This is a genomic window from Corallococcus caeni (assembly GCF_036245865.1).
GTDB lineage: Bacteria > Myxococcota > Myxococcia > Myxococcales > Myxococcaceae > Corallococcus > Corallococcus caeni.
In genome coordinates, this window is the sequence record NZ_BTTW01000002.1 from 1256620 (window position 1) to 1313733 (window position 57114).

Consider the following 57114-nt stretch of genomic DNA (forward strand, 5'->3'; position numbering starts at 1 on the left):
GCGCCCGGCACCGTCTACAACCACGCGGGCCCGGCGGTGTTCGCGACGCCCTCCTACGAGGAGGGCATCAACGAGGCGCCGGAGCTGTTCAAGCGCGACGGGCGCTACTACCTGCTCTTCAGCGGCGGTTGGTACAACAGCCAGTACGCCATGTACTACGTGATGGCGGACACCGTTCCGGAGCTCACGCGGGCGCGGGCGGTGCGGCGGCTGTCATTGCCCTTGAAGAACTCCGCGGGCCGGCTGGTGCAGTCCCACGGCCACAACGTCATCGTCGAGCGGCGCGGCGAGTACTTCAACATCTTCCACGTGGGCGCCTTCGACAGCGCGGGCAACCTCACCTCGCGCAGCACGTACAAGCAGCGCGTGGCGTTCAAGGTGGACGGGGCGATGACGTCGCTCAACCAGGTGAGCGTGCGCTGGAACCGGCTCGCGGGGTACAGCTACTCGCTGGACGTCGTGCTGCGCGACGGGTCGGTGGTGGGCCCGTGCGCGTCCGTGACGCTGCTGGGGCAGGCCAACAAGACGGTGTTCGACGGCGTGTGCCGCAGCGCGGGGGACCGCGTGGTGACGAAGGGGGAGATCGCCGCGTTCCGCATCTTCTATTCCAACAACAACGTCTGGGGGCCGTTCGTGGAGAAGGCCTATGACGGCATCTCCGACGACGTGTCGCTGGAGCTGCCCGGCGGCGTCACGCCCTTCGTGGACCTGGAGTGGAGCGAGGAGGAGACGGCGGCGCAGTACTCCATCGACGTGCAGCGGCGGGACACGGGCGCGTGGATTGGCCCGTGCATCGGCGTGGCTTCCGTGAACAAGAGCCTGGCCTGGACCTACCAGGGGCGCTGCGACACGCCGGGCATCAACGTGCCGGCCTCCAACATCCAGGCCTTCCGCATCTGCTCCGCGGTGAACGGGGACTGGGCCCACGCCCGCTGCGGCGCCGCCGCGTATGACGGGCGGGCCATGCACTCGCGCATCAACATCCCCTGAGCCGGCAGGCTAGTGACAGGAGAAGACGAGGGGCGCGAGCGTGTCCTTCACCTTGTAGGAGAAGGAGTGGCCGCTCTCCGCGGCGGACGCGTATTCCAGGTCCGGCTGGGCCTGGAGCCACTTCATCGTGGCGGGCAGGTCCGCGCAGGGGTCGTCGAACTTCTCGGCGAAGCGCGTCTCGAAGGCATCCATCTTCGCGCGGGATTCGGTGACCTTGCGCTTCAGGGCATCCAGCTGCTCCTGGGAGCGGACCTCCCGGGTGTCTGGCTCGGTGAGCCAGGTGCTCCCGTCCGCGTAGCGCACCTCCACCGCCAGCTTCACGGTGCGCGCCACCGTCGTGTCCAGCGGAACCTGGACCGTTGAATCGTGGGTGTCCTTCGCGATGGGGACCGGAGCCAGGCGCCGGGCCACCCTGCCGTCGGCATCCAGCTCCACGACGGCCACCTCGCTGGGGCGGGGAATGATCATCCCCGTGCCGACGTCCACCTGGAGCGGGGTCTTGTCTCCCACCATGAAGTCCCACGGCTCTCGCAGGAACATCAGCCGCCGCGTCACCGGGGCGGGCTCGCCGCAGCGCACGGCCAGCTTCACGGCTGCGTCCTGCTCCACCGGGGGCTTGCCCTTGCAGGTCAGCTTGAGGTGCAGGGATTGCTCGAGCGGCTTGGGGACGCCGGCGCATTGCTGGACGACCTGAGGGGCCTTCCAGAGCGCTGGGGCCAGCTCGAAGGACGATCCCCTCGGGTAGCGGGCGTCCTCGGGCTTCAGCGTGAGGTTCACGTCCTTCGCGGCGCCGCTCACCTCCAGCTTCTCCAGGCCGTCGCGGCAGCGGGCCTCCAGCGAGATGCTGGGATGGAGCCAGAGCGGCGTGGCGCCGCCACCCGCCACCCCCACGAGCTTCCCCTGCATCACGTAGGCGGTGGTCTCCTGCCGGACCTTGAGCGGGGGCCCCTGCTGCTGCTCCATCAGGGCCTGCATGACCCTCATCTGATAGAGATTGGCCTGCACCATGGTCAGGCGTTCCTGCTGGGCTTGCGTGAGCGGGATGACCGGGAACGGATTTGCGGGGAGGGGATCGCGGCTCTGGAGGATCACTTGTTCCGGGCCCCGCTTCGTCTCCACCTGGAGCCCAAGGGTCTCGGCGGGCTGGGGCGTCAACGCGTCCTGCAGGTCGGTCGCGTTCAACTGGGGCAGGGGTACCTTGATGAAGGCCCTGATGGGCATGAAGATGCCCGTCACCTTCATGCCCTTCTGGAGTCCTGCCTCGGCGGCGACGCTCCTGGGCTCGACCCGGGTGACGGTGACCGTCTTGCCATCCGAGCGCGCGGAGTAGCCCGCGGACTTCATCGTGACGGTGAACGGCGCCGCCGCGAACAGCCAGGCGCCAGCGAACACGGACAGCAGCGAGGCGAGGAACATCGGGGCACTCCGGGGACGGTGGGCCCGTCCAGTCTGGGGCACGCGCTGGCCGTCAGCGCGGGGCGAAGCGCCTCGCGGACCGCAGCTTCGCCTTCATGGCTTCCATATCGCGGTTGCGCGGCGGGGCGGTGGTCACCAGCGAGTCCATCAGCCGGCGCGCGACCTCGGTGACGTCCTCGACGGCACGGTTGAAGGCCTCCTCGTTCGCCTTGGACGGGGCGCTGGTGCCGCTGAGCTTCCGCACGAACTGCAGGGCCGCCGCCCGCACCTCCGCGTCGGACGCGGGCGGCTCGAAGTTGAAGAGCGTCTTGATGCTGCGGCACATGGGCGGCTTCCTTTGCGTGAAGAGGCGCCATCGTAGCGCACCGCGAGAACGTCACCTCGCTCGGCGGGCGTCTGCGACCTCATCCCCGCCGGCCTGGGCACGGTCCACTGGGTGGAGTCGCCGCCATGACCACGCCGTCCGGAGTGATTGTCTTTTCCGGACGGCGCGGGAGTCCGCATTCGATGTAAAATCGCCCCTGGCTGATTTCAGGGGGGCATCATGCGACTCGATATCTTTTCGGAGATGCAGCATCCGAAGGAGCGCTGGAGCGGTCCGGACCACGAGCACCAGATCATCCAGGAGACGCTGGAGCAGGCGCGACTCGCGGATGAGATGGGGTACGGCGTCTGGTGGCAGGTGGAGCACCACACCGCGGTGGAGTTCAGCTACAGCTCCGCGCCGGAGGTCATGCTCACCGCCATCGCGCGGAGCACGAAGAACCTGCACGTCGGACACTCGTCGGTGCTGGCGCCCATGCGCTTCAACCATCCCATCCGGATCGCGGAGCGCGCGGCCTTCATCGACCACCTGAGCGGGGGCCGCTTCCAGCTGGGGCTGGCGCGCAGCACCATCCCGGAGTGGCGCACCTTCAACATCGAGCCGGACTCCACGCGCGGGCAGATGCAGCAGGCCTTCGAGCTGGTGCCGAAGCTGTGGACCCAGGACAAGGTGTCCTGGGACGGACCGGACCTGAAGCTCAAGGACGTCAGCGTCATCCCCAAGCCGTACCGCAAGCCGCACCCGCCGCTGTGGCAGGCATGCTCCAGCCCCGCGTCGTTCGAACAGGCGGGACGCAACGGCGTGGGCGCGCTGGGCGTGACGCTCTGGGCGTCTCCGGAGGAGGTGGCGGAGATGATCCACATCTATCGCGAGGCCCTGCGCACGCGCTGCGAGCCGGTGGGCGCGTTCGTCAACGACCAGGTCGCCTTCTTCACCTTCGTGCACTGCGCGGACAGCGAGCGCGAGGCCATGGAGAACGGCGCCGCGAAGGCCGCCGCTTGGTACACGAGCGGGTCGTTCACCTTCTTCGAGGCGAAGGACGCCTTCGTGAAGACCGCCGCGGAGCTGGAGGTGCTGGCGAAGGACCCGGCGGGCGGAGGGCTCACGGGCCAGTACCTGCGCAAGAAGGACCCGAACGCGCCGCAGTCCCAGGCGCAGCGCATCCTGGGCCGCATCATGTCCGGTGAGACCGTGCCGGATGAGCAGGTCTGGGAGGTCCTGAGCGCGCAGGACTCGCTCATCGTCGGGACGCAGGACCAGGTGCGTGCGGGGCTCAAGCGCTACCAGGCGCTGGGCATCGACGCGCTCATGTCGTTCCACCAGGTGGGCGCGCTGGCGCACGACAAGGTCCTGAAGAGCATCCGCCTCACGGGCGAGCTCATCCCGGAATTCAGGACACCGGCGGCGCCGTAGCGGGCGACGGGAGGGCAGGGGAGCGTGGAGGCGCGACACCCACGCTCCGCGCCCCTTCTCCCGTGAGGCGGGACGGAGCAAGCTGACCTTCGTGTCCCGCCGCTCACAGCTGCTGCTCCTGCTCGGGGTGTCCGTGCTCCTGCACGTGGCGCTCTTCGTGCTGCTGGCGCGGAGCCCGTCCGGCCGCGTCCGGCACCCCGAGCCGTCGCAGCCCATCGAGCTGGAGGTCGTCACCCGGGACGCCCGCCCCGCGCCGCCCGAGCCCGAGGAGGCGCAGCGGCCTCCTCGCTCGCCCGCGCGGAAGAAGGACGACGCGCCGGCGCACGCACCCTCCCCGCGGGCGAAGGACGATGCGTCAGGGCAACTGGCGGAGCGAGAGCCCTCCACGAACTCGCGGCCGAAGGACGAAGCGCCAGCCGAGGCTCCCTCGCCCCCCGGGAGCGCTGCTCCGGCGCCGCTCGCGGAAGCGCCCGAGCGCGCGTCACCTCCGGTCCGGGACGTGCCGCTCCAACTGGAGCCGCCCGGGCTGCTGGGCGGTGGGCTGCTGAAGGGTCCCCCGTCGACGGGGCGGACGCTCCGCAACGTCCCAGGGTCGGAGCCGGACCCCAAGGCGCTGGCGGCCCGTGAGGCGGAGGAGGCGCGTCAGCGGGTGGATGGCTGGGCCAAGGATGCGACCGCGTCCGCGCGGGCTTCCGGCGCGACGCCTCCGTACTTCGCGAAGCTGCGCCAGGGCTTCGCCGAGCGGCTCGTGAACCCGCCTCCTCCCAACGCGCAGGTGGTCCTGGGCCGGCTGAAGCGCGAGCAACTGGAGGCCATCGAGCGGTTCGGCCGGACGGGCTCGCCCTTCACGCCCCAGGAGCGGGACGTCCGCCGCGAGACGTCCGACCGCCTGCGCGCGGCCGTGGAGGCCGGGCGCGCGGCGGACATGTACATGACCGACGTGACGGCCCCCATCCTCGCGCTCGTCGCCATCGTGGAGGTGCGGCAGGCGCGCGACGGGAGCCTGATCGACCTCCAGGTGCTGGAGGGCTCCGGGGATCCGAAGTTCGACAGCTGGGCGGTGTCCCATCTGCGCGATGCGCTCGCCAGCGCGGACGCGCCCAAGGCGGACGGCGTGGGCATCCGCGAGGACGGGATGCGGACCCGCTGGCGGTTGGAGGAGTACCTCGGCAACCCCCGCGTGCGGGTCCACCTCATCTCCGTCTACTGACTCATTCCTGCCCGATGCCGATGCCGCTGATGCGGTTGCCCGTCGCGGCGTCCAGCACGAGCAGGTGTCCCCACCGCGTGACGTACACCCGGCCGTTCCGGACCCAGAGCACCGTCGTCCGGATGGCCATGGGGTCGGGCAGGGGCAGGGGCACGTCCCACGCGATGTCGCCGGTGTTCAGGTCGCGCCGCACGAGGCGCAGGTCCCCTTTCTGCATCGCGTAGAGGACGTACACGGCGTCCTTCGAGAGCTCCCCCACCTCCGGCGCCTGGTCGTGCAGCAGCAGGGGATCCTGCTCCGACACGAGGCCGTGCCACCGCGGCTTGCGGTCGCCGGGCGCGAACAGCGCCACCATGGGCACCTGCGTCCCCGGCCACCGCGTCCCCAACGCCAGCGTGTAGCCGCCCGAGCGGTAGAGGTACTTCGTGGAGAAGCCTCGGATGTCGGAGGGCGGGTAGCTGGAGCGCTCGCAGGTGGTGGGGTGCGACGGCGGCCGGCTCATGTCGCAGGTCTGCGGGCTCAAGGGCGGCGTGGCGCAGCCCTCCGGGGCCCGGGGCGCGGGCTTCGCGGTGGCCGTGCGCGTGTCGAGGAGCAGGTGCTGGTGGTCCACCACCTCCACCCAGACGGAGGTCGTGTCCCCCGGAGGAATGCAGAGCCGGCGCGGCGAGTCGGTCAGCGGCACGCGCCCCAGCCGCTTGCCCGTCTCAAGCTCCAGCAGGTTCACCGCGCGCTGCTCGCTCATCACCAGCCGGCCGTTCTGGGCGATGACCTTCGTCCGGCTGCTGGCGTCCGGGCCTTCCGAGGGCAGCGACTCCCAGAGCTTCTGGAGCGTCCGCCCGTCGAACGCGGCGATGAAGTGGCGGAACCCGGAGCCTCCTTCGTGGCGGGTCACGTGGCCGATGATGTCCTCCGTCCCATCTGCGTTGACGTCCACGAACGACGGTGCGTCCTCCGTCCACTGGATGGGCTCCGGCCTGGGCTCGGGGATGACCGGTGGGGCAACGGGACGGGCGACGGGGGTGGGGCGCCGCGTGGGCGGGGGCGTGTCCGGGCCTCCCGTGGCCAGGACGAACACCGCCCCCGTGGCGCCCAGCACGAGCATCACCACGACACCCATGACCACCATCAGGGCCTGTCTGTTCGCCGGGGCTGGCGGGGGCGCGCGCGGCGCCAGGGGCGGGCCCTCCAGGTCGAACATCTGGCCGCAGTAGCCGCAGACGTAGTGCGTCTTCGCGGCCTGGAGCGTGAAGGGCGCGTTGCAGTAGGGACAGCGGGTCGCTCTGGGGACGGGCCGGGCCATGACGACGGGTGTAGCACTCCTCTCAAGCGGGGTCGTTGAAACACGAAAGCCCCCTCCCTCCGCTCAGGAGGAAGAGGGCCTTGCGCGCTCACGCCAGCGTCAGGCGACGACTACGGCACCGTGGCCTTCACGGAGACGCCCGAGTACGCGGAGTAGCCGCGCACGGAGACGTACCAGGTGCCGGCCGCGGGGGCGGTGATGGTGCAGGTCTCCGCGTTGCCGCTGAGGTACGGGCGGCAGTTGTACGCCGTCGTCGTGGGCTGCGAGCCCTGGCGCACGTAGAGGTCCGCGTCACCCGTGCCGCCGGACTGCTCCACCGTCAGGGTCGTGGAGCCCGCGGGGACGGTGATGGCGAAGTGTGTGAAGGAGCTGGTGGCGCCAGAGAGGTTGGTCTGGCTGAGCAGCGTCTGCGTCGGCTGCTGCGGGGCGTTGACGGTGGTGTCGATCCAACTGGCGAAGGACGACACGCGGCCGTACATGCCCGCGTACTGCGCGTCGGCGCAGCCGTAGCCCCAGCTCACGATGCCCGCGAGCACGCGGGTGCTGCCCTTGAGGACGGTGAGGGGACCGCCGCTGTCACCCTGGCAGGAGTCCTTGCCCGGGGCCTTCGCGCCCAGCTGGTCCGCGGTGATGGTCTCTTGACCCTGGTAGTCCGCCTGCGCGTCCGCGTTGCTGATGATGTTCACGTCCACCGTCTGGAGCGTGGTCGGCAGCGAGGAGGAGCCGCTGGACAGCGTGCCCCAGCCCGTGACGCGCGCCACGGCGCCAACGCCGCCCACGCCCGCGGCCTCGTCCGCCGCCGTGACGATGGGGATGGCCTTCGCGTTCGCGCCGCTCAGGTCCAGCGGCGAGGACAGCTTGAGGAGCGCCGCGTCCTTGCCGTAGTTCGCGTCCACGTAGCCCGGGTACACGACCACCTGGGACACGGTGCGGACCTGCCCGCCGGTGGTGGTGGTGCGGTTGGTGACGCCCGCCACGATGCGGCCCGGCTTGGAGATGCTGCCGCCCGAGTTCACGCAGTGCTGCGCGGTGAGGATCCAGTTCTCGTTGATGATGGAGCCGCCGCAGAAGTGGCTGCCGCCGCTGCTCTGCAGCGACACCTGCCACGGGTTCGCCGCGATGGTGGTGGCCGAGCCACCGACGATCTCCTGCGTGGTGGCGGCGGGGGCCGGAGTCTCCGGCTGCGCCTGCTTCTCCTCGGCGGCCTGGGGACCGCAGCCAACGACCAGCAGCGACACCACGCTGGCGGCTGCCCAGCGACGCACGATCCGACCCGAAATCATGTGAACCTCGCCTTTATGGGAAAGTATGAAGAGCGAGGATTGTGGAGGAATCCAGAGTTAGATGTAAACACCCCAACCGAAAGTATATCGTAACTGGATAACTACTGTGATGGGGTTTCTGGAGTCTGCTCCGTGACGAAGCTGAAGCCCGGGGGGACTTCCAGCCGGTAGCCGGGGTCCTCGAAGACGACGCGGGCGCCGGTGCCCTCCAGCATGTCGCGCACGTGGCTCACGTGGACGCGCAGCGCGTTGTCATGCAGGCGCGGGTCGTAGTCCGCGTTCCACATGGCGCGCACGCAGTCCTCCTTCGCCAGGGTGCGCCCCGGCTGGCGGGCCAGGGCATAGAGCAGCCTCCGCGGCAGGGCGCGGCGCTCCAGGGAGACGGTCTTCCCCGGGGCTCGCAGTTCGTGACGGCGGGCGTCCAGCACCACCTGCTCCGGCGCGGGCGCTGGCTGGGGGCGTAGGGCCTCCGGCGCGGAGGCGAGGGGCCGGGTCAGCTCCGCCGTCAGCTCCGGGTCCAGCTCCCCCTCCGTGGCCGTGCGCGTGGCCTCCGCCAGGGCCTCCTCCGCCTCGCGCGTCCGGCCGGCGTGCCGGTGGAGCGTGGCGCGGGCCAGGTGCGCCAGCGTGCGCTCCAGCGCGAAGTCCTCGCCGCGGCCCAGGGGCTCCAGCGCGGTGAGCAGCGCCGTGACGCGCGGGGCATCCGCGCTCCGGGCGGCGGCCAGGGCGGCCAGGGCGCGCTGACGGGCGGCGATGCCGGGGCGCACCTCGCGGGGCTCCACGGGGATGGGAGGCGCTTCAGGGCCCGGCACGTCCAGCGTGCGCGCCACCCGCGCGGCCCGCATCAGCCCCACCACGCCGCGTGAGCGGACCTCCTCCTCCACCGCGTCCAGCTGGGCCCGGCCCTCCGCGCGACGGCCCAGCTCCAGCAGCATGCGGCCCGCGCCCACGCGGCAGAGCAGCCGGACGAAGAGGTAGCCCGCCTTCTCCGCCCGGGCCTCCGTGTCCCTCAGCGCCGCGAGCGCCGCCCTGCGCTGGCCCCGCTCTCCGCGCACCCACGCCGCGATGCAGTCCAGCTCCAGCGCCAGGCGGGGCGCGCCCAGCTGGCCCAGCCGCTCCCGGGCGCTCGCGAGCGCGGCGTCGGCCTCCGTGAAGCGCCCCAGCCGGCTGAGGATGCCCGCGGACATGGCCGCCACCAGCGGGCCTCGCGAGTCGAGCGGCGCGTCCTCCAGCAATGACACGCACTGGGCCAGGGGCTCCGCCAGCTCGCTGTCGCGGCCTTCAATCCAGAGCATCAGCGCGCGGGCATACGCGCACCACCCCAGCACGCGCCGGTCCCCGGTCGCGGCGGCGGCGTTGTCCAGCATGGCCAGGGACTCGTCCAGCCGCCCCTGGAAGAAGCGCAGCGCGGTCCAGGCCAGCAGCTGCTGGAGGAAGACCTCCGCGCTGCTGGGCACCGGCATGGCCTCCAGCGTGCGCTCGCAGGCCTCCGGCTCCAGCGCGAAGAGGGCCACCCGCACCAGCACGGCGCCCACGCCCTCGCGCAGGGCTTCGTTGGACTCCGGCGCCGGTGCTCCGGCGGCGGCCTCCAGCGAGGCGCGCAGGGCCAGCAGCTCCGGGTAGGCGCGGCGCAGGTCGAGCAGCCGCACCCGCGCGCGCGCGTGGGCCAGCCGCACCTGGGGCGTGCGCAGCGCGGCGGGCAGCGAGTCCAGCAGGCCCAGGAGCTCGTCCGCGGCCCCGTGGCGCACCAGCGGCTCCGCCCGCGCGACGATGAAGGCCGCGCGCGCCTCGTGCTGGCCGAGCGCCTGGAGGTGGCGGCACACGCCGCGCACCCGGACCACGGCGGGCAGGGGTTCCTTCTCCAGGGCCTCCAGCAGCGCTTCGTGCGCGGCGCGCGCTTCGTCCGGGGACAGCAGGGACACCATCGCCTCGCGCACGAGGTCGTGGACGCCGTAGCGGCCCCGCGAGTCCGTCTCCACCAGCAGCTTCGCGCCGAGCTTGAGCAGCGCGTCGCCAACCAGGGTGCCAGCCAGCACCTGCTCCAGCGTGCTCGCGGTGAGCGGCAGCTGGCTCAGGGCGAGCATCGCGGCCAGCCGCCGTTCGTCCCCGGGCAGCGCCGCCAGCGCCGCGCGCACCGGTTCGTCTCCGCCGGTGTCTCCCGCGTGGGCCCGGCGCAGGAGGAAGGGCAGGCCCCGGGAGCGGCCCCACGCCGCGTCGAAGCCGTCGCGCTCGCCGTAGAGCGCGTCCAGCTCCCGCCACAGCTGGCGCGCGGCCTCCTCCGAAAGCCCCTCCAGCCGCAGCTCCACCCGGTCCGGGCTCGCCGCGTGCCGGGGCACGGACTCACGCGAGGTCGCCAGCAGCGTGCCCTGCCGCAGCCGCCCTCCCAGGTCCTCCACCAGCGCCGCGCGCTCCGACGGCCCGAGCACGTGCAGGTCGTCCAGCACGCACAGGGCGCGGCGCGCCTCCAGCTCACCGGCCAGCGCCTCCAGCCGCGACGCGTCCGACAGGGCCTGGGCCACGGGCGCGTCACTCAGCAGCCGGCGCACGTCGTCCACCACCGTGTCCAGCGTGTCCCCGGGCCGCACACGCCGGTGCACGACGGGGCCCCGGTGCTTCGCGGCCACCGCCGCAACCAGCGCGGACTTGCCCGCCCCGGGCAGCCCGTAGACGACGCCCGTGTGCACGCGCCTCAGCATGTCCCCCAGCCGCCGCACCTCCTGGGCGCGGCCCACGAAGACAGCGGGCGGTCCCAGCCCCGGAGCGGATGGCGTGCGCATGGCGCGCACCATTGTAGGGCCACCCGGGCCCCATCCGGCAGGGCCGTCCCGGTGGAACTCCCCGCCGGGCGCGGCGCTCGGGGACTCCTGGGGTTGTCCCGGGCCGCGCGCGCGAGCCGGCTCAGGTGTCGTCCAGGCTGAGCGCGCGCAGGTGGCTGACGTCCCCCCAGGTCACCAACCGCAAGCCCCCCGCGTGGAGGTCGAACTGGTTCCAGCCCGCGTTGAGGACGGCGAAGGCGCGCGGCGCCGCGGGCGGGATGCCCAGGCAGTGGCGCAGCAGGGCGCTGAGCACGCCCCCGTGGGTGACCACCACGACGCGGGCCTCCGCGTGGCGCGCGCCCAGGTCCTCCAGGCAGTGCAGCGCCAGCCGCAGGCGCTGCGACGCGCTCTCACCTTCGGGCACGACGTAGTCCGCGTGGCCCTCCGCGTACGCGGAGAAGACGTCCGGGTGGCGCTGGCCGGCCTCCGCGCGCGTCAGCCCTTCGAGGATGCCCAGCCCGCGCTCCCGCAGCCGCGCGTCCTGCTGGACGTCGTGGCCCGTCCTGGCCGCGATGCGGGCCGCCGTCTGCGCCGCGCGGTCCAGGTCGCTGCTGTAGAGGGCCTGGAAGGGGAGGGTGGCCAGGCGTGCCGCGAGCGCGTCCGCCTGCCGCAGCCCTTCGCGGCTCAGCGAGCTGTTCAGGTGCCCCTGCAGGCGCCCCTGGGCGTTCCACTCCGTCTCCCCGTGCCGGAGCAGGATGAATTCGGTCGTCATGGCGCCAGCGTGGCGGGAGCACTCCAGGGGGGCAAGGCTCGTGGAGTGTCAGTCAGCCGCCGCGACCATCGCGCCCGGGGCGGCCCGTCCCTTCCAGCAGGGAGCGTGTCGCATGGGTGAAACACAGCCCTGGTGGGCCTGGAGATGTGGACCTCCAGCGCCGGGACGGCCGGGGACATGTCTGTGTTTCCACCCCGTGGGGCAGGAGGTCTGCTCAATGCTACGCATCTCCCTGGCCACGGGGTCGGACAGCACTCCTGGACGGCTTTAGCCTCACTGGACGCGCGTCCACCTTGTCCGAGTTTCCGAGCTAGAGCGTGTCTTCCTGGTTACGCGGGTGGGAGGACGGCGGATTTTCCGTGGACGCCAGGCCGGAGGGGGAGCGTTCGATGAAACACGGTCAGAAGGTGGATGCGCTGGTCATGGACGTGGAGTCCCAGGAGGCCTCGGGGGAGGCTCCGCGAAGGGCTCACCGCTTCGGCTGGCTGCGGATGCTGGGCGTGGACGCGGTCCTCATCGCCTGCTCGCTGCGCTTCGCCACGGTGCTGCACTTCGCTGACGGGATGCCTGCCGCGTGCAGACAGGCGCTGCCCCTCGCGATGGCGCTCCTGGTGGCGGTGCGCCTGGTGACGCTGGTGTGGCTGGGGCTGCACCGCTGGTCGTTCCACCGCTCCGGCATCCACGAGGCCGTCCGGCTGGAGCTGGCCAGCCTCGCGGCCACCATCGTCTTCGAGCTCTTGCGCACCATCTTCTTCGCGGAGGTGCTGCCGGGGCAGGTGGTGGCGCTGGAGTTCTTCGTCACCACCACGCTCCTGGGCTTCCACCGCTTCGCCCCGCGCATGGCGCGGCAGTGGTACATGGACCAGCAGCGCGCGCGGGCGCAGGGCTCCCAGCGCACCCTCATCGTGGGCGCGGGCAGCGCCGGGGACCTGCTCCTGCGCGACCTGCTGCGCGACCGGACCAGCCCGTGGCACGTCATTGGCCTCGTGGATGACGACCCGGGCAAGCAGGGCACCTTCCTCAACGGCAAGCCGGTGCTCGGCGTCCTGGACGCGCTGCCGGAGCTGATGAGGAAGCACCGGGTGACGCAGGTGCTCATCGCCATCCCCCGGCTGTCCCCGGAGCGCACGCGGCACCTCTTGAGCCTGTGCCGGCACCAGAGCGTCAGCTTCAAGATCATCCCGGCCTCGTTCGCCTACCTGGACCAGAAGATCACCGCCGCCATGCTGCACGACCTGTCCCCGGAGCACCTGCTGCCCCGCGACGCCATCGCCTTCGACCACGAGGAGGTGCACCGGCTGGTGACGGGCCGCCGCATCCTCGTCACCGGCGGCGCGGGCTCCATCGGCAGTGAAATCGTCCGGCAGGTCGCGGGGCACTCGCCCGCGTCGCTGGTGGTGGTGGACATCAACGAGAACGAGCTCTACCTGCTGGTGCGCCAGCTGCAGTCGCGCTACCCGAACGTGCCGGTGCACTCCGTGGTGGCGGACATCCGCGACCTGGACCGGATGATGCGCATTGGCGTGGAGTTCGCGCCGCAGTACGTCTTCCACGCGGCCGCGCACAAGCACGTGCCCCTGATGGAGGACTCGCCCGAGGAGGCCATCAAGAACAACGTCTTCGGCACGCAGAACGTGGCGCGCATGGCGGACGCCTGCGGGGCGGAGCGCTTCATCCTCATCTCCACGGACAAGGCCGTGAAGCCCTCGTCGGTGATGGGCGCCTCCAAGCGGCTGGCGGAGATGGTCATCCGCGACATCGCCACGACGTCGCGCACCACGTTCTGCGCCGTGCGCTTCGGCAACGTGCTGGGGTCCGCGGGCAGCGTGGTGCCCCTCTTCAAGCAGCAGATTCAAGCGGGCGGCCCCGTCACCGTCACGCACCCGGACTGCACCCGCTACTTCATGATCATCCCGGAGGCGGTGGGCCTGGTGGTGCTGGCCGGCCTGGGCGGCTACGGCGAGCTGTGCATCCTGGACATGGGCGAGCCGGTCCGCATCGCGGAGCTGGCCGCGAACATGATCACCATGACGGGCCTGGTGCCGGACAAGGACATCCCCATCGTCTACACGGGGCTGCGCCCGGGGGAGAAGCTGGAGGAGGTGCTCATGTCGGAGGAGGAGGAGCTCACCCAGCAGGTGCGCAACCGCATCAAGGTGGCCCGGAGCCCCGCGCCGCCCGCGGACTTCCAGCTCCAGCTCAAGCGCCTGGACCGCGCGGCCAGGGCCGGCGACGTCCATGACGTGAAGCGCGCCCTCCAGGACCTCCTCCCCGCGTACACCCCGTCGAAGATGCCGGGGCCCGTGGCCAAGGTGCTGCCCGCCTTCCCGGCGGTGAAGGCGTCCACCGCGGAGCAGAACGTCAGCGCCTGACCCCACGCGGGCCTGTCCGTCGTCCACGAGGCCCCGGCCTCCCGTGCCTCGAGCGCGGGAGGCCGGGGCTTCGTCATGGCGTGTGCGGCGCGCGGTAGGCCGGAAAGAAGCTGCTCGCGGGACGGCCCTCCGCCAGCGCGGCGTACGCGGCCGCGTCGCAGATGATTTCATGCGTGTGGAGGCGCCCGCTGGCGTTGGCGAAGCCGCGCTTGAAGTCCTCCAGCCCGTCCCCCGGCGTGAGGCCGCCCCCCAGGTGGAGGGGAAGCCCCAGCCGCGTGCCCAGGGCGATCATCTCGCCGAAGACGTTCTTCGCGGGCGAGCGCGCCAGGTGGGCATCCGCCGTTCCACCCAGGTAGTAGTGCAGCAGGCCGTCGCTCTGGACGACCAGGGCCGCGGAGGCGACGGTGCCGTCCGGCGCACGCGTCGTCGCGAGCCAGGCCACCGGGGACGCGAACAGCTCTTCGAAGTACGCGTCCGAGAAGAAGTACCGGTGGCTTGCCTGGTCCCGGACCATGGTCTGCCGGTACACGTCCCGGAAGCCCTCGCGCTCCTCGGGCGGCGCGTCCCGGCACGCACGCACGGTGCTCACGAAGCCCAGCCGGGCGTTCCGCCGCAGGTGCCGGCGGTGCATCTCCCGCAGTGTGAGCGGGCGGCACGGGTCCACGAAGAAGACCTCGTTGCGCGCCGTACCACCCGAGAAGCAGTGCGGTCCCTGGACCCGCTCCCTCACGAAGATGCTGACCAGCTCCGTGGCCCGCCAATCCACCGCGGGTGCCGGCACCTCGCTCAACCCGTCCAGCTCACCGCCCGGAAAGCCATACGGGGAAATGGCGTCGCGATAGCTCGTGCCCTCAATCGCTCGCACGATGAGTGGCACGTGAAACATCCTGCCTGTGTCGCTTTTGACGACCAGCGTATGGGTGACCTGCTCGGCGCGTAGGTGGTGCCCGGAGCGGAAGTACTCCTCTGACAGCGCCGAGGCTCCCGCATCGGGAACCAGCATGGCGCTCGCCTGCCCTGTCCTCGTCATACATCTCCCAACCGGCTCAGGCGGACAGGCCCATGTGGCCCTGGACTGAACACTCACAGACAGTCGTGATTTTATTTTTGTCTAATCACAAAGGAATTCAAGAGGCCCCAAAGTGCTTCTGGCGACCTGTGAACGCACTCCGGCGTTCCCACAACAGGGTAGCCTACCGGGCCGTCGACGGGAGCTACCCCACAGGACCCCCCTGATGTTGGAACCTCGTCGTCGCAACACGTCTGGTCGTGCCCTGTCGTCCCTGCTGTCGCTTGCCCTGCTGGTGGGTGGTGCCTGCGGCCCCAACCCCGAGCAGGACAATCCCAACACGGCCGGTAACAACGGAGACAACACCCCGGGCAGCACCGAAGTCGCCAGCCCGGATACGGACTCGCTCGCTCCCTCTTCCCCCGAAGAGAGCACGGCGGTCCCCGGTGAGCCGGAGGCCGAGGCGGCCCCGGTCACCCCGGAAGAGGACGCCTCCGCCGTCGCGGAAGCGCCTGCCTCCGCCGAGGAGGGCCTGGGGACGACTGCCCAGGCCGCCGTCAGCCTGCGCACGGTCGCCGGCTGGGAGACGCTCTTCCTGAACCGCTGGAACTCGGAGCACACCTCCAGCTTCCTGCCCAAGAGCAACTCCCTGGACAGCTGGCAGTTCTACGACCTGTCCTACGGCATCGACGGCAACACCGCGATGTACCGCGCCACCGGCAAGACGCAGTACATGGACCGGGCGCTGCTGTATGTGAACAACATGGTCAACCACGCGAAGGTCTCCTCTTCGCTGCCCAAGAGCCAGTTCAAGGACAGCTACCTGGGCTGGGCGTCCGCCCGCTCGGACACGCTGGGCCAGGAAGTCCCCCTGTTCGAGAGCTACTGCTGGCGTTACGTGACGCGCATGCTGCGCACCATCCGTGAGACGCCCGCGCTCTACGGCAACGCCACGTACAAGACGCAGTACGACAAGCTGCTGGCGTTCACCGAACGGAACATGTTCGAGAAGTGGCTCAAGCGCGGCGCGAACAGCTACATCTATCGCGTCAATACGCACATGGCGTCGCACTGGGCATACATCGCCATGGACCTGTCGAAGATGACGACGGACGCCACGAAGAAGGCGCAGTACCTGACCGTCTTCAACAACATCAACCGTGACATGCCCAACAACACCTCGTCGCTGCGCGGTCAGCTGCAGACCAGCCCGGTGAACGCCAACGCGTACTTCTGGGCCGCCGAGTGGGGCTCCAAGAAGCGTCCGGGCCAGGACGTGGCGCACGGCAACGGCGTGATGGCCTACCTCGTGGAAGCCCACGACGCGGGCATGGAGTGGACGGACGCGGACATGCGCAAGTTCGTCGTCACCCTGAACAACGTCATCTGGCCGTCCGCCAAGAAGTACAGCATGTACGTGGACGGCACGGGCAGCGGCACGGGCTGGTTCAATGACGGCCTGATGAAGCTGGGCCGCTACAACGCCGACCTCCAGAAGCGCCTGGAGACCCACTCCGTGGGCCAGAACACCCAGTTCTACGGCAACGCCGCGCTGAACGCGAAGCTGCTGGGCGCGGGTTCGGCGCTGTAACAAGTTCCACAATGCGGACAGACACCCCCTCCTCCCGCCCGAGCGCGCGGGAGGAGGGAGTGTGCGAACGCTCCAGGCAATGCCGGGGTCCGAATGCCCGGTCTTGCCTGGAGCTTTTCGCATGCCCTCCCGCATCTACCTGTCCTCGCCCCACATGGGCACGCTCGAGCGCGGCTACGTCGACGACGCGTTCGCGAGCAACTGGATTGCCCCCCTGGGGCCCCACGTCGATGCCTTCCAGGAGGAGTTCGCCCGCTGCGTGGGGACCCCGCACGCGCTGGCCTTGAGCTCCGGCACGGCCGCGCTCCACCTGGCGCTCCAGCTGGTGGGCGTGGGTCCTGGCGACGACGTGCTGGTGAGCACGCTCACCTTCTCCGCGTCGGTGAACCCCATCCGCTACCTGGGCGCGTCCCCCGTCTTCATCGACAGCGAGCGCACGTCCTGGAACATGGACCCCGCGCTGCTGGAGGAGGAGCTGTCCATGCGCGCGCGCGTGGGCCGGCTGCCCCGCGCCGTGGTGGTGGTGCACCTGTATGGCCAGAGCGCGGACCTGGATCCCATCATGGCCGCCTGCGACCGCTACGGCGTGCCCGTGGTGGAGGACGCGGCGGAGGCGCTGGGCAGCACGTACAAGGGGCGGGCCCCCGGCACGGTGGGCCGCGTGGGCATCTATTCGTTCAACGGCAATAAAATCCTCACCACGTCCGGCGGCGGGATGCTGGTGTCCGCGGACGGCGAGCTGGTCCAGCACGCGCTCAAGCTGGCCACGCAGGCGCGCGACGCGGCGCCGCACTACCAGCACTCGGAGATTGGCTACAACTACCGGCTCAGCAACGTGCTGGCCGGCATTGGCCGGGGGCAGCTGCACGTGCTGGAGGACCGGGTGGCCGCGCGCCGCGCGAACCACGCGTTCTACGCGGAGGCCTTCCGGGACCTGCCGGGCATCGCGTTCATGCCCGAGGCGCCGTGGGGCCGGCACACGCGCTGGCTCACCACCCTCACCATCGACCCGGAGGCGTTCGGCGCGGACCGGGAGGCGGTGAGAGTCGCGCTGGAGCGGGAGAACATCGAGGCGCGGCCGGTGTGGAAGCCCATGCACCTGCAGCCCGTCTTCGCGACCTTCGAGCGGCGGCGCGGCGGCGTGGCGGAAGACCTGTTCCGCCACGGCCTGTGCCTGCCGTCCGGCTCCAACCTCACACGCCAGGAACTCGAGCGGGTGGTGGAGGTGGTCCGCGACGTCCCCCGGAGGCAGGGGCTGCGGACGGCGGGCTGACGGCGCCGGCCTCCTGCTGCCGGAGCGGCACGACGTTGGACTCCGGCGGCGGGTTGCCCATGAACTTGTTCAGGGTGGCCTCGCTCGTGAAGGAGATGCCCTGGCGCTGGAGCACGCGCACCACCGTCAGCGCCAGCACCTTCGCGTCCAGCGCCAGACTCCAGTGGTCCACGTACCAGACGTCCAGCCGGAAGCGCTCGTCCCAGCCGAGCGCGTTGCGGCCATTGATTTGCGCCCAGCCGGTGACGCCGGGCAGCACGTCGTGGCGGCGCGCCTGCTCCTCGCTGTAGCGCGGCAGGTACTCCACCAGCAGCGGGCGCGGCCCCACGAGGCTCATGTCGCCCTTGAGCACGTTCCACAGCTGCGGCAGCTCATCCAGGCTGGTGGAGCGCAGGAGGCGGCCGGCCCAGGTGAGGCGCTCCTCGTCCGGCAGCGCCTGCCCGGCCGCGTCCGTGGCCTCCAGCATCGTGCGGAACTTGAGGACGGTGAACAGCTTGCCCTTCCTGCCCGGCCGCGCCTGCCGGAAGAGGACGGGGCTGCCCATCGTCACCCGGACGAACAGTCCCGTGGCGGCCATCACCGGGGCAAGGCATAGCAAGCCCACCCCCGCAGCCACCACGTCGATGCACCGCTTGAGGAACAACCCGGTTCCTGTCTGTCTTTGCATGGGGACGTCGCTCCTTGAGCGTGCAAGGCTAGAGCCGCCCCGCCCCCCCCACTACGGCCCCCGGGACTCATCCCACTGTCGGCTCATGCGCATCCACCGGCGCGATGGGCGTGAGCGCCTGCTCCTGCGCGGGCGCCGTCAGCCGCCGCCAGACGCGCCAGGTCAGCCAGGCGCTGCACGCAAGCTCCGCCACCCAGCCCAGCCCCAGCGCCCACGCGGCCCCCACCGGCCCCACGCGCGGCACCCAGAAGGCGCTGCCCAGCGCCACCACGGCCACGGACACGACGAGCAGCACCACCTGGCCCTTGAGCTCGCGCGCCGCGGTGAGCCCCACCGCGAGGCTCAGGCAGACGTACTCCAGCGCCGCCGCCGCCATCAGCCAGACGAACAGCGTGAGGTTCCTGGCGTAGGCGGCCCCGTAGAAGAGCGTCAGCGCCCACCGGCCGAACAGCGCCGAACCCGCGATGGCGCACAGGCCCACCCCCACCGAGGCCGCCGTGAAGCCCGCCAGCGCCCTGCCGTAGCGGCGCGCCTCCCCCGCCGCGTGGTAGCGCCCCAGCCGGGGGCTCACCGCCTGCCCCAGCGAGTGCACCACCCGGCCGCCCAGCGCGGCGAAGTACGCGAGCGCGGCGTACATGCCCAGCTCCGCCTGGCCCGCGTGCGCCTCCAGCAGGTAGCGGGGGATGTTGGGCCGGAGCGCCCCCAGCAGCGCGGTGAGGCCCAGCACCCAGCACAGCAGGAAGAGGGCCTTGAGCTGGCCGCCCTCCTGGCGCCACGGCGTGCGCCAGAGGGTGCTCCAGGGGCGCACGCCGGGGAACTCGCGCCGCAGCGCCCGCGCGTCGAAGACGAAGAGGACGATGGCCCACGCGAACGCCATGGCCGCCGCGCCCGCGATGGGGCTGTGCGTGAGCCACAGCGCCAGCGGCACCAGCACCGCCGACAGCGCGCTCTTGGCGATGGTGGACCGGGCGATGAGCCCCAGCCGCTCCGCCTTCTGGAGCGCGCCGTAGAAGACCTCGCTCACGGCCTCGAAGCCCTTGGCCAGCGCCACCAGCGCGATGACCCAGCCCGCGTGCAGCGAGTCCGCCAGCACCGTGGCGATGGCGCAGCACACCGCCACGCCCGCGACGACGTTGAGCACCATCAGGCCCAGGTAGTGCTGGAAGCCGAAGGCGCCCCGCGCGTCGGTGGCCTGGAGCGTGCGCAGTTGCATGCGCGCCATCAGCAGCACCGGGGCGGTGATGGCCAGGGCGAGCGCGAACTCGCCCACCTCCTCCATGGTGGCCAGTCGCGCGAAGGCCACCAGGACGCCCCACTGCGCGAGGGCGTAGACGAGCCCGGCGGAGAGTGACCAGACGAAGTTGCTCCCCACCGAGCGCGCCTTCATGACCGGGCCGCCGCCGCGCGCCGCAGCACCTCCGACAGGCGCTGCGCCGCGATGTCCGCGGAGTAGCGCTCCCGGCCCAGCTTCCCCGCCAGCGCCCCGGCCTCCGCGAGCCAGCGCGGGTCGCGCAGCCGCTTCGCCAGCATGGCCGCCGCGGCGGGGATGTCCTTGGGCGGCAGCCGCAGGCCGAAGTCCTCCCGGTCCATCAGCTCCGCCTGCCAGCCGCCGTAGTTGAGCGCCAGCGGCCGGCCCGCCGCGAGCGCGTCGAAGAACTTGTTGGCGGAGTTGTCCTGCATGCCCGGCACGTCCGTGAAGAGCGACGTGGCGATGGTGGCCGCGCTCAGCACCGCGGGCACCTGGGCCTTGGGCACGCTGGGCAGGAAGAAGAGGTTCACGCCCTTCACGCCCAGCCGCTCCGCCAGCGCGTGCAGCATGGCCTCCTCGCGGCCCTGGCCCATGACGACGAAGCGGACCTCGGGGTCCACCTTCCGCATCTCCGCGGCCACCCGCACCAGGTACTCCACGCCGTTCACCAGCCCCAGCGTGCCCGCGTACAGCACCATGGGCCTGTCCCCCAGCCACGCGTACTTCTGGCGGAACTCCTGGCCCGCGGACGGCGGCACCTGGAAGCGCTCCGGGTCGCAGAGGTTGGGGATGATGGTGATCTTCTCCGGCGGCACGCCCGCCGCCTCCACGCCCGCCTTCATGCCCGGCGACAGCGCGACGATGTGCGCCGCGCCCGCGTAGGCGGCCTTCTCCAGGAGCTGCGCGGCCATGATGGCGGAGCGGCTCTTGAGGGCGCCCACCGCGATGGGGATGGCGGGCCACAGGTCGCGCACCTCGAAGACCATGGGCCGCTTGTTCCACTTCGACGCGGCGATGCCGGGCACCGCGATGGTGAGCGGCGTGCTGGTGGCGAAGAAGACGTCCGCGGGCAGCTGCGCGGCGCGGCGCGTGGAGTTGACCGCGAAGTGGCTGAAGGCCCGGATGCGGTCCGGGTAGCTCATGGCGTTGTTGTAGGGCACCGGCAGCCAGTGCACCTGGATGCCGCTCTCGTTGGACTCGCGCCAGCCCTTGCCCGTGCCGGCGTCCGTGCGGGTGTCGGAGGTCACCATGTGGACCTCGTGGCCCATGGAGACCAGGCGCCGCGCGAGCTCATAGGAGCGCGTGCCCCCGTGCATGGTGGGGGTGTTGAAGTACTGGTGCAGGTAGACGATGCGCATGTCAGACGGCTCCTGTGAATGAAGGTTGGGGAAGGGCGTGGGGCAGGGGCGGCCCCTCGTGCGCGGGCCTCCGTCCGGGGACCGCGGCCACGGAGGCCATCACCATCAAGAGGAAGAGGGAGCGGCTGTCGTAGAGGTCGCCGCTGGACTGGGCGCCCAGCAGCACCAGCACCGCCGCGCCCACGGTGGCGCCGTCCAGGCCCCGGCGTCTGAGGAACGCCGAGCGCATGAAGGTGGCGAGGACGGTCGCGAGCAGGAGCAGCCCCACGACGCCGCCCTCGCAGAACACCTCCAGGAAGAGGTTGTGCGGGTAGACGCCCAGGCGCAGCGCGGGGAACGCCGCGAGCCCCGCGCCCGCGACCGGGTTGTCCTTCCCCAACTGGAGGGCCCTCGCGTAGAGGATCTCCCGCCCGGACAGGTACACCTTGCCTTCGGTGCTGCCGGCGCCGCCCGCGCCCGTCTCGTAGTTGAGGGTGAGGCGCAGGAAGCGCTCCTGCACGGAGTTGCTGAGCGCCTCCCCCAGCGGGGAGAACATCGTCACCGCGGTGATGGCCACCGTCGCCAGCAGCAGCAGCAGCAGCAGCCGGCGCAGCGGCACGCGCCCCACCACGAGGCAGGTGGTGATGCCCGCGACGATGGCGGCGGAGCCGCCGCGCGAGCCCGTGAGCAGCGCCAGCACGACGCCGGTGGCGGCCACCGGAATCCACAGCCACGCCTGGCCCCTCCAGTACCAGAAGTAGAGCGCCCCGATGGAGAGCAGCCCCATGAGCCGCGCGAGGATGTTGGGCCCGCCGCCCATCACCGCCAGCCGCGCGCTCCCGCCGCCCCCCAGCAGTTGCTTGACGGCGGTGAGCGCGAGCAGCCCCGTGGCCGCGACGACGGCGGCCCAGAACGCGTCCAGCACCCGGGGCGCGGGCTGGCGGAGCGCGGCCAGCGCGAAGCCCACGCACATCAGCCCCACCAGCAGGAGGTCGGCGACCTTGGTCAGGGAGAACAGCGGGTCGGGTGTCCAGGCGATGCTGGCGCCCATGTAGCCCAGGAAGCCCAGCAGGGCCGCGATGAGTGGCGGGTCGAAGCGCGCCTCGCCGGGGCGCGCTTCGCGCCGGGCGCGGTGCAGCAGCCCCACGCTGGCGAGCAGCACCCCGCACAGGACGATCCACAGCCGCAGCTCCTGGACCAGGTTCGTGTCCACCTCTTCATTGACCGCGAGGCCCAGCCGGTGGAAGCCCCAGCGGCCCGCGAGCACGTAGAGCGCCGCGATGAGGCCCAGTCCTGTGCAGCACAGCCAGCTCACGGTGCGGCCTCCCGGTGGGTCTTCAGTTCGCGGACGGGTATTCGTATTGGTAGACGCCGCTCACCGCGCGGCCCGAACGGGAGCGCGGCACGCCGTTGAGGACCAGGCCGTGGGCGGGGACGCCGCTCTGCTCCAGCTGGTGCAGCGCCGTGGCCACCTCGCGCAGGGACTGGGTCGCCGCGCGCACCACGGCGAGCCGCACGCCCGCGTGCCGGCCCACGAGCGCCGCGTCCGTCACCGCGAGGATGCAGGGCGTGTCGAAGAGGACGACGTCGTACTCGGCCGCCACGCGCGCGACGAACGTGTCGAACGTCGCGCCGGCCAGCAGCTCCGCCGGGTCCGGCGGGAGCGCGCCCGCGCCCAGGAACGACAGGCCGGGCGCGGCGTCCTGGAGCACGGCCTGCTCCAGGGTGGCGGTGCCCCGCAGCACTTCATGAAGGCCGGAGAGGCGCGCCTCGCGGAAGCACCGGTGCAGCCAGCCGCCGCGCAGGTTCGCGTCCACCAGCAGCACGCGCTGGCCCGTCTCCGCCATCACCCACGCCAGGTTGAGGGCGGCGAAGGACGCCCCGGCGCCGGGGGCCGTGCCGGTGAGGGCCACGACGTGGCTGCCCGCCTCCCTCATGGCCCGCTGGAGCCGGGTGCGCAGGCCGCGCAGGCTTTCGACGGTGATGTCCCGGGGGGCGCCGCGCGCCAGGATGAGGGAGGGGAGGCGGGGCCCCTCCGCGCGGTGGGGGCCCGTGGGGACGCTGGCCAGCACGGGCACCGCGAGCGCGGACTCCAGGGCCGCGGGGTCGGTGACGCCCGGGTGCAGCGACCGGCGCGCGAAGGCCAGCGCGACGCCGGCCACCAGCCCCAGCACCAGGCTGACCGCGAACACGTCCGGCTTCGTGGGGCGCACGGGCAGGCGCGTCACCACCGGCGCGTCGATGAGGCGCGCGTTGGTGATGTTGCTCGACTTGAGCACCCGGTACTCCTGGGCCTTGTTGTGCAGCTGGAGGTACAGCTCGTTGGCCACCTTCACGTCGCGCGTGAGCTGGGCGGACACCCGCTCCGCGTCCGGGATGCCCTTGAGCCGGGCGCTGAGCGCGGCCTGCTCCGTGCGCAGGCGCGAAAGCTTGCGCTCCGTGGCCACGAGCAGCGGGTGGTGCTCGGTGAAGCGCTGCCGCAACTCCGAGCGCTCCAGCGTGAGCGAGGAGATGTCCTTGTCCAGGTCCGCGCTCCGGTTGAGGACGGCCTGCACCTCCAGCGCCAGGTCCACGCCGCCCTTGTTGGCGCGGTAGTCGCGCAGCGCGGCCTCCGCCTGCTCCAGGCCCTGGCGCAGGCCGGGGAGCTGGCTGTCCAGGAACGACAGCGTGCGGCCCGCGTCGTCGCTGCGGCGCTCCACGTTGGCGTGCACGTACGCGTCCGCGATGGTCCGCAGCGTGGTGGTGGCCTGCACCGGATCCGGCCCCTCCAGGGTCAGGTTGAGGACGCCCGTGCCGGTGCCCTTCTCCGCCATGCGCAGCGTGCGCTGCAGCTCCTCCACCACCGCGAGCCTCGAGCGCCGCGTCAGCCGGAAGCGCGTCCCCGGCCGGGCGCGCAGCTCGGTGACGTCCAGCTCCACCTCGTGCGTCGCGCCCGCTTCCGACCGGGCGCTGGTGCCCGCGACGCCGTGGAGGACGGCGCGCCCGTCGGGGCCCCACAGCGTGAACGCGCCGTCGGCCTGCGCCACGAGCGTGAGGGGCTCGTCCTCCCACTCCGTGGGCACGTTCAGCCGCTCCACCTGGAGCTTCTCCCCGCCCCAGGCGTACGAGGCCCGGCCCCACCACGGCACCGCCGCCAGCTCCGGCCCCTCGTGCGCGCGGGCCCAGGCCGCGCCCACCAGCGGGAAGTGGTGGGGCTCCACGCTCACGCCCAGGTTCAGCGTGTCCGCCACGCGCCCCAGCAGGGCCCGGGAGCCCAGGACCTCCATCTCCGTGGCCGCCATGCTGGGCGCGTCTGGAATCAGCGCGTCCAGCTGGCCCAGGCTGCTGGCCTTCTGCTCGATTTGAAGGATGGCATTGGCCCGGTACACCGGCGCCGTGGTGAGCAGGTACAGCCCACCCACGCCCAGGGCCAGGGCGACGGACGCCGCGATGGTGCCGCGGCGCTCTCCCAGGATGGCCAGGTATCTGCCCAATCCCAGCTCATCATCCTGCGTGCCGGGGCCGGGGCGGGGCGGCGTCACGCGTTGGGGGGTGCTCGTCATGGGTTTTCGATGATGATGGTTCTGTCTCCGATATCCACTGCCTGCCAGAGCAGCTGAACTGTTGGCTGGATTTGCTCGATGATCCGGTTCCACCGCGTCAAGTCGTGCGCGGAGACGAAGACAACGTCGCGTGGCTTTAATTGGAACTGCTCCGCCAGGAGCAGCGCGTCCGGCGACTTCGCGTCCAGCTTGAAGATGGAGGGGCGGTCGAAGCTGCCCCGGATGACATACACGCGGCTCGGGTTGGACGTGAGCGGGTCGAAGCCCTCGGTGTCGCCAATGGCTTCCGCCAGCGTCATCCGCCCCTTCACCATCACGCGGGAGGACGGCTTGCGGACCTCCCCCAGCACGAAGACCTTGTTGCGGCTGCGGTCCGCCACGTTGACGATGTCGCCGTCCTGGAGGAGCCAGTTCTGGCTGGTGTCCCCCTGTTCGTAGAGGGCCTGCAGGTCGAGCGTGAAGGTGGCGCCGCCCCGGCTGAGCGTGACGGTGCGCAGGTCCGCCTCCGTGGAGAAGCCCTTCGCCTGGGCGATGGCGTCCTGCACGCGCAGGGGCACGTCGGTGATGGGCAGGGTGCTGGGGGCCACGACCTCGCCCGTCACCTGGACCTTCTGTCCCCGGAAGCCCACCACGCGCACGTCCAGCTGGGGCTTCTCGATGACGCTCGCCAGCCGCTGCGTGAGCAGCTCGCGGATCTCCCGCAGCGTCTTGCCCGCGACGGGGATGACGCCCACGTGGGGGTAGAACATCGTCCCGTCCGCGGCCACCGGGTGGCCGGTGGTCTCCGCGGGGCGGAACTCGCCGGCCGGGATGGTGAGCTCCGGATGGTCCCAGACGATGACGCTCAGCACGTCGTGCGCCGTCACCCGGTAGTCATAGTCCGTGGCCACCCCGGCCAGCGGATCCACCCGGGGCGTGGGCCGCACCTGCTTGCGCGCCTCCAGCTGGTGGCTGATGAGGGACGCGTCGATGGGCACGATTTCATAGGCGCCGTCCGTGCCTGCGTCTGCCTTTCCGGCATAGCGCTCCCGGAAGGCGTCCTCGTCCATCTGCATTCCCGGGCCCCAGGCACATGCGCTCATGCAGAACACCGCGGCCAATAGCAGGGCATGTTTCATAAGGCGGGGAATCTTCCGGACAAACCGTGCAAGCGTAAGCCCCGGGTAATGCCAAATGTCTGGAAGCCGTTAGGGCCCGCTGGCGAGGTGACACATGCCCTGCCCTGGGGGGCCGGAAGGGAGCGAAGCGCTGGAATCAGGACATCGCCCTGCACCCCGGGGGGCGATGACGGACCCGGGGCGCGTCCCCATACCCTCTGGCTGTTTCAAGCGGCCGTCCGGCCACGCGCTTCGCCTCCAGGGGAACCCCGCATGAACCGAGTGACACCGTGGAGAGCCGTCCTCGTCCCCGACGGAGGCCAGCGCGCCGTGTCGTCTGACTATTTCCGCTCCGAGCAGCACCTGCGCGCCGAAGGGGTGACGCACAGCCTCATCGTGGAGGACGGAGCGGGGCGGGCGCTGCGGGTGCCGCTCATCGTGCGGCCCATCGAGGGGACGGGCTTCAGGGACGCGGTGTCGCCGTATGGGTTTCCCGGCGCGGAGCTGAACGGGCTCTCCGAGGTGCCGGTGGACGCCATCGACTGGCGGGGCACGGAGCTGGTCAGCATCTTCCTGCGCGACCGCATTGGCGGGCCGTACTGCTTCGCGGGAGGCCGGCTGCGCGCGGAGGTGTGCCTCATCGACCCGAAGCTGCCGGTGCGGTTCCGGAGCGACCACGGCGCGGACATCCGCCGCAACGCCCGGCGAGGCTACGTCAGCGCGGCGGTGCCGGCGAAGGACGCGCCACCGGAGCAGCGCGAGGCGCTCAAGGCCATCTACCGGCAGACCCTGGTCCGCAACCAGGCCGGGGAGCGGTACTTCTTCACCGACGCGTGGTTCGAGGAGGTCTTCACCTGTCCCTTCGCGTGGCTGGTGACGACGCGCGCCCCGGACGGGGTGGTGGCCTCCGCCGCGCTGGTGGTGCTGAGCGACGGGCTCCTGCACAACTTCATTGGCGGGACGGCGGACGCGTACCTGGCGCACTCGCCGGCGAAGAACGAGTTCCCGGTGATGGTGGAGCTGGCGGAGAAGCTGGATGCCTCCGTCCACCTGGGCGGCGGCGTCCGGCCGGGGGATGGCGTCGAGCGGTACAAGCGCGGCTTCGCCAACGCGATGTCCCGGTTCCACACGCACGACCTCATCTGTGATCCGGAGGCGTACGCGAGGCTGTCCCAGGGGCACGCGGGCGGGGACTTCTTCCCCGCCTACCGCGCGCCCCTTTCCTGACGTTCCTGTGCCGTTGGTGGAGGGGTTTCCATGGTCCTGTCACTTCCCCAGCTCCGCGAGGTCGCGGACGCCCGCTTCACGTGTCTGACGGAGCGGGAGCTCGCCGAGCGCCGGCGCGAAGAGGGCGTTCGCGTCATCTCCCACCGGGGACACTACTGGGAGCAGTCGGGGGCGCCCGGCTTCTTCCAGCCCGTGCACCTGCTGGCGCGCCTGACGCCGGAGGAGGCCACGCCGCCCACGCCGCTGGCCTGGGGCTACCGGGCGGCGCTGACGCCGGAGACGGCGAACGTCGCCACGGGCAAGGTCCCCGTGGTGCGGCTGAAGGACCTGGACACCTATGACACCAGCCGCCTGAACTCGAACCGGCGCAGCAAGCTGCGCAAGGCCCAGCGCACGGTGCGCGTCGTCCAGCTCACCGGGCCGTCGCTGCTCTTGGAGCAGGGCTATGGCGTCGTGCGGGATGCCCTGACGCGCACGCAGCACAAGAAGATCCCCACGCTGGACGAGTACCTCAAGGGCCTGCGGCAGTACTTCACGTCGGACCACTGGTGCGTGCTGGCGGGGCTGGTGGACGACAAGCTGGGCGGCTACCTGGACGGCTACATCGTGGACGGCGTCGCGTATGGCTTCAGCGCCTACTACGCGACGTGGGCGCTGCCGACGAACATCTCCACCGGCCTCATCTACGAGTTCGCGCAGGTCTGCCGCCGGCTGGGCGCCCGGACGCTGGTGGGCGGCCTGCACGCCCGCGAGGCGGCGCAGTTGGAGCAGTTCAAGGACGAGCTGGGCTTCGTGGTGGATCCGGTGCCCATCCACTGGGGCATGAACCCGCTGGCGCGCGCCTTCATCCGCTGGCGCCGCCCGCACGCCTACTACCGGCTGACGGGGCAGGCCTGAGCAACACGACGGGCCCGGAAGGGGAGGCCTCCGGGCCCGGGGCGGGACTACGGCGTCATCACGACCTTGATGCAGCCGTCCTCCTTGTCGCGGAACTTCTTGTAGAGGGCGGGGGCATCCGCCAGCCGGGCGCGGTGGGTGATGAGGCGCGTCGGGTCGATGGCGCCCGCCTGGATCTTCTCCAGCAGGGGCCGGGTGTAGCGGTGCGTGTGCGTCTGGCCCGTCTTCATGGTCAGGCCCTTGTTGACGAAGGCGCCCATGGGGAGCTTGTCCAGGAAGCCGATGTAGACGCCGGGCACGGAGACGGTGCCGCCCTTGCGGCAGCAGTAGATGGCCTGGCGCAGCGCGTGCGGCCGGTCCGTGGCCAGCTTCACCGCGGCCTTCGCCTTGTCGATGACGGCGTCCAGGCTGCCGGTGCCGTGGGCCTCCGCGCCCACGGAGTCGATGCAGCGGTCCGGGCCGCGGCCCTGGGTCATCTCCTTGAGGGTCTCGTAGACGTCCTGCTTCGTGAAGTCGATGGTCTCCGCCTTGCCCCAGGACTTCGCGAGCGCCAGGCGCTCCGGCACGTGGTCGATGGCGATGACGCGGCCCGCGCCGAACATCCACGCGCTCTGGATGGCGAACTGGCCCACGGGGCCGCAGCCCCACACCGCCACGGTGTCGCCCTTCTCCATCTGGCAGTTCTCCGCCGCCATGTAGCCGGTGGGGAAGATGTCGGTGAGGAAGAGGACCTGGTCCTCGGTGAGGCCCTCCGGAATCTTCAGCGGGCCCACGTCCGCGTACGGCACGCGCACGTACTCCGCCTGTCCGCCGGAGAAGCCGCCCAGCATGTGCGAGTAACCGAAGAGGCCGGAGGGCGAATAGCCCATCATCTTCGCGGCGGCCTCCGCGTTGCGGTTGGAGCGGTCACACAGGGAGAAGAGGGTCTTCTGGCAGAAGAAGCACTCGCCGCACGCGATGTTGAAGGGGACGATGACCCGGTCGCCCTTCTTGAGCTTCGTCACGCCGGAGCCCGTCTCCATCACCTCGCCCATGAACTCGTGGCCCAGCACGTCGCCGCTCTTCATGGTCGGCATGTAGCCGTCCAGCAGGTGCAGGTCGGAGCCGCAGATGGCAGTGCGGGTGACGCGGATGATGGCGTCACGGGGGTCTTCAATCTTCGGGTCGGGGGCGGACTCGTAACGGACGTCACCGTGGCCATGCCAGCAGATGGCTTTCATCGGGTGGGGCTCCTTCGTTGAAAGGCGTTTGGGCAAACCTGGGGACGTGCAACGTGCATGGCCAACGTTCCCGGCCTGCCGCCGTCTGGCTGTCTGGCGCTCGGAAGAGGGAGGGGCACGCCCGGCCCCGGCGTCGCGCCGCCCCTGGACAAAGCAGCGCGGAATCCACGTCGGGGATGCAATGGGACCCGGGGCCGATGCAAAAAGGGGTGTGGCCTCCGCACCCGTCCTCGACTTCGGCCGTTATCTGGGCACGCCGCTCCACCGCGTGGAGGTGGCGGGGCTCGTCCTCACGGAGAGCACGTACGCCCCTGGCGTCCGGCTGCCGTCCCACCGGCACCTGCACGCGGGCTTCCGGCTCACGTTGGAAGGCGGGTTCACGGACGTGGTGGAGGGGCGCGCGCGGGAGTGCACGCCCAGGTCGGTCGCCTTCCAGGCGCCCGGGCTGGAGCACGCGCAGCACATCCGGGGCGTGCGCACGCGCACCTTCAACATCGACTTCTCGGAGGCGTCGTGGCGGTCGCGGGGGGCGCTCGTCGCGGGGTTGGATCCGCGGGTGGACCTGGCGTCGGTGCGGGTGGCCACGCTGGGGGCGCGCGTGTACCAGGAGTTCCGGCGCGTGGACGACGTGGCGGCGCTGGCCATCGAAGGGCTGTCGCTGGAGCTGCTGGCGGAGGCGGTGCGCGCGTCGGCACCCGTGAAGGACGCCGCGCCTCCGGCGTGGCTCGAGCGCGTGCGGGAGCTGCTGGACGCGGTGCGGGGCCCGCCGCCCACGCTCGCGGCGCTGGCGCGGGAGGCGGGGGTGAGCCCGCTGCGGTTGGGGCGGGCCTTCCGCCAGGCCTGGCGGTGCAGCCCGGCGGAGTACCTGCGGCGCTCCCGCCTGGAGCGGGCGGTCCGGGCGCTGCGTGAGACGGCGCGGCCGTTGGGCGACATCGCGCTCGACGCGGGCTACTGCGACCAGAGCCACCTGACGCGCGAGTTCCGCCGCCGCCTGCACCTCACCCCGGCGGAGTACCGGCGGCTGGCGGGACGTGCATCCGGTTCCACGCGGTAGGTTCCGTCCAAGACGGGGGAGGGCGGGCGGCCCTATGTCCGGGGGCATGACCCTGGAATCGCCTTCCTTCCGCCGCGCCGTGGCCGTGTTCGCGGCGCTGCTGTGGACCGCCTGCGCGGGCTCCCGGCCCGTCCCCGCGGCTCCGGAGCCCAAGGAGCCCGCGGTGCGCCGCGTGGACTCCGGGCGCACGCACTGGGTGCTGCGTCCGTCCGAGGCCTACGACGCGCTGTGCCTGTTGAACCTGCTGCGCGGGGACGCGTTCTACACGCGCTTCTACCCGGCGGAGTTCCAGCGCTTCTCCGCGCTGCTGGAGGCCCCGGAACAGGCCGCGCTCACGCACCTCACCGAGCGGATGGCGAAGCAGGGCGGGAAGATGGTGGGGCCGTTCCTGACGCTGGTCTTCTCCGTCACGGAGGCCACCACGGTGGAGGACCTGGCGGCGACGGTGGCGGACGACGCGGCGTGGGGGCGGATGCGCGCGGACTTCCTGGCCACGTCGTACGGGAAGGAGGACGGCTTCGCGGAGGTGGAGGCCGTGCGCGAGGACCTGGGCGTCCTGCTGGCGTTCCTCGAGCGCGTGGAGTTCCCGCGCATCTGGCGCGCGGAGTACCTGCCCACGGTGGAGCACGCCATCGCGGGGCTGGCGGCGAAGGTGGCGCCGTACGACGTGGTGGGCTGGGATGAGCAGCTCCTGGGCAGGGACCTCCAGGTGGCGGCGTTGAACGCGCACGTGCTGATGTTCGCGAAGCCGCACGGCGTCCGCGTGACGGGGTGGAACTTCCTCACGGACGCGACGTACCCGGCGGCCGTCACGGTGAAGACGGCGGTGCATGAGCTGCTGCACCCGCCGTTCACGCGGGAGGGCGTGCTGGACGCGAAGCTGAAGGCGCTGGAAGCGGACCCCTACTTCCAGCGGCTCGTGCGCGAGCACGACCCGGCGTTCGGCTACACGACGGCGCGCGGCCTGACGGAGGAGGACTGCGCGGAGGCCATCGACGTCCATGTCAGCGAACGGGAGGGGTTGCTGCACGACCGGGAGGGCCGCCCGCTCACGGGCGCGGAGTTCTTCCGCGACCACGACGACGGCATGCACGTCCTGGCCTTCGTGCTCTACGAGGAGCTGAAGCGCGCGGGCCCTTCACGCGGAGGGACGTACGAGTCCTTCCTGCTGGGCCTGTTCGAGCAGGGCGTGCTCAAGCCCGGCGAGCTGGAGCGCCGCTTCCGCGCCTCGCCGGGGCACTACCCGGTGAAGGCGCTGGGTGAAGCGGCGGCGCGGTGAACCGGAGCGGCCTCCTTCACGGAGGGCTGTCCTGGGCCGTGCTCTTGTCCAGCCGGTCCTGGAGGGCCTTCCAGCCGCGGTTGCCCACCTCGCGGGCGCGGTCGAGCGTCTCGCCCGCGCCCTGGGCCACCTGCTCCGGAGAGAGCATCGCCGTGCGCTGGCGCACCCGGTCCATCCAGACCAACGGGGCGTAGAGCCGCTGCGCGCGGTCGGGGCCCAGGAGCACGGTGAGCACGTGCTCCAGGCCTCCGGCTCGCGCGAGCAGCGTGCGGCCCAGGAGCACCGTCGCGCGCGTCTGCTGGAACAGCGGCAGGCTGTCCCCGTGCTTGCGCAGGGACTCCGCGCTGGCGTGCACCTCGCGGCGCTCCGTCTCCTCCAGGTAGGGGCTGGCCGCGAGCTTGTCGAGCGACGCCGCGGCCTCCTCGTAGCGTCCGCGCCGGGTGTGGATGAAGGCCCAGCCCCACCACGTCAGCTCGTTCTCCACGCCCAGCGTCTGGAGCGAGCGCAGCCCCTGCTCGATGTCGTCCTCCGCGGCGCGCTCGCGCTTCAGGCCCATGCGGTTCCACGCGCGCAGGAAGTGCGCGGCCGCGAGCACCGCTTCGCGCGACTGCGCGGGCGTGCCCTGCTGGATGGCGGGGAAGGCCTCCGGCGGCAGGCGCTCCGTCTCGGTGAGGAAGCCGGTCAGCTCCTCCTCGGCGGCGTAGTGGTAGCCCGCCTGGCAGAAGGCGGTGCCCCGGCTGGCCTGCACCGCGGCGCGCAGGGGCGCGGGCCAGTTGGGGGCGGGCGTGGCGCGCGACAGTTCGTAGAAGACCAGCTCCGTGGCGGGGATGCGGTCGGACTTCTCCGCGGCGTCCAGCGCCAGCAGGGCGGCGGCGAGGAGGGCGTGCTCCTGGCCCGCGTCGTAGGAGGGCAGGGGCATGGACGCGCCCGAGGCCCACCGGGTCCACAGCAGGGGGAACTCGTCCTCGTCGCGCGTCTGGAGCGTCTTGCGCGCCTTGTAGAAGGCGATGCCCAGGTCCAGGTACGTACGGGCCGCCGCGCGTGTCACCTCGTCGTTGACGAACGTGTCAGGCAGCGCGCGCGTCTCCGCCAGGGCCTTCCAGAGCAGGGCCACCTCCTCCGGAGCCCGAGGGTCGTCCTCCGCGCGCACGGTGAGCTTGAGCGCGCGGTAGGGCACGAGCGCCACCGAGTCGCGGAGGCGTTGATCGATCTCCGCGCGCTCCTTCGCGGCGCGCTCGGCGTCGGTCTTCTGGCAGCCTCCGCACGCGGTGAGTCCCACGAGGAGGAGGGTGGCGAGGCGGTGGCGCAACCCTGTGCGCGCACGGGCGGAGTCCGTCATCCCGTGCACGCTAGCACCGGCCGGAGCCTGTCTCCCCACCGTGCGGGCTAGCGCGGGTCGAGCAGCGCGGCGAAGAGGTCGCGCGGATCCAACCCGGGCGGCAGGCCGGACACGCCGCCGTCGTTCACCTCCACCACCGCCCAGCCGCCGTCCTCCAGCATCGCCACGTCCAGCGTGAAGAACGGGGAGGGGATGCGGCGGCCCAGCGGCTCGAAGGCGGAGAAGTCCGGCACCTCCACGTCGAACTCGTGGTACGGCTCCGCCGCGAGCAGCCGGCCCCGGCCGAAGAACAGCCGGAACTCCAGGTGCGCGGGCCCCGCGGGCGTCCGGCCGTAGACCTTGAGCGGCAGGTAGCGGCGCACCACGAAGCCCCGCTCGAAGCGGTCGCCGCGCTCGTCGAGCAGGTTCTGGCAGCTGCGCTCGAAGTCCTCGCGCGTGGCGCCCGCCGGCACGAAGCACGCCTCCGTCCAGCGCTCCTTCGCGGACTTCACGTGGTCCTTGAGGATCCACGGCGGCGGTCCCAGCTTCCGTGCCGCCCGCCACGCCTCCGCCGCGTCCGGCCCCTCCGTCCAGACCGAGCGCGCGGTGTAGCCGGCCAGCCGGGGGTACCAGTGGGGCAGGTAGTGCGCGGCGGCGTACTGTTCGGGCGTCGTCGTCAGCTGGTGCCCCAGGGCCCGCACCGCTTCATCCAGCTCGCCGTACTCCTCCTCCGTGAGCATCCAGCCCCGGTACAGCAGCCGGAGGTGGCCCCGCTCCGGCACCCCCGTGAGCGCCCTGGCCGCGTCGCCCGACAGGAGGGCGGAGAGGTCCGCCTGGTACGTATCCACGCCCAGCGCTTCGGCCGCGTCGGCCTCCACGTCGAACGGATCCGGCTGGTGGGGGTTGCGCCCGAAGAGGATCGCCTTCGCGGCAGGGGGAGTGGGCATGCAGGTGGCCTTTCGTCGGGGAAGCGCTGGGGAACGGCGGGCCCACGCTGACGCGGGCACACGCGGGACCTGACACGGCCACGGCGGGCGCCGGAGGGCGCGACCGCGGGCGGCATGTCTGGACGAAGGGGCCTTCCAGGGGGCCGACGCCCCCGCACGGTGATGTCTGACAGAAGCGGCTCCGGAAGGCTTGCTTCACCGGGCTGCGGGCCCCTAAAGCGCCACCCCATGTCGAACCCTTCCGACCTCCTCCACGCGGAGCTGCGCCCCTACCTGCGTGGCTACCCGACGGCCTCCGTGTGCGCGGCGATGACGTGGCGGGGCGCGCTGCACGTCGAAGGCCTGCGCGGCAAGGGGACGCCTCCGGCCACGGACGCCCTCTTCTCCCTGGGGGCGCTCACGGAGGTCTTCACGGCGGCGCTGCTGTCGGTGATGGCGGAGCGCGGCGACGTGCGGCTCGACGAGCCCCTCGGGAACCTGATTCCCCTGTCGCTGATGAGCGACGAGGTCGCGCGGAGCATCACGCTGGAGCAGCTCGCGACGCACACCTCCGGGCTGCCGCACCTGCCGCCGAACCTGGACGCGGCCCCCCGCAACCCCGACGACCCGTTCGGCCAGTACTCCGCGGCCCTGTTCGGCGAGTTCCTGCGCAACTACCACCCCCGGCGGCCGCCGCCGCACCCGTCCTCCGAGTCCTTCCTGGGCATGGGGGTGCTCGGCCACGCGCTGTCCCGGCGCATGGCGCTGAACTACGGGCACCTGATGCGGGACGTGCTCTGCAAGCCCATGGGGCTGCTGGACACCACGGCGCGCGTCACGGAGGAACTGGCCCCGCGCCTGTTGCAGGGGCACACCGCGCGAGGCAAGCCCGTGCCGCCCTGGACCTTCCCGGCGCTGCCGGGTGGGGGTGCGCTGCACTCCACGGTGGGGGACGTGATGCGCTTCCTGGAGACCGGCCTGGGGCGGGGGGAGCGGTCCTTCACGAAGGCCCTGTTCCGGATGCAGGCGCCCCGGGTGAAGGCCGGGGCCTTCCAGCGCGGCCTGGGATGGAACGTGTCCCAGGTGCGCGGCAAGGACGTGGCGTGGCGCTCGTCGGTGATGGGCGGCTACGTGGGCTTCATGGGCCTGAGCGTCGCGGCGGACGCGGCCGTGGTGCTCCTGGCGGACCACGGCTGGTCGCTGTTCGCCGCGCTGCGGGGGCGCGTGCCCCTGGAGGCGCAGGGGCTCGCGCTGATGTCGCGGTTCCTGCCGTGAGCCGCGCGCTCAGGGGATGCTGAAGCGGTAGCTCTGGAAGCCGCCCGAGGACGCCATCTCGAAGTCGCGCACGTTGCGCGGGGCGCCGTTCTCGCTGCGCTGGGCGAGCTTGAAGTCGCCGGTGCCGTTGCTGGCCTGGAAGCGGAACTCGTACTGGCCCGGTTCGGTGGGCAGCGGGGCCGCGGACATCTTGGTCACGGCGAGGTTGCCGAAGCCCGGCAGGGGTTCGCCCTCCGGGCGGCGCACGGAGCCGATGGCGCGCAGGAAGGGCGAGCCGCCGGTGAGGATGAGGTACTGGGGTTCGACGGTGCGGGCGGGCTTCGCCGGCGCGGAGGGCGCGGGGGCGGGCTCCTCCGTGGTGCGCGCCGCGCGCTTCGACTTCGACGAAGGCTCCTCGCTGGAGGCGGGAGGGGCGGGCGGCTCTGCCGGTGCGGCCGTGGGTTCAGCGGGAGCGGCTTCGGCTTCGGAGGTCTTCCGCTTCGCGCCGCGACCCGGGGCCTTGCGCGAGGGAGCTTCGGCGGGGGGCGTCTCCGTGGCGGGAGGCGTTGCTTCCACGGTGCTGGCAGGAGCGGCGTCGGTGGCGCCCATCTCCGCCTGCGCCGTGGGCGTGGCGGGTTCCGAGGCGCTTTCCGAAGGTGACGGCGACGGAGCCTCCTGAGAGGCGGAGGCCTTCTTCGCGGAGGAGCCCTTGGGCATCTTCCCCGCGCGCTTCGAAGGAGTTTCGCTGGCGTCCGTCTTCGGTTCAGCCGTCTCCGAGGCCGATGCGGTCGGCTCGGGAGCTTGAGCGGACTCCTCGGAGGGGGCCGAAGCGGAGGCCTTCAGGGGCTCGCCGGCCGACGTGGGCTCCGCTGGGGGAGCCTCCGGGAGCTGTTCAGCGGGCTTCGATTCAGAAGCCTTCGCGCCTCCCTCCATCGACGCGGGCTCTTCCGCGGGAACCTTGGAGGACCGTCCGGCGGTCTTCGACGTGGAAGCCTTCGAAGGCGGTTCGGTCGGCGTTCCGGTTCCATCGAGTGCGGTAGAGGACTGCACGGTGGATGCCTTTGATGCGGAGTCCTTCGGAGCCTGCTCGGCGGCCTTCGCAGAGGAAGCCTTCGGAGCCTTCGAGGCAGGAGCCTTCGGCGTCTGCGCAGCGGGCTTCGTGACAGGCGTCTTCGGAGCCTGCGCGGCGGACTTCGCGGCGGGCGTCTTCGCAGCCTGTGCATCTGGCTTTGCGGCAAGGGCCTTCGGAGCCTGCGCGGCGGACTTCGCGGCGGGCGTCTTCGGCGCCTGGGCACCCGACTTCGTGGCAGGGGTCTTCGGAAGCTGCGCGGCGGACTTCGCGGCGGGCGCCTTCGACGCTTTGGCACCCAACTTCGCGGCAGGGGCCTTCGGAGGCTGCGCGGCGGACTTCGCGGCGGAGGTCTTCGGAGCCGGTGCACTGGACTTCGCCGCAGGCGTCTTCTGCGCCGGTGCGGACTTCGTGGCGGAGGCCTTCGGGGCCTGGGCAGCCTTCGCGGCGGGCTTCGCGTCAGGCTTTGCCTTGGAGGCCGGAGCCTTCGCCACGGGCTTCTTCGTCGCCGCGCTCTTCACCGCCTTCGCGGCCTGCTTCAGCTTCGAGGCCGCGGTCTTCAGCGCCTGCGCCACCGGCTTCGCGACCCCGGCCTTCTTCGCCGGGGCAGGAGCCTTGCCCCCGGTGGGACGGCCTCCGGGCTTCGTGGCGGCCTTGCCAGGGGCACTGCGGGACTTGGACGAATCAGGGGAGGCGGAAGGGCGGGTCGGGCGGCGCTGGGCCATAAAGTCATCCTCGGAGGACCCGAGCGGTCGGCGCCGTCGGCCCTCGTCCCCCGATGGCTAGTGCACCCACAGCCGCCCTGCAAGGCACACGTGCGGTGCGCGCACGCTTCCTGTCGTCCGGCGACCGCTGGAGCGCAGGCCACGCAAGCAACCGCGACACCTCCCTGCGGTCCTCTCCACAGGCCACGGCCTCAGCGGGCCAGCCCTTCCAGGTGGGCGAGGACGCCGCGTCACCCTGCAACGCCAGGCAATCAACTCCGGGAGGGCGCGGTCCTTCATGGCTCATGTCCTCCCAGGCACTCGATGCTCCGTCCCCGTCAGGCCGACAGCAGCTGCGATGCTGGATCGAGCGGAAGGGTGACGGTGAAGCATGTCCCGTCCTCGGCGCAGCTCGTCACGGAGGCCTTTCCCCCGTGCGCCTCGGCGAGCCCCCTCACCAGCGGCAGGCCCAGCCCCCAGCCTTTCTGTGCGCTCTCCGTGGCGGAGCGCGTGCGGTGGAACGGCTCGAAGATGGTGTGCAGCTCTTCCACGGCGATGGGGTTGCCCTCGTTGCGCACCTGGAGCATCGCCTGGTTCCCGCTCCGGTCGAGCCGGACCTCAATCGGGGTGCCCGGCGCGCCGTACTTCGCCGCGTTGGAGGCCAGGTTCTCCACGATGCGGCGCAGCCCGAGTGGATCCGCCCGCATCTTGAACGCGCCCTGCGCCTTCAGGACGAAGCGCTCCGGATAGACCGCCGCGAGCTCGTCCAGCGTCTGGGACACGACCGTGTGGAGGTCGCACTCGCCCAGCTCCACGCCCACCCGCTTGCCGGCCTTGATGCGGCTGGCGTCCAGCAGGTTCTGGATCATCCGCTCCGCGCGGTCCAGGCTCGACGTCACCCGGGACACGGAGGTCTGCACGTTGGGCAGGTCCGCATGGCGCCTGCCCAGGAGCTGCGCGCTCATCTTCGCCGCCGTCAGCGGCGTGCGCAGGTCGTGGGTGAGCGCCGCGACGAACGTTTCCCGGAGGTTCTGCTCCGCCTTGAGCTTCTGGATCTGATCGCGGAGGTTGATCTCCGTCATGATGGAGGCCGTCAGCTCCTTCATCACCGCCAGGTCCTGCGAACTCCACTCGCGCACCGTGGGCTGGATGCAGCAGAAGGTCCCCAGCACGTGTCCGTCCGGGTTGATCAACGGGAGCACGATGAGCGCGACGATGCCCCAGGGCCCGGTCGACGGATGGAACTTCAGGAACGAGTCGGCCGGCGCGTTCGAGGAGATGATGGGGTCCCCCTCGAGCGTGTAGCGGCACAGCGACGCGTCGATGGGCAGCGTCCGGGTCTCCCGGAACGGCGAGGGCAACCCGAAGTCCGCCTTGAAGAACTGCCGGTCCGCGTCCACCAGGGACATGATGGTCAGCGGCACGTTGAGCAGCTGCGCCGCCAGACGGGCGAGGCGATCAAAGGCCTCCTCCCGCGGCGTGTCCATCAGCCGGGTTTCCCGGATGGCCTGCAAGCGGTTCGGATCCGTGAGGCGGCGGTTGCACCGCTGCGTCCGCCCAAGAGAGGCCTCGTCCAATTCACCCAGGAACTTCATGGCGGCGATTTTAGTTCAGGGGGCCGGGAACCGGGCACCGCGATCCCCAGCGCCAGGTCGTCCGTTCGCTGACCAACCTTCTGGGAAGGCCCGAGAATTCCTCCGAGCGGTTTGACCCGCTTTCCCCGGGCCCACCCTCCTTGCCTCCCGGACCCTTTCCGGGAGGCTTTCCCCCCTTGCATCCCCCTCGTTCCTCATCCCGCGCGGCCCTCGCCGCGCTCCTGCTGCTCCTTCCCACCCTGGCGCTGGCCGCGGACCGGGGGGCCTGGGCCCCGGGCGTCGCGTACGCCGTGGGCGACATCGCGTCGTATGCCGGCAAGGGCTACGACTGCCGGCAGGCCCACACGTCCCTGCCAGGCTGGGAGCCGCCCAACGTGCTCGCCCTGTGGCTGGAGCGCACCGGCACTCCGCCCGCGGACACCCAGGCCCCCACCGCCCCCTCCGGACTCACCTCTCCAGCCAAGACGTATGACAGCGTGTCGCTGAGCTGGAGCGCGTCCTCCGACAACGTCGGCGTCACCGGCTACGAGGTCTTCGTCAACAACGGCGCCTCCGCCTTCGCGACCTCCACCACGACCAGCGCCACCGTGACGGGGCTCGCCGCGAACACGGCCTACACGTTCACCGTGAAGGCTCGCGATGCCGCGGGCAACCGTTCGGCGGCGAGCGCCGCGTTCAGCACCACCACGCCCACGCGTCCCCCGTCCGATACCCAGGCCCCCACGGCGCCCGGCTCCCTGCGCTCCACCGGCGTGACGGCCTCCAGCGTGTCCCTGGCGTTCAACGCGTCCAGCGACAACGTGGGCGTCACCGGCTACGAAATCTTCGTCAACGGCGGCACCAGCGCCGCGGCCACCAGCACCACGACCAGCGCCACCGTGACGGGGCTCGCCGCCAACACCACGTATACGTTCACCGCGAAGGCGCGCGACGCGGCCGGCAACCGCTCCTCCGCGAGCAACAGCGTCGCCGTGACGACGGGCAACACCGCGCCGGCGGGCAGCAAGGTGCTGGTCGGCTACTGGCACAACTTCGACAACGGCTCCACGAACATCCGGCTGCGCGACGTGTCCTCGAAGTTCAACGTCATCCAGGTCGCCTTCGCGGAGCCGGTGACGGGCGCGCCGTCGGGCACCATGGGCTTCACGCCGTACAACGCCACCGTGGCGGAGTTCAAGGCGGACATCGCCACGCTCAAGGCGCAGGGCCGCAAGGTGCTCATCTCCCTGGGCGGCGCCAACGGCACCATCCATCTGGACGACGCGGCGGCGAAGCAGGCCTTCGTCACCAGCATGCAGGGGCTCATCAACACGTATGGCTTTGACGGGCTGGACCTGGATTTGGAGGGCGCGTCGCTTTCGCTCAACGGCGGGGACACCGACTTCCGCAATCCCACCACGCCGCGCATCCAGAACCTCATCGCCGGCACCCGGCAGCTGCTCAACGACAACCCGGGCCTCCTGCTCACCATGGCGCCGGAGACGGCCTACGTGCAGGGCGGCTACGCGGCCTACGGCGGCCCGTGGGGCGCCTACCTCCCCGTCATCCACGCGCTGCGCGACCGGCTCACGTACCTGCACGTGCAGCACTACAACACCGGCACCGTGATGGCGCTGGACGGCCGCGCCTACGCGCAGGGCACGCCGGACTTCCACGTGGCCATGGCGGAGATGCTGCTCCAGGGCTTCCCGGTGGGCGGCAACGCGAGCGCCGTCTTCCCCGCGCTCCGGCCGGAGCAGGTCGTCATTGGCCTGCCGTCCTCGCCGCAGGCCGCGGGCGGCGGCTACACGACGACCGCCAACGTGCAGAAGGCGCTGGATTACCTGATGAAGGGCCAGTCCTTCGGCGGCACCTACGTGCTGCGCCAGGCCGGCGGCTACCCCGGCTTCAAGGGGCTGATGACCTGGTCCATCAACTGGGACGCGTTCACGAACTTCGAGTTCTCCAACAGCCACCGCGCCTACCTGGACACCTATCAATAGGGCCCCATGGGCCTCCGCCCACCGGATGCGTACCGGTGGGCGGCGGGGTGGGGTGCAAGGCATTGCCTTCCAACGGGCACCGGGAGGAGGTGAGAGGGTTCCCGGGGCCTCCGGGCCTTCAGCTCGCGTGCTACCGTCGCCGCGGTGTCGACACGGGATGACAGGCAGGAGGGGCGGGAGGCGCTGTCTTCCGAGAGGACCCGGACCCTTCCGGCGAAGGACGGCGGCAAGGTCCGGCTGAAGCTGTGGGTGCTGTCGGGGCCCGGGGCCGGCAAGGGCCGGCCGCTGCCCGTGGGGTCCTACCTGCTGGGCAAGAGCGCGGACTGCGACATCGTGCTCGAGGACGGCACGGTGTCGCGCCACCACCTGCGGCTGGAGGTGGAGGAGGACCGGGTCGTCGCCACGGACCTGGGCTCGTACAACGGCTCCTTCTGCGAAGGCCTGCGCTTCTCCGAGCTGGAGGTGCGGCCCGGCGCCGTGCTCACCCTGGGGGAGACCCGGCTCAAGGTGATGCCCGAGGACACCCGCGAGCGCGCGTTGCTGCTGTCGTCGCGCGACCGCTTCGGGGCCCTGGTGGGCACCAGCCGCCGGATGCGGGAGGTCTTCACGTTCCTGGAGCGCATGGCGCCTGTCGACTCGGATGTGCTCATCCAGGGGGAGACGGGCACCGGCAAGGAGCTGTGCGCGGAAGGGCTGCACCACGGAAGCCCGCGCGCGAAGAAGCCCTTCGTGGTGGTGGACCTGGCGGGCATCGCGCCGTCGCTCATCGAGTCGGAGCTGTTCGGCCACGTGAAGGGCGCCTTCACCGGGGCCCAGGCGGACCGGGCCGGCGCCTTCGAGAGGGCGCACGGGGGCACCGTCTTCCTGGACGAGGTGGGCGAGCTGCCCCTGGAGCTGCAGCCGCGCCTCTTGCGCGTGCTGGAGCGCCGCCAGGTGAAGCGGGTGGGCGGCAACGACTACCGGGAGCTGGACGTGCGCGTGGTGGCCGCCACCCACGTGGACCTGGAGGCCGCGGTGAAGGCGGAGAAGTTCCGCCGGGACCTCTTCCACCGGCTGGCCGTGCTGCGCGTCGTGCTGCCGCCCCTGCGCGAGCGCCCGGAGGACATCCCGATGCTCATCGACACCGTGCTGGAGCGTCTGGGCAAGCCGCCCAGCTCCTTGTCGGACCAGACGCGCGCCCTGCTCGTCCAGTACCCGTGGCCGGGCAACGTGCGCGAGCTGCGCAACGTGGTGGACCGCGTGGTGAACCTGGGCGAGGAGTCGCTGCCCGACATCGACCCGGGCATCCCCGGCCGTGCCGCCTTGCGCGCGGGCGGGCTGGACCTGGCCCAGCCCTTCAAGGAAGCGAAGGAGCAACTCGTCGAGGGCTTCGAGCGCGACTACCTCAAGAGCCTCCTCAAGCGCTGCGAGGGCCGCTTCAACCGCGCCGCCCGGGAGGCCGGCATCGACCGGGTGTACCTGCGCAAGCTGATGCGCAAGCACGGCCTGGAGCTCAGCGACGGCAAGCCCGGGGCGGACGAAGACGACGCCGGGTGACTCCCGTCACCTGGTGGGACCGCCACCGGGTGACTCGAGTCACCCACCCGCGAGCCCCGCGGGGTGGCGGCTGCCTCGGAAGGCCCGGCGCGCCCCGACGCGCGGAGCGCTGGCATCGCTCCTGCTTAGGCAAGGCGTACCGGCCATTCACGGCCCCTCCGACCCCGAGCACGCCATGTTCTCCTCCGTCTCCTCCCGTTCCAACCCGTCCTCGCTCCTCGCCTCCCTGCTGAAGCCGTCCGCGCGGACGCAGCCGTCGCCGCAGCCCCAGCCCTCCCAGGGCGCGTCCGCGGCGGCCCTGCGCCAGCAGCTGTTCCACACGGACCGCTTCGAGTCCTCGCCGTCGGCGCGGACGCAATCGCAGTCACTGCCCTCCACTCCGACGACCCGTCCCGCGGGCGCGGGCTCCGACCCGCTGGGCGCGGACGCCCTCGTGCCGGCCAGCTCGCATGATGCCTCCAGGGACTACCCGGCGCTCTCGTACGCGGATGACAAGCAGTACAACGGGCAGCCCCTGGGCTTCTGGAAGCAGAACGTCTGGGATTCGGCCACCAAGGCAGGCGCCACCCCCGAGGAGGCCGCGCTGCTCGTCGCGCAGGTGATGCAGGAGGGCGGCACGGACTTCAACAAGAGCGGCGCCGCGACGAACTACGGCCCCTTCAACCTGAACCAGGACCTGCTCCAGACCTACGGCAAGCACCTGCCGGATGACCTCCAGAAGCTCAACGGCAGCAGCCCCGAAGCCATCGACCTCAACGTGAGCAACGCGCTGGATGCGATGCGCGCGGTGGGGGCCAACAACTACCTGCACCACGTGCGCGGCGGCCGCACCAACTTCGAGCACCCTGAACAGCGCATCAGCGGCAACCCGGCCGTGAAGGGCGACGACGCGTTCGCCTTCGAGCGCAGCCTGACGAACAACGCGCGCCTGTTCCTGGAGGCCACCCGGGCCAACCCGTCCGCGCTGACCGACAACCAGCGCTTCGCCTCCGACATCCCGAACATCTGAAGCAGCGGGTGGGCGTGAAGCACAAGGCCCCGCGTGTGATGCACGCGGGGCCTTTTCGCGCTCTGACACCGCGCGAACTACGAACCGGACTCGCGCGAGCCGAAGGAGTTGTTCTTGGAGCCGATGCCGGAGGAGTCCCCCAGCGTGGCGGAGTGATTCGCGTTCGCGGCGGCGAGCGCGCCCGCGTCACCGCCCTGGGGATTGACGATGAGCATCCCGCCGCCATGGAACGAATCCCAGCCGGAGTTCATCGCCTGGGTGAGGTGCTGGAGGTCCACGTCGTACTTGTCGCCGGTGGCCGGATCATGGATGCGGTACTGGCCCTGCGCGTTCTTGCCGTCGATCTCCACCCAGTGCGCGCTGCCGGCCGGCGTGTTGCCGGAGGCGCCGGGCTGGATGAGGTTGGAGTCGACCATCGCCACCGCCTTCTTGCCCGAGTCGAGCGCGGCGTTCAGCGCGTCGCGGTCGAAGTTGGCGGCGCCGCGCGTGACCTCGAAGCCCTGGCCCGCGAGCATCTGGCCCATCTGGTCCGGCGTCGTGCCCTGGCTGTCGGAGTAGCGGGACTCCAGCGACTGGACGAGCTGGGCGTCCGTCTGCCCCTGGCCGCCGCCGTTGGCGCGCACCAGCATCGCGGCGGCCGTCGCACCGCAATTGGTGGCGTCCGTCTGCCGGAGGACCGGCGTCTGCTGGGGCCAGCCCTTCGCGCCAGAGCCCTTCGCGTCCGTGAGCGAGGGCACCTGCTCCATCTGGGACAATTCCAGGGGACGCGCGCCCAGGGGCTGTCCGGCCCCCGCGGCCTGGGCGGCCCATTGCCCCGCGACCTCGGGTGACTCCTCGAAGCGGTCCTGCTGGAGCGCGTGGAGTTGCTCCGTTTCCTGGACCGGCTCGGGAGCGCGCTGGCCCTGGACGGGAGCACGGCCTTGCGTCGTGGCCGCCTGCTCGGGGGGCAGGGAGGGAGGGAGATTCTGGGGACGCGTGACGTTCATGAACAGCCCTTGCGCTCGGGGGAGGCAACCGCGGACGGCGGTCCCACCATTATCGAAGAAGGCACTGGCCGGGTTGTGGGGGCATGGTGATGGCAGCGCGGGGGCCCATAGGATGGCACCCACCATGAAGACCCCGGACGCGGACGCGCGCGACGACACGCTCCCCGCGCGCCGTCCTGATGACGAGGCGACGCGCCTGCTGCCGCGGACTCCGGCGCAGGCCGTGCCCGCGACGAATGAGTCGGACCGGCAGCCCCGCGCAGGGCCGTCCCCGTCCGTCCAGGTGGGGCGCTACCTGCTGCTGCGTCCGCTGGGCGCGGGGGGCATGGGCGTGGTGTACGCGGCCTATGATCCGGACCTGGACCGGAAGGTGGCGCTGAAGCTGCTGCACCCGGAGGGCCACGCGGATCCAGAGCTGGGACGGGCGCGGCTGTTGCGCGAGGCGCAGGCGATGGCGCGCATCTCACACCCGAACGTCATCCCGGTGTTCGACGTGGGCATCTGGGGCGCCCAGGTCTTCCTGGCGATGGAGCTGCTGGACGGGGGCACGCTGGGGCAGTGGCTGAAGGAGGCCCCCCGCTCGTGGCGCGAGGTGCTGGAGACGTACCTGAGCGCGGGCCGGGGGCTCGTGGCCGCGCACGCGGCGGGGCTGGTGCACCGCGACTTCAAGCCGGCCAACGTGCTGAGGGACCGCCGGGGCCGCGTCTGCGTGACGGACTTCGGGCTCGCGCGCCAGGTGGGGCTGCCCTCCGGCGACGACGCGGACCTGGCCGCGCGGGAAGTGGACGCGCTGGCCGTGGAGCGGCGCATGCTGGACGCGCCCATCACCGTCACCGGCGCGGTGATGGGCACGCCGAACTACATGTCCCCGGAGCAGGTGCTGGGCGCGGTCCCGGACGCGAGCACGGATCAGTTCAGCTTCTGCGCCGCCCTGTACGCCGCGCTCTACGGCCAGCGCCCCTTCGACGTCGCGCGCATGCAGGCGCTGAGGACGCCCGCCGACCTGGAGGGCCCGAACGCCCCTCGCCTCCTGGCGCCCCCGCGCGACACGCGGGTGCCCGCGTGGGTGGGCCGGGCGGTGGTGCGCGGGCTGGCGCTGCGCCCGGCGGAGCGCTTCCCGACGCTCGCGGCGCTGCTGGATGCGCTGGGGCAGGAGCCGAAGCGCAGGGCCCGGCGCCGCGCGTGGGGCGGCGCGGGCCTCCTGGCGGGAGGACTGCTGGTGGGCGGCGGCGTGCTCCATCAACAGTCGCGCGTGTGCGAGGGCGCGGACGCGCTCATGGCGCGGGTGTGGGGTGCACCGCAGCGGGAGCAGGTGGTGCGTGCCTTCCTCTCCACGGGCAGCCCGTTGGGGGCGGACATGGCCGGGCGCGTGGCGGACGCGCTGGATGCGTATGCGCGCGGCTGGAGCCAGCAGCACACGGAGGCGTGCAGGGCCACGCTCGTGGAGGGTACCCAGCCAGAGGCCCTGCGGGTCGAGCGCGTGGTGTGCCTGGAGCGGCGGCGTGAGGACGCTCGCGCGGTGGTGGCGCTGCTGTCCACCGCGGACGCCCCCCTCGTGGAGAAGTCCCTGTCGCTGGTGAACGCGCTCCCCGCGCTGGACGAGTGCGCGGACGTGGCGAAGCTGGGCGAGCAGCAGCGGCTGCCGGAGTCGCAAGCGGAGCGCGCCGAGGTGGAGCGCCTGGAGGCGCGGTTGTCAGAGGTGAAGGTGCTGGTGGATGGCGGACGCCTTCCTCTGGCGCGGACGCGGCTGGAGCCGCTGGTGGAGCCCGTGCGGGCCTCGGGGTACGCGCCGCTGATGGCCCGGCTCCAGCTCCAGCAGGGCTGGATGCGCGAGCAACTGGGGGACTCCGCGGGGGCGGCCATCGCGTTGCGGCAGGCGGCCTTCGACGCGGAGGCGGGGCGCGCGGACCGGCTGAAGGTCACCATCCTCAACCGGTTGCTCTACGTGGAGGAGGGGCAGCGGCACTTCGACCAGGCGGAGGTCTGGAGCGGGCTCGCGGACGCGACGCTGCGGCGCATGGGCGGTGACGCCGTGCTGGAAGCGGAGGTGCGGGTCAATCAAGGCAACCTCGCGGTCGCGAAGAACGACTTCTCCCGCGCGAATGCCCTGTTCGAGGATGCGCGGACACGGGCGGAGGCGGCGCTGCCGGAAGGCCACCCGCTGCGCGCGCGCATCACCTTCCTCCAGGGCGGCCTGGCGATCCGGATGAAGGACACCGCGCGCGGCGTGGCGCTGCTGGAGCGCGCGCTGACGCTGACGGAGGCTTCGGTGGGCCCGCTGCACCCGGACACCGCGCGCCGGCACGACGCCCTCGCCTGGGCGCTGCGCGAGGCGGCGGAGCCAGCCCGGGCCCTGCCGCACGCGCGTGCCGCCGTGGAGATCCGCAGGGCGCTCCTGGGCGCGCGCACGTTGCCGGTGGCGGAGGGGTTGGACGAGGTGGGCATGTGCCTGCTGGCGCTGGGCCGCTACGACGAGGCGCTGCGCGTCTATGAGGAAGCGCTCGCGACGAAGCAGCAGGTGGCGCCTCCGGGAGACGAGACCTTCCAGTACAGCCAGGACGGCGTGGGCCAGGCGCTGCTGGGGCTGGGCCGCGCCAAGGAAGCCATCGCGCCGTTGAGGCTGGCGGTGGGGTATCCGTCGATGCCGGAGGGGACGCTGGCGGAGTCCGGCTTCGCGCTCGCGAAGGCGTTGTGGGAGGCAGGAGAGCCGCTGCCCGCGAGGCAGGAGGCGGAAGCGGCCCGCGAGCGTTTCGTCCGCGCCACGCGTGAGCCCGAAGCCGCGAGCGTGGTCCGCTGGCTGGAGGCGCATCCGGCTCCGCAGGCCGCCGCCGTCCCCGCACGGCTCAAGGAGCCCCGGTCTCGCGCAAGGCGTTAGCGGCGCCACCGGGTGACAGGAGTCACCCGGTGAAGGGCTGTCAGGTGACAGCAGTCACCCGGCGCACGCGCCTTCCTGCCTGCGTATCCCTCTGAAGCGGGGATGCGTGGCCCCTGGCATCGCTCCTGCTTTGGAGGTGGGCATCCGGCCCTCACCGGCCCACCTCCCCGAACGGAGCGTTTCCATGATCTCCACCCTGTCCTCCTGTGTCCCCTCGTCGAAGCGTTGGGACGTGAAGCCGAACGCCGTCCAGCCCGCGTCCGTCCCGTCGAAGCCGTCCGCCACCCAGCCCGCAGCGGTGAAGGATGGCTTCGACACGGGCCGCGACACCCGCGCGGATTGGCGGTCGTTCTCCGGGGAGACCCAGGTCTCGGGCCCGCCGGCCGCGAGCACGGCGAAGACGCTGGCGCCCGACAAGGCGACGGGGGAGGCGGCCGTGCAGCGGAGCTACGCGGACTGGAAGGCGAAGTACGTCACGGCGGACGGCGCGAACGGCGCGCTGCGCGTGCAGCGCCCGGAGAACAACGGCGACACGGTGTCGGAGGGCATCGGCTACGGGATGCTGCTCGCCGCGAACAACGGGGACCGGACGACGTTCGATGGCCTGTGGAAGTACGCCCAATCCCACCTGAACGAGAACGGCCTGATGAACTGGCGGATCGACGCCCAGGGCGCAACGGTGGGCCAGAACGGCGCCACGGACGCGGACGAAGACATGGCCATGGCGCTCGTGACCGCGGACAAGAAGTGGGGGGGCTACAAGCAGGACGCCACCACGCTCATCAACGCCATGATGGAGCACGAGGTGGAGCCGGGCACCAACGTGCTCAAGCCGGGTGACGCGTTCGGTGGCTCCTCGGAGACGAACCCCAGCTACTTCGCGCCCGCGTACTACAAGGAGTTCAGCAAGTTCACCGGTGACACGCGCTGGGACAAGGTCGCGGACTCCAGCTACGACATCCTGGACAAGGCGCTGAAGCAGCCCGGCTCGAAGGACACGGGGCTGGTGCCGGACTGGGTGGATGCCAGTGGCAAGCCGCTGGACCGCGGGCCGGACTCCTCCTACGACGCCATGCGGACCCCCTGGCGCATCGGCCTGGACGCGGCGTGGAATGACGACCCGCGCGCCAAGGCGTACCTGGACAAGGTGAACACCTTCTGGAAGTCGCAGGGCGTCGAGAACATCGGCGACAAGTACGCGCTGGACGGCTCGGCCCTGTCGAAGAACCACAACGCGACGGCGGTCTCCATGGCGGCGGCGGGCGCCATCGCGGACCCGGACGCCGGCTACCGCGGCGCGATGTGGAACGAGATGATGAAGACCACCGAAGGCGGCGGCTACTTCGGTGACTCGCTGCGCGCGCTGTCCCTGCTGACGTCCACAGGCCAGATGGCGCGTCCCTCGGACACGGGCGGCCCGCGGGTTCCCGCGAACACCGGCACACCCCAGGTGGACGCGGTCTCCGCCGCCCAGGGCGTGAGCGGCGACTACGGCGTGACCCAGGCCATGGCGGACATGGACAAGCTCGCGTCCCTGCACCCGGTCGGGACGGAGATGCACGGCGTGGGGGACGCGAATCGCGCCGGGTTCGAGAAGAACAAGCGTCCCATCGCCGAGGCCGCGCTGAGCGCCGCGAAGCGCTACCTCCCGGAGCTGTCGCTCCAGGACGCCACGCGCATGCTGCTGGCGGACATCGCGCAGGAGTCCACCTTCAACCCGAAGCTCAACGTGGAGTCCAACGGCAGCGTCACCCCGGACAAGACCATTGGCCTGTTGCAGCCGCGAGCGGCCTCCAACCTGGAGGACTTCCGCAACTACGCGAGCAGTGACGGACTGAAGCGCGCGGACGGCGGCGCCTGGGATCCGAAGTCCACCCAGGACGCGGAGCTGGCCAACGTCTGGGAGAACGTGCACGTCGGCGCCTGGTACATGTCGCAGATGGCCCGGCTGGGCGCCGTCTCCGCCAACGAGCACTACCTCTGGGGCCGCGAGGGGACGGCGCCCACCACCGTCCAGACGGGCCTGCTGTCCCACTTCATGGGCCCCGGCGGCGCGGCCAACGAAGGCGCCAGCAACCCCGGCGCCGCCAGGTACCTCTCCATGGTGGGCGGAGAGATGGACTTCCTCCAGCCCGGCCTCTCCCAGCGCGTCTACGACACCGTGCTCAAGCCCGGCGCCGTGTAGCGCACGCCAGACCTCAGGTCTTCTTCAGCTTCTCTCCCACCGCGGAGAGCAGCTGGTCGAAGGACTCGGAGAACAGGCGGATGCCGTCCGTGGCCAGCTCGTCCGTCACCGTCTTCATGGAGATGCCCGCTGCCTCCAGCTGGCGCATCGTCGCCTCCGCCGCCGGCAGGTCCTCCTCCAGGCTGGGGCGCACCTTGCCGTGGTCCCGGAACGCGTCGATGGTCGCGGGCGGCATGGTGTTCACCGTGTCGCGGCCGATGAGCTCCTCCACGTAGAGCACGTCGCGCAGCTTCGGGCTCTTGGTGCTGGTGCTCGCCCAGAGCACGCGCTGCACCTTCGCCCCCTTCGCGGCGAGCGCCTTCCAGCGCGCGCTCCCGAAGACCTCCTTGAAGGTGCGGTAGGCCAGCTTCGCGTTGGCGATGGCCACCTTGCCGCTCAGCCCCTCCATCGCCTTCTGCTGCTCCGGCGTGGCCCCCGCCTTCAGCTTCTTCTCCAGCTCCTTGTCCACGATGGCGTCGATGCGGCTGACGAAGAACGACGCCACGCTCGCCACGCGGCTCACGTCCCCGCCGGATGCGGCGAGCTTCTCCAGGCCGGAGACGTACGCCTCGGCGATCTCCTTGTAGCGCTCCTGGCTGAAGAGCAGCGTCACGTTGACGTTGATGCCCTCGGAGGTGAGCTGCTCGAAGGCCGGGACGCCCGGCACCGTGCCCGGGACCTTGATCATCACGTTGGGCCGGGCCAGCGTCTTCCACAGCCGCCGCGCCTCCTCCAGCGTGCCATGCGTGTCCAGCGCCAGCCGGGGGGACACCTCCAGCGACGCATAGCCGTCCTGGCCCTTCGTCGCGTCGTAGACCGTCTTCAGGATGTCCGCGGCGCCCTGCACGTCGCGCACGGCCAGCTGCTCGTAGAGGTCGTTGCCGTTGATGCCCTTGCCCTTCGCCGCGTCGAAGAGGTCCTGGTAGTCGTCGCTGCCCGACACGGCCTTCTGGAAGATGGTCGGGTTGGAGGTGAGCCCCTTGAGGCCGTCCTCCTCGATGAACTTCTTCAGCGTGCCCTTCGTGATGTAGCTGCGCTGGAGGTTGTCCACCCAGACGGATTGGCCGAACTCGGCGAGCTGTCGCAGCGGATTCATGGATTCTCCCGGCGGGGGCCCGAGGCTCCCGGATGGCGTTCCTTCAAGTTGCGCATGCCCCGCCCCCCAGGTCCGGCCGGGCGGGCAGGCACTCGCGGATTCTGCCTGGGACGAGGGCCAGCGGGGGGCGACGCTTCTCGCGGGCCGGGGCAGTCAACACAGTAGCGGGGGCACACCCTTCGTCCCCCCAACCCGGAGCGAAACGATGGCGGACACCTTGGCGGACCTCGCGGCGCAGCTGCGCATCGACAGCATCCGCTGCACCACGGCGGCGGGCTCGGGCCACCCCAGCTCCTCCATGTCCGCGGCGGACATCATGGCCGTGCTCTTCCAGAAGTACCTGCGCTTCGACTTCCAGCAGCCCAAGGCCCCCAACAACGACCGCTTCGTGCTGTCCAAAGGACACGCCTGCCCGGTCCTCTACTCCGCGTTCAAGGCGGCGGGCGCCATCGACGACGCGGAGCTGCTCACCCTGCGCAAGTTCGGCAGCCGCCTGGAAGGCCACCCGAACCCGCACGTGCTGCCGCTCGTGGACGTGGCCACCGGGTCGCTGGGGCAGGGCCTGGCGGTGGGCGTGGGCATGGCGCTGGGCGCGCGCCTGGACGGGCTGCCCTTCCGCACGTACGTGCTCATGGGCGACAGCGAGACGGCGGAGGGCTCCGTGTGGGAGGCGTTCGACAAGGCCGGCCACTACGGGCTCGACAACCTGTGCGCCATCATCGACGTGAACCGGCTGGGGCAGAGCCGGGAGACGGAGCTGGGCTGGAACCTGGAGGCCTACGCGGCCCGCGTCCGCGCCTTCGGCTGGAACGTCCTCACGCTGGACGGCCATGACCTGGGCGCCATCGACCGCGCCTTCGCCGAAGCGCAGGCGAAGAAGGGCCAGCCCACCTGCCTCATCTGCCGGACGGAGAAGGGGCATGGCTCCTCGCTCATCGCCAACCAGGACGGTTGGCACGGCAAGCCGCTGCCGGAGGACAAGGCGAAGGACGCCATCCGCGAGCTGGGCGGGGAGCGGAATGTCCGCATCCAGGTGAAGCGGCCGGAGATGCTGAAGGCCACCGTGGAGGACAAGGCGGCCCCGCTACAGCTGCCCACTTACGAGGTCGGCCAGAAGGAGGCCACGCGCAAGGCGTACGGCGACGCGCTCCTGGCGCTGGGCAACGCGCGGCCGGAGGTGGTGGCGCTGGACGCGGAGGTGTCCAACTCCACGTATTCGAACGAGTTCCAGAAGGCGCACCCGAAGCGCTACTTCGAGATGTTCATCGCGGAGCAGAACATGGTGTCCAGCGCGGTGGGCCTGGCGGTGCTGGGCAAGAAGGTCTTCGTGAGCACCTTCGCGGCCTTCCTGTCCCGCGCGTATGACCAGATCCGCATGGCGGCCATCTCCAACGCCACGGTGCACCTGTGCGGCAGCCACGCGGGCGTGTCCATTGGCGAGGACGGGCCGTCACAGATGGCGCTGGAGGACCTGGCGATGATGCGCGCGGTGGGCGGCAGCACGGTGCTCTACCCGAGCGACGCCAACCAGACCGCGAAGCTGCTGGCACAGGTGGTGGACCGCCAGGGCATCACCTACCTGCGCAGCACGCGCGAGAAGACGCCCGTGCTCTACCCCGCGACGGAGGCCTTCCCCATTGGCGGCAGCAAGGTGGTGCGCCGGTCCGACAACGACGTGGCGACGGTGGTGGCCGCCGGCATCACGCTGCACGAAGCGCTCAAGGCTCATGAGCTGCTGAAGAAGGACGGCATCGCGGTGCGCGTCATCGACCTGTACTCCGTGAAGCCGGTGGACGCGAAGACGCTGCGGCAGGCCGCGCGCGAGACACAGGGGCGGCTCCTCGTGGTGGAGGACCACTGGGCGGAAGGGGGCCTGGCGGACGCGGTGCTGGAGGCCTTCACTGGCGAGCGTGAACGGCTGCCCTCCGTGATGCGCCTCGCGGTGACGAGGATGCCCGGCTCCGGCAAGCCCGCGGAGCTGCTGGACGCCGCCGGCATCGACGCCGGGCACATCGTGGAGGCCGTCACCTCGTGGGTGGAGGAGGGCAGGGCCCAGGGCGGGGACGGCCGGGGACGGCCGTCCGAGAACGCCTGGGGCCACACGAACGCGTAGCGCGGGGAGGCCTGGGGGCCTTCAGGCCTTCGGCGCCAGCCGTTCGGCCGCGCGCGCCGCGCCCATGGACCGCGCGTAGTCCAGCGCGGTGCGCTTGTCCGCGTCCCGGACCCGGTGGTCCGCGCCGCGCTGGATGAGCAGCTCCATCATCTCCACCTTGTCGAACATGGCCGCGAACATGAGCGGCGTGCGGCCATCCGGGCCCGTGCCGTCTACGTTCGCGCCCGCGTCCAGCAGCACCGTGGCGATGGCCTCGTTGCCCTTGAAGGCCGCGCCGGCCAGGGGCGTCTGGCCGGCGTCGTTGGGCTGCTCCGGGTCCGCCCCGCGCTCCAGCAAGAGGCGCGTGGCCTCCACGTGGCCGTGGTAGCTGGCCAGCATCAGGAGCGAGTCCCCCCGCTCGTTGCGAACGCCCACGGGGAGCCCGGCGTCGAGCAGCTCGCGCAGCTTCCCGGCATCCCCCGAGCGAACGACCGCGAAGGCGCTCCTCACGAAGTCCATCAGGGCGGCGTCCTCGGCGGACGGGGGAGCGGCGTTCTTCGGGTCGTTCGGGGGACTCATGGTCGGCATTCCTTCCTAGCGGGAGCGGCGCTTCTGCTGGACGGCGGTGGCGATGCGCGAACCATACTCCTCGTCCGCCGCGCGGAAGTGGGCGATGGCCCGGGTGATGATGTCTTCACGACTCACCTGCGCCAGGCTGCCGGCGAGGTTCTCCACCAGCCGCGCCTTCGCCGCCTCGTCCATCAGCCGGTAGAGGGCGCCGGCCTGCACGAAGTCGGTGTCCTCCGCGTGCTTGCCGTGGACGAAGGTGCCCGTCAGGCCGCTCACCGCGTAGCCCGTGCCGTAGCCCTCGTCCGTCTGGGCGGGGCCGTTGAAGCTGTTGGGCTCGTAGTTGGGGCCGCGCCCGCCGTTGCCATCGAAGCGCATGGCGCCGTCACGGCCGTAGTTGCGCGCGCCGCCCTTCACGCCCTTGGGGGAGTTCACCGGCAGCTGCGTGCTGTTGATGCCCACCCGGTAGCGGTGCGCGTCGCCGTAGGCGAACAGGCGCGCCTGGAGCATCCGGTCCGGGGACGGGCCGATGCCGGGCACGAAGTGCGCCGGGTCCAGGGCCGCCTGCTCCACCTCCGCGAAGAAGTTCTCCGGGTTGCGGTTCAGCGTGAGCTTGCCCACCTCCATCAGCGGGTAGTCCTTGTGCGGCCACACCTTGGTGAGGTCGAACGGGTTGAAGCGGTAGTTCGCCGCGTCCGCCTCCGGCATCACCTGCACCTTGAGCGTCCACGAGGGGAACTCGCCCCGGTCGATGGCCTGGTACAGGTCGCGCTGGTGATGCTGCGGGTCCTTGCCGCCAATGCCTTCCGCCTCCTGGGTGGTGAGGGTGCGGATGCCCTGGTCCGTCTTGAAGTGGAACTTCACCCAGAAGCGCTCGCCCGCCGCGTTCACCCACTGGAAGGTGTGCGAGCCGAAGCCATCCATGTGCCGCAGCGTCGCGGGGATGCCCCGGTCCCCGAAGAGCCAGGTGAACTGGTGCGTGGCCTCCGGCGAGTAGGAGAAGAAGTCCCAGACGTTGTCCGGCTCCTGGCAGTTCGTGTACGGGTCGTACTTCTGCGAGTGGATGAAGTCCGGGAACTTGATGCCGTCGCGCAGGAAGAACACCGGCGTGTTGTTGCCCACGAGGTCCCAGTTGCCGTCCTCCGTGTAGAAGCGCACCGCGAAGCCGCGCGGGTCGCGGGCGGTGTCCGGCGCGCCCTTGGAGCCCGCCACGGTGGAGAAGCGCAGGAACGCCTCCGTCTTCTTGCCTGGCGCGCTGAAGACCTTCATGCGGGTGAAGCGGGTCAGGTCCTGGGTCACCTCGAAGGTGCCGTAGGCGCCGGAGCCCACCGCGTGCACCACGCGCTCCGGGATGCGCTCGCGGTTGAAGCGGGCCAGCTTCTCCAGCAGGTGGTGGTCCTGGAGCAGCACCGGGCCGTTGGGGCCAGCGGTCTGCGAGTGCTGGTTGTCGGAGACCGGGGCGCCGGCTTCGGTGGTCAGGGTGGGACGCTGGGACATGGACGCTTTCCTTGGCGTGAGGCCTTCAGGGGCACTTCGACGGTGGGAAAGGTAGAGAGGTCCCGCTGATTGGGCCAAGACATCGTTTGGATGGAAGTGATAGGCAGGGGTTATCGGTTCCAGGGAGGACCATGGCCTCGCTCAACGACATCACCCTGCGGCAGCTGGAGTACCTGGTGGCGGTGGCGGAGACGCTGGGGTTCCGGCGGGCGGCCGAGCGGTGCCACGTCTCCCAGCCGGCCTTGAGCGCGCAAATCCAACAGCTGGAGTCGGTGCTCGGCGTGAAGCTGTTCGAGCGCGACGCGCGCCGCGTGATGCTCACGCCGCAGGGTACGGAGCTGGTGGCGCGGGCGCGGCGGGTGCTCACGGAGGCGGAGGACATCCTCAAGGCGGCGGCGCGGATGGGAGATCCGTTCGCGGGGCCGCTGCACCTGGGAGCCATCCCCACGGTGGCGCCCTACGTGCTGCCGGAGGTGGTGCCCGCGCTGGTGAAGCACTACCCCAAGCTCCAGCTGCGGCTGCGCGAGGAGAAGACGGCGCTCTTGATGCGCGACATGGACGAGGGCCGGCTGGACGCGGCGCTGCTCGCGGTGGACGCGGAGCTGGGGCTCAAGGTGGAGCACGCGGTCATCGCGGAGGACCCGTTCGTCGTCGCGGCGCCGCCGGGGCACCCGCTGGAGAAGCGGAAGCAGGTGCGGCTCTCCGACCTGGACGCCGAGGACGTGCTGCTCCTGGAGGACGGGCACTGCTTCCGCAGCCAGACGCTGGCCCTGTGCACGCGCGTGGGCGCGCGCGAGGTGGACTTCCGCGCCACCAGCCTGACGACGCTCGCGCAGATGGTGATGGCGTCCGGCAGCGTCACGCTGCTGCCCCAGCTCGCCGTGCGGACGGAGAACCGGCAGGGGCAGCTGGTGGTGCGGCCCTTCGCGCCGCCGGGGCCCGGCAGGACGCTCGCGCTGGCGTGGCGTCCCGGGCACCCCCGGGCGGAAGCGCTGCGCGCCATCGCGGGGACGCTGCGCTCCGTGTGGCCCGGCGGCCCGAAGGCGAAGGTCAGCGCAGCGGCTTCTCCGAGGTGACGATGCCGTCCGCGTCCGCGTAGAGGTGGTGGCCGGGGAGGAAGGTGACGCCCGCGAAGCGCACCTCCACGTCGCGCTGGCCCTCGTTGCGCTTGCCGCTCTTGAGCGGGTGCGTGCCCAGCGCCTTCACGCCGATGGCGGTGCGGCCCACCTCCTCCGCGTCGCGGATGCAGCCGTTCACCACCACGCCCGCCCAGCCGTTCTTCTGGCCCAGCGCCGCGAGCACGTCGCCCACCAGCGCGCAGCGGCGGCTGCCTCCGCCATCCACCACCAGCACGCGGCCCTGACCGGGCTCCTCCAGGGCCTTGCGCACGAGGGAGTTGTCCTCCGGCGCGCGCACCGTGCTGATGGGGCCGGAGAAGCTCCGGCGCCCGCCGTAGTCCATGAAGCCGGGCTCGGCGACCTGGAAGTGCGGCGCTCCTGCGTGGGCGTCGCAGAGGTCGGCGGTCTTGAGGTCAGGGCTGTCGCTCATGAACCGCAGGATGCACGCGCCGACCGGGTGTGACTGTCATTGCGAGCCCGGGCGGCCGTGTCCTGGCCGTGCATTGTTCAAAACCCCAACGTCGCGGCGTCAGGGGGCCGCGTAGCCCACGGTGCCGGTGTTGCCTTCGTAGGTGTTGGCGCTCTGGGTGAACGCGGAGTCCTTGAAGACGAACACGCCCCAGCCCGTGCCCTGGGACACGAGCGAGTCGGTGAGCTGGAGCCGGCCCCGGCCCGAGTTGCCACCCAGGGTGATGTTGCCCTGGATGTCGCCCGCGTTCGTGAAGGCGTCGCAGCAGAAGGGGTCCGAGCCGCCGTGGCTCACCCGCGCGTGGGCGATGACGTTGCTCGCGTCCAGGGAGCGGATGGAGATGCCCTTCCAATAGCCCGGCGTCTCCGTCCGGCCCGTGAACACGATGGGGTCCGCCGCCGTGCCCCGCGCCACCAGCGAGCCCGTCTGCGTGATGCGCAGGCCCGACATCGCCTCGAACTGGAGCCGCACCCCCGGCTCGATGGTGAGCGCTCCCGCGTACTCCACGGTCGTGTCCGGGATGCCGGTGGAGATGCCATACGGCACGTCCAGCTTGTGCAGCGTCTGCGCCGTGGCGGTGTCCGCCTCCGGCGCCGCCAGCAGGTGGACGGTGTTGTCGCCGTTGGCCACCGGGGCGGTGGCGCTGTTTCCGGAGTAGACGGTCGTGGCGTCCAGGGCGCTCGCGATGGAAAGGCTCACGCTGACAGGCGCCCCCAGGTTGCCCCGGAAGAGGTTGCGCGAGAAGCCGGGCAGCCGCGCCTTGTTGAAGGCGAAGAGGCCCAGCGTTCCGCTCTTCTCCACCGTGGTGTTCGCGATGCGCACCTGGCTGACGGAGTCCTGGAGCTGGGAGCCCACCACCACCGCGGCCCGGACCTCCAGGCTGCCGCCGGGGCCATGGAAGTAGTCACAGCAGAAGGCGTCCTCGCTGCCCGCGTAGGAGATGACCACGTGCTCCAGCACGTTCGCGGGGTTGTTGGACTTGAACGCGAGCCCCTTCCAGGACCCCGGCGTGGCCGTCGTCCCGGTGAAGGTGATGGGCGCGGCCTCCGTGCCCACCGCGTTGAGGGACCCTGTCGGCATGATGAGCAGGCCGGCGTCCGGACCGAAGCGCACCACCGTGCCCGGCGCCAGGGTGAGGGCCCCGCTCACCTCCACCACCCCCGTCACCGCGTAGGTGCACTGCTGCGCCCCCGGCTCCCAGGTCGTGGTGGCCTTCAGGTCGTCGGTGATGTTCCGCACGCAGGCCCCGTCGGGCCCGGGGCCGTCACCGGGGTCGTCCTCCGAACCGCCACAGGCCGCCAGGACGGAGGCCGCCACGAAGGGGAGAAAACGCGGGAAGCGAAGCAGGTGTTGCGCCATGGGGGTCCCCTTGAGCGAGGCAGCGGCGACGGCCGCTTTCCAGCGGAGTACGCCGGGCCGCGCGCATATTCCGGGGGGGACGAAAAATGTCGCTGGCGGGGGCCCGCCCGCTCAAGGCCGGATGGCGACCTTGAGCACGCCGTCCTTGCGCTGGCTGAACAG

At 71.4% G+C, this 57114-nt stretch carries 43 protein-coding genes (2 of these 43 cut by a window edge); 18 read left to right on the forward strand and 25 right to left on the reverse strand.

All coding sequences use genetic code 11. The annotated features are described in order from the left end of the window. Positions 1–990 carry the 3' portion of a family 43 glycosylhydrolase gene (locus AABA78_RS13260; RefSeq protein ID WP_338263345.1) on the forward strand. It extends 600 nt beyond the left edge of the window, so only the last 990 of its 1590 coding nucleotides appear in the window; its start codon lies beyond the left edge, outside the window; it ends in the stop codon at positions 988–990. Positions 991–999: 9 nt separating this feature from the next. Here the strand turns inward: AABA78_RS13260 and AABA78_RS13265 are convergent, their stop codons facing one another. Both AABA78_RS13265 and AABA78_RS13270 read right to left on the reverse strand, forming a co-directional pair. After that, entirely contained in the window at positions 1000–2406 is a 1407-nt protein-coding gene (locus AABA78_RS13265) for a hypothetical protein (protein WP_338263346.1), read from the reverse strand. Positions 2407–2458: 52 nt separating this feature from the next. Beyond that, positions 2459–2731 carry a DUF2277 domain-containing protein gene (locus AABA78_RS13270; protein WP_338263347.1) on the reverse strand — a complete coding sequence of 91 codons (273 nt, stop codon included), beginning with the start codon at positions 2729–2731 and terminating at the stop codon, positions 2459–2461. Between the two features lie 219 nt (positions 2732–2950). On the opposite strand from AABA78_RS13270, the gene AABA78_RS13275 reads away from it, so the two are divergent. Both AABA78_RS13275 and AABA78_RS13280 read left to right on the forward strand, forming a co-directional pair. After that, positions 2951–4144, forward strand: a complete 1194-nt coding sequence (locus AABA78_RS13275; RefSeq protein ID WP_338263348.1) for an LLM class flavin-dependent oxidoreductase — start codon at positions 2951–2953, stop codon at positions 4142–4144. A 91-nt stretch (positions 4145–4235) separates the two neighbouring features. Continuing rightward, entirely contained in the window at positions 4236–5354 is a 1119-nt protein-coding gene (locus AABA78_RS13280; RefSeq protein ID WP_338263349.1) for a ferrichrome ABC transporter substrate-binding protein, read from the forward strand. A 1-nt stretch (position 5355) separates the two neighbouring features. On the opposite strand, the gene AABA78_RS13285 is transcribed toward AABA78_RS13280, so the two are convergent. From AABA78_RS13285 to AABA78_RS13300, 4 genes are all read right to left on the reverse strand, one after another. Then, positions 5356–6654: a hypothetical protein gene (locus AABA78_RS13285; RefSeq protein WP_338263350.1), complete on the reverse strand. Its 1299-nt coding sequence runs from the start codon at positions 6652–6654 to the stop codon at positions 5356–5358. A gap of 110 nt (positions 6655–6764) precedes the next feature. Then, positions 6765–7919: a trypsin-like serine protease gene (locus AABA78_RS13290; RefSeq protein ID WP_338263352.1), complete on the reverse strand. Its 1155-nt coding sequence runs from the start codon at positions 7917–7919 to the stop codon at positions 6765–6767. Between the two features lie 119 nt (positions 7920–8038). Next, positions 8039–10711: a winged helix-turn-helix domain-containing protein gene (locus AABA78_RS13295; RefSeq protein ID WP_338263353.1), complete on the reverse strand. Its 2673-nt coding sequence runs from the start codon at positions 10709–10711 to the stop codon at positions 8039–8041. Between the two features lie 121 nt (positions 10712–10832). Then, positions 10833–11462, reverse strand: coding sequence for a histidine phosphatase family protein (locus tag AABA78_RS13300; RefSeq protein ID WP_338263354.1), 630 nt, complete (start codon positions 11460–11462; stop codon positions 10833–10835). Between the two features lie 389 nt (positions 11463–11851). Between AABA78_RS13300 and AABA78_RS13305 the strand changes: the two genes are divergently transcribed. After that, a complete protein-coding gene (locus AABA78_RS13305) occupies positions 11852–13834 on the forward strand; it encodes a polysaccharide biosynthesis protein (RefSeq protein WP_338263355.1) in 1983 nt (660 codons plus the stop codon). A 73-nt stretch (positions 13835–13907) separates the two neighbouring features. Here the strand turns inward: AABA78_RS13305 and AABA78_RS13310 are convergent, their stop codons facing one another. Beyond that, positions 13908–14720, reverse strand: coding sequence for a GNAT family N-acetyltransferase (locus AABA78_RS13310; RefSeq protein ID WP_338263356.1), 813 nt, complete (start codon positions 14718–14720; stop codon positions 13908–13910). A 349-nt stretch (positions 14721–15069) separates the two neighbouring features. Here AABA78_RS13310 and AABA78_RS13315 point away from each other — a divergent pair, with 349 nt between their 5' ends. Both AABA78_RS13315 and AABA78_RS13320 read left to right on the forward strand, forming a co-directional pair. Then, entirely contained in the window at positions 15070–16434 is a 1365-nt protein-coding gene (locus tag AABA78_RS13315; RefSeq protein WP_338263357.1) for a RodZ family helix-turn-helix domain-containing protein, read from the forward strand. Positions 16435–16555: 121 nt separating this feature from the next. Continuing rightward, complete coding sequence (locus tag AABA78_RS13320) at positions 16556–17707, forward strand: aminotransferase class I/II-fold pyridoxal phosphate-dependent enzyme (RefSeq protein ID WP_338263358.1); 1152 nt, start codon at positions 16556–16558, stop codon at positions 17705–17707. Here AABA78_RS13320 and AABA78_RS13325 read toward each other — a convergent pair. The 6 genes from AABA78_RS13325 to AABA78_RS13350 form a co-directional block, all read right to left on the reverse strand. After that, positions 17628–18374: a sugar transferase gene (locus AABA78_RS13325; RefSeq protein ID WP_338263359.1), complete on the reverse strand. Its 747-nt coding sequence runs from the start codon at positions 18372–18374 to the stop codon at positions 17628–17630. The genes AABA78_RS13320 and AABA78_RS13325 overlap by 80 nt on opposite strands. 67 nt (positions 18375–18441) lie before the next feature. Beyond that, positions 18442–19761 carry a lipopolysaccharide biosynthesis protein gene (locus AABA78_RS13330; RefSeq protein WP_338263360.1) on the reverse strand — a complete coding sequence of 440 codons (1320 nt, stop codon included), beginning with the start codon at positions 19759–19761 and terminating at the stop codon, positions 18442–18444. Further along, positions 19758–20981: a glycosyltransferase family 4 protein gene (locus tag AABA78_RS13335; RefSeq protein ID WP_171418554.1), complete on the reverse strand. Its 1224-nt coding sequence runs from the start codon at positions 20979–20981 to the stop codon at positions 19758–19760. Before AABA78_RS13335 ends, AABA78_RS13330 begins: the two co-directional genes overlap by 4 nt. Position 20982: 1 nt before the next feature. Continuing rightward, complete coding sequence (locus AABA78_RS13340) at positions 20983–22275, reverse strand: O-antigen ligase family protein (protein WP_338263361.1); 1293 nt, start codon at positions 22273–22275, stop codon at positions 20983–20985. Positions 22276–22297: 22 nt separating this feature from the next. Continuing rightward, positions 22298–24502 carry a polysaccharide biosynthesis tyrosine autokinase gene (locus tag AABA78_RS13345; protein ID WP_338263362.1) on the reverse strand — a complete coding sequence of 735 codons (2205 nt, stop codon included), beginning with the start codon at positions 24500–24502 and terminating at the stop codon, positions 22298–22300. After that, positions 24499–25584, reverse strand: coding sequence for a polysaccharide biosynthesis/export family protein (locus tag AABA78_RS13350; protein ID WP_338263363.1), 1086 nt, complete (start codon positions 25582–25584; stop codon positions 24499–24501). Before AABA78_RS13350 ends, AABA78_RS13345 begins: the two co-directional genes overlap by 4 nt. Positions 25585–25929: 345 nt before the next feature. Here AABA78_RS13350 and AABA78_RS13355 point away from each other — a divergent pair, with 345 nt between their 5' ends. Further along, entirely contained in the window at positions 25930–26826 is an 897-nt protein-coding gene (locus AABA78_RS13355; RefSeq protein ID WP_338263364.1) for a GNAT family N-acetyltransferase, read from the forward strand. A gap of 30 nt (positions 26827–26856) precedes the next feature. Next, entirely contained in the window at positions 26857–27723 is an 867-nt protein-coding gene (locus tag AABA78_RS13360) for a hypothetical protein (protein WP_338263365.1), read from the forward strand. 47 nt (positions 27724–27770) lie between these two features. Here AABA78_RS13360 and AABA78_RS13365 read toward each other — a convergent pair whose 3' ends face one another. After that, the gene (locus tag AABA78_RS13365; RefSeq protein WP_171421428.1) at positions 27771–28943 is read right to left on the reverse strand and encodes a zinc-dependent alcohol dehydrogenase; all 1173 of its coding nucleotides are present in this window, start codon (positions 28941–28943) and stop codon (positions 27771–27773) included. Between the two features lie 211 nt (positions 28944–29154). Between AABA78_RS13365 and AABA78_RS13370 the strand changes: the two genes are divergently transcribed. After that, positions 29155–29997 carry a helix-turn-helix transcriptional regulator gene (locus tag AABA78_RS13370; protein ID WP_338263366.1) on the forward strand — a complete coding sequence of 281 codons (843 nt, stop codon included), beginning with the start codon at positions 29155–29157 and terminating at the stop codon, positions 29995–29997. Positions 29998–30043: 46 nt separating this feature from the next. After that, positions 30044–31276 carry a hypothetical protein gene (locus tag AABA78_RS13375; protein ID WP_338263367.1) on the forward strand — a complete coding sequence of 411 codons (1233 nt, stop codon included), beginning with the start codon at positions 30044–30046 and terminating at the stop codon, positions 31274–31276. 16 nt (positions 31277–31292) lie between these two features. Here the strand turns inward: AABA78_RS13375 and AABA78_RS13380 are convergent, their stop codons facing one another. Beyond that, positions 31293–32615 (reverse strand): hypothetical protein, encoded by a 1323-nt coding sequence (locus tag AABA78_RS13380; protein WP_338263368.1) that lies wholly within the window; start codon positions 32613–32615, stop codon positions 31293–31295. A 47-nt stretch (positions 32616–32662) separates the two neighbouring features. Continuing rightward, positions 32663–33541: an ATP-grasp domain-containing protein gene (locus tag AABA78_RS13385; RefSeq protein WP_338263369.1), complete on the reverse strand. Its 879-nt coding sequence runs from the start codon at positions 33539–33541 to the stop codon at positions 32663–32665. Positions 33542–33769: 228 nt separating this feature from the next. On the opposite strand from AABA78_RS13385, the gene AABA78_RS13390 reads away from it, so the two are divergent. Then, a complete protein-coding gene (locus tag AABA78_RS13390; RefSeq protein ID WP_338263370.1) occupies positions 33770–34795 on the forward strand; it encodes a serine hydrolase domain-containing protein in 1026 nt (341 codons plus the stop codon). A gap of 9 nt (positions 34796–34804) precedes the next feature. On the opposite strand, the gene AABA78_RS13395 is transcribed toward AABA78_RS13390, so the two are convergent. Both AABA78_RS13395 and AABA78_RS13400 read right to left on the reverse strand, forming a co-directional pair. Continuing rightward, a complete protein-coding gene (locus tag AABA78_RS13395) occupies positions 34805–36568 on the reverse strand; it encodes a hypothetical protein (protein WP_338263371.1) in 1764 nt (587 codons plus the stop codon). Between the two features lie 317 nt (positions 36569–36885). Then, positions 36886–38142, reverse strand: a complete 1257-nt coding sequence (locus AABA78_RS13400) for a GAF domain-containing sensor histidine kinase (protein WP_338263373.1) — start codon at positions 38140–38142, stop codon at positions 36886–36888. Between the two features lie 176 nt (positions 38143–38318). On the opposite strand from AABA78_RS13400, the gene AABA78_RS13405 reads away from it, so the two are divergent. From AABA78_RS13405 to AABA78_RS13415, 3 genes are all read left to right on the forward strand, one after another. Then, positions 38319–40124 carry a fibronectin type III domain-containing protein gene (locus tag AABA78_RS13405; protein WP_338263374.1) on the forward strand — a complete coding sequence of 602 codons (1806 nt, stop codon included), beginning with the start codon at positions 38319–38321 and terminating at the stop codon, positions 40122–40124. A 144-nt stretch (positions 40125–40268) separates the two neighbouring features. Beyond that, positions 40269–41660 (forward strand): sigma 54-interacting transcriptional regulator, encoded by a 1392-nt coding sequence (locus tag AABA78_RS13410; RefSeq protein WP_370469456.1) that lies wholly within the window; start codon positions 40269–40271, stop codon positions 41658–41660. 175 nt (positions 41661–41835) lie between these two features. Then, positions 41836–42669, forward strand: a complete 834-nt coding sequence (locus AABA78_RS13415) for a hypothetical protein (RefSeq protein ID WP_338263376.1) — start codon at positions 41836–41838, stop codon at positions 42667–42669. Between the two features lie 77 nt (positions 42670–42746). On the opposite strand, the gene AABA78_RS13420 is transcribed toward AABA78_RS13415, so the two are convergent. After that, positions 42747–43655 carry a C39 family peptidase gene (locus AABA78_RS13420; protein ID WP_338263377.1) on the reverse strand — a complete coding sequence of 303 codons (909 nt, stop codon included), beginning with the start codon at positions 43653–43655 and terminating at the stop codon, positions 42747–42749. Between the two features lie 124 nt (positions 43656–43779). Here AABA78_RS13420 and AABA78_RS13425 point away from each other — a divergent pair, with 124 nt between their 5' ends. Next, positions 43780–46530, forward strand: a complete 2751-nt coding sequence (locus AABA78_RS13425) for a serine/threonine-protein kinase (protein ID WP_338263378.1) — start codon at positions 43780–43782, stop codon at positions 46528–46530. Positions 46531–46714: 184 nt separating this feature from the next. Beyond that, the gene (locus AABA78_RS13430) at positions 46715–48715 is read left to right on the forward strand and encodes a family 8 glycosyl hydrolase (protein WP_338263380.1); all 2001 of its coding nucleotides are present in this window, start codon (positions 46715–46717) and stop codon (positions 48713–48715) included. A 13-nt stretch (positions 48716–48728) separates the two neighbouring features. Here AABA78_RS13430 and tal read toward each other — a convergent pair whose 3' ends face one another. Then, positions 48729–49850: a transaldolase gene (gene tal, locus AABA78_RS13435; protein WP_338263382.1), complete on the reverse strand. Its 1122-nt coding sequence runs from the start codon at positions 49848–49850 to the stop codon at positions 48729–48731. Between the two features lie 205 nt (positions 49851–50055). On the opposite strand from tal, the gene AABA78_RS13440 reads away from it, so the two are divergent. Further along, positions 50056–51963 carry a transketolase gene (locus AABA78_RS13440; RefSeq protein ID WP_338263383.1) on the forward strand — a complete coding sequence of 636 codons (1908 nt, stop codon included), beginning with the start codon at positions 50056–50058 and terminating at the stop codon, positions 51961–51963. Positions 51964–51984: 21 nt separating this feature from the next. On the opposite strand, the gene AABA78_RS13445 is transcribed toward AABA78_RS13440, so the two are convergent. Both AABA78_RS13445 and AABA78_RS13450 read right to left on the reverse strand, forming a co-directional pair. Beyond that, positions 51985–52521, reverse strand: coding sequence for an ankyrin repeat domain-containing protein (locus AABA78_RS13445; RefSeq protein ID WP_338263385.1), 537 nt, complete (start codon positions 52519–52521; stop codon positions 51985–51987). A 15-nt stretch (positions 52522–52536) separates the two neighbouring features. Further along, the gene (locus tag AABA78_RS13450; protein WP_338263386.1) at positions 52537–54006 is read right to left on the reverse strand and encodes a catalase; all 1470 of its coding nucleotides are present in this window, start codon (positions 54004–54006) and stop codon (positions 52537–52539) included. 131 nt (positions 54007–54137) lie between these two features. On the opposite strand from AABA78_RS13450, the gene AABA78_RS13455 reads away from it, so the two are divergent. Then, positions 54138–55082 carry a LysR substrate-binding domain-containing protein gene (locus AABA78_RS13455; protein ID WP_338263387.1) on the forward strand — a complete coding sequence of 315 codons (945 nt, stop codon included), beginning with the start codon at positions 54138–54140 and terminating at the stop codon, positions 55080–55082. On the opposite strand, the gene rraA is transcribed toward AABA78_RS13455, so the two are convergent. The 3 genes from rraA to AABA78_RS13470 form a co-directional block, all read right to left on the reverse strand. After that, entirely contained in the window at positions 55057–55554 is a 498-nt protein-coding gene (rraA, locus tag AABA78_RS13460; RefSeq protein WP_338263388.1) for a ribonuclease E activity regulator RraA, read from the reverse strand. The two genes, AABA78_RS13455 and rraA, sit on opposite strands and share 26 nt — an antisense overlap. Before the next feature lie 99 nt (positions 55555–55653). Further along, positions 55654–56952, reverse strand: coding sequence for a hypothetical protein (locus AABA78_RS13465; RefSeq protein WP_338263389.1), 1299 nt, complete (start codon positions 56950–56952; stop codon positions 55654–55656). A gap of 111 nt (positions 56953–57063) precedes the next feature. Continuing rightward, positions 57064–57114: the final stretch of a zinc-binding dehydrogenase gene (locus AABA78_RS13470; protein WP_338263390.1), read on the reverse strand. 1005 nt of this gene lie beyond the right edge of the window; the window shows 51 of its 1056 coding nt (coding positions 1006–1056); the start codon falls outside the window, past its right edge; the stop codon is at positions 57064–57066.

What these genes read in the sequence shown, in the direction of transcription:
- AABA78_RS13265 (WP_338263346.1), bottom strand. Translation starts at nt 2,406, where the DNA reads ATGTTCCTCGCCTCGCTGCTGTCCGTGTTCGCTGGCGCCTGGCTGTTC.
- AABA78_RS13270 (WP_338263347.1), bottom strand. Translation starts at nt 2,731, where the DNA reads ATGTGCCGCAGCATCAAGACGCTCTTCAACTTCGAGCCGCCCGCGTCC.
- AABA78_RS13275 (WP_338263348.1), top strand. Translation starts at nt 2,951, where the DNA reads ATGCGACTCGATATCTTTTCGGAGATGCAGCATCCGAAGGAGCGCTGG.
- AABA78_RS13285 (WP_338263350.1), bottom strand. Translation starts at nt 6,654, where the DNA reads ATGGCCCGGCCCGTCCCCAGAGCGACCCGCTGTCCCTACTGCAACGCG.
- AABA78_RS13295 (WP_338263353.1), bottom strand. Translation starts at nt 10,711, where the DNA reads ATGCGCACGCCATCCGCTCCGGGGCTGGGACCGCCCGCTGTCTTCGTG.
- AABA78_RS13300 (WP_338263354.1), bottom strand. Translation starts at nt 11,462, where the DNA reads ATGACGACCGAATTCATCCTGCTCCGGCACGGGGAGACGGAGTGGAAC.
- AABA78_RS13305 (WP_338263355.1), top strand. Translation starts at nt 11,852, where the DNA reads ATGAAACACGGTCAGAAGGTGGATGCGCTGGTCATGGACGTGGAGTCC.
- AABA78_RS13310 (WP_338263356.1), bottom strand. Translation starts at nt 14,720, where the DNA reads ATGTTTCACGTGCCACTCATCGTGCGAGCGATTGAGGGCACGAGCTAT.
- AABA78_RS13315 (WP_338263357.1), top strand. Translation starts at nt 15,070, where the DNA reads ATGTTGGAACCTCGTCGTCGCAACACGTCTGGTCGTGCCCTGTCGTCC.
- AABA78_RS13320 (WP_338263358.1), top strand. Translation starts at nt 16,556, where the DNA reads ATGCCCTCCCGCATCTACCTGTCCTCGCCCCACATGGGCACGCTCGAG.
- AABA78_RS13325 (WP_338263359.1), bottom strand. Translation starts at nt 18,374, where the DNA reads ATGCAAAGACAGACAGGAACCGGGTTGTTCCTCAAGCGGTGCATCGAC.
- AABA78_RS13330 (WP_338263360.1), bottom strand. Translation starts at nt 19,761, where the DNA reads ATGAAGGCGCGCTCGGTGGGGAGCAACTTCGTCTGGTCACTCTCCGCC.
- AABA78_RS13335 (WP_171418554.1), bottom strand. Translation starts at nt 20,981, where the DNA reads ATGCGCATCGTCTACCTGCACCAGTACTTCAACACCCCCACCATGCAC.
- AABA78_RS13345 (WP_338263362.1), bottom strand. Translation starts at nt 24,502, where the DNA reads ATGACGAGCACCCCCCAACGCGTGACGCCGCCCCGCCCCGGCCCCGGC.
- AABA78_RS13350 (WP_338263363.1), bottom strand. Translation starts at nt 25,584, where the DNA reads ATGAGCGCATGTGCCTGGGGCCCGGGAATGCAGATGGACGAGGACGCC.
- AABA78_RS13360 (WP_338263365.1), top strand. Translation starts at nt 26,857, where the DNA reads ATGGTCCTGTCACTTCCCCAGCTCCGCGAGGTCGCGGACGCCCGCTTC.
- AABA78_RS13365 (WP_171421428.1), bottom strand. Translation starts at nt 28,943, where the DNA reads ATGAAAGCCATCTGCTGGCATGGCCACGGTGACGTCCGTTACGAGTCC.
- AABA78_RS13375 (WP_338263367.1), top strand. Translation starts at nt 30,044, where the DNA reads ATGACCCTGGAATCGCCTTCCTTCCGCCGCGCCGTGGCCGTGTTCGCG.
- AABA78_RS13380 (WP_338263368.1), bottom strand. Translation starts at nt 32,615, where the DNA reads ATGACGGACTCCGCCCGTGCGCGCACAGGGTTGCGCCACCGCCTCGCC.
- AABA78_RS13385 (WP_338263369.1), bottom strand. Translation starts at nt 33,541, where the DNA reads ATGCCCACTCCCCCTGCCGCGAAGGCGATCCTCTTCGGGCGCAACCCC.
- AABA78_RS13390 (WP_338263370.1), top strand. Translation starts at nt 33,770, where the DNA reads ATGTCGAACCCTTCCGACCTCCTCCACGCGGAGCTGCGCCCCTACCTG.
- AABA78_RS13395 (WP_338263371.1), bottom strand. Translation starts at nt 36,568, where the DNA reads ATGGCCCAGCGCCGCCCGACCCGCCCTTCCGCCTCCCCTGATTCGTCC.
- AABA78_RS13400 (WP_338263373.1), bottom strand. Translation starts at nt 38,142, where the DNA reads ATGAAGTTCCTGGGTGAATTGGACGAGGCCTCTCTTGGGCGGACGCAG.
- AABA78_RS13415 (WP_338263376.1), top strand. Translation starts at nt 41,836, where the DNA reads ATGTTCTCCTCCGTCTCCTCCCGTTCCAACCCGTCCTCGCTCCTCGCC.
- AABA78_RS13420 (WP_338263377.1), bottom strand. Translation starts at nt 43,655, where the DNA reads ATGAACGTCACGCGTCCCCAGAATCTCCCTCCCTCCCTGCCCCCCGAG.
- AABA78_RS13425 (WP_338263378.1), top strand. Translation starts at nt 43,780, where the DNA reads ATGAAGACCCCGGACGCGGACGCGCGCGACGACACGCTCCCCGCGCGC.
- AABA78_RS13430 (WP_338263380.1), top strand. Translation starts at nt 46,715, where the DNA reads ATGATCTCCACCCTGTCCTCCTGTGTCCCCTCGTCGAAGCGTTGGGAC.
- tal (WP_338263382.1), bottom strand. Translation starts at nt 49,850, where the DNA reads ATGAATCCGCTGCGACAGCTCGCCGAGTTCGGCCAATCCGTCTGGGTG.
- AABA78_RS13440 (WP_338263383.1), top strand. Translation starts at nt 50,056, where the DNA reads ATGGCGGACACCTTGGCGGACCTCGCGGCGCAGCTGCGCATCGACAGC.
- AABA78_RS13445 (WP_338263385.1), bottom strand. Translation starts at nt 52,521, where the DNA reads ATGAGTCCCCCGAACGACCCGAAGAACGCCGCTCCCCCGTCCGCCGAG.
- AABA78_RS13450 (WP_338263386.1), bottom strand. Translation starts at nt 54,006, where the DNA reads ATGTCCCAGCGTCCCACCCTGACCACCGAAGCCGGCGCCCCGGTCTCC.
- AABA78_RS13455 (WP_338263387.1), top strand. Translation starts at nt 54,138, where the DNA reads ATGGCCTCGCTCAACGACATCACCCTGCGGCAGCTGGAGTACCTGGTG.
- rraA (WP_338263388.1), bottom strand. Translation starts at nt 55,554, where the DNA reads ATGAGCGACAGCCCTGACCTCAAGACCGCCGACCTCTGCGACGCCCAC.
- AABA78_RS13465 (WP_338263389.1), bottom strand. Translation starts at nt 56,952, where the DNA reads ATGGCGCAACACCTGCTTCGCTTCCCGCGTTTTCTCCCCTTCGTGGCG.